Raw genomic sequence first — 57,671 nt, 5'->3', positions numbered from 1 at the left:
TGCGCGAATCGTCGTCGTAGGCCTCGGCGCGGTATGTGGTGATCTCGATCTGGAATCCATCTTTACGCATCCCGATGGTGCCGAAAGCGCGCCCGATTTCCCAGAAGTTGTCAGCCCATTTCCTGATCACCGAAATGGTCTGGTCCGGAGTGGCATCCGTGGTGAAGTCAAGGTCTGGGGAAGTCCTGCCCAGGAAAAGATCGCGCACGGGACCGCCAACCAAGGACAGCTCGAATCCGGCATCGACAAAGCGCTGCCCGAGGTCGAGCACCACCGGATCGATGGTGAAGTTAACAGAAGAGCTGTCCAATACGTGCGCCATAGTCCCTTAAGCTTGGCAGATTTTTGGGCGGCGTTGGGCCACAGAAGGCAGCAAATACGCAGCACCGTGGAACCGCTGTCTTTTGCAGTCCACCTTGCGGCCATGTCCCGGTCATCACTCGAGGGCAAGAGTCGTTAGAGTGGACTTCATGGCCAATCCGATCCCGAGCGCTCCCGGCAGGAGGACAAACGCACCGTTGCCGTCGGCAATCGGCGCGCATGTCGCGCCTGCCCCGCAGCACCCGGTCCAGGCCTCCCTTCCCACTGTTGAGGAAGTGTCGGCAGGCGGCGTCGTAGTGGACACGTCCGACGGCGAACTCCGGGTTGCGATCATTGCCCGCCTTAACAGGGGTGGCCGGCTTGAGTGGTGTTTGCCGAAGGGCCACCCCGAAGGCCGCGAAAACAACGAGGAAGCCGCTGTCCGCGAGATCGCCGAGGAAACCGGCATCGAGGGAAGCATCCTGGCCCCGCTCGGAAGCATTGACTATTGGTTTACGGTCAGCGGCCACCGCGTACACAAGACGGTCCACCACTTCCTCCTGCAGGCCACCGGTGGCGAACTGACCATCGAGAATGATCCCGACCAGGAAGCCGTGGACGCTGCGTGGGTCCCCATCCAGGAACTGGCCCGGAAACTGTCCTTCCCGAACGAACGCCGCATCGCCGATCTGGCACGGGAAGTGCTGCCGGAACACCTCTGAGCCGGGTACGTGGGACGATAAAGGCGATGTCTGAAGCCAAAACTACCCAGTCCGTTCAATCCGGCGAAGCACGTTCCAGCGCCATCATGGCTGCAGGAACGTTGGTTTCCCGGTTCCTTGGCTTCGCTAAAACCTGGATGCTCGGCGCCGCCCTTGGCCTGGGTTCCACGGTCACTGACACCTTTATTAACGCGAACAACCTCCCCAACCTGATCTTCCTCCTGGTTGCCGGTGGTGTGTTCAACGCCGTCCTGGTGCCACAGATCATCAAGGCGAGCAAGGCCGAGGACCGGGGAGCGGACTACCTCAGCAGGCTCCTAACGCTCGCGGTGCTGGTGCTCCTGGCGCTGACGGCGCTTGTAACGTTGGCCGCGCCACTCGTCATCGACCTCACAACACAGGACTATTCAGAACAACAAAAGGCACTTGCCGTCACGTTCGCGTTCTGGTGCCTTCCGCAGATCTTCTTCTACGGCCTTTACGCGCTGCTCACGCAAGTGCTCAATGCACACGGCGCGTTCGGTCCCGCCATGTGGGCGCCCATCCTCAACAACATCGTGGCCATTGCAGGCCTCGGAATGTTCATCTGGATCCTCGGGGCCAACATCACCAATCCGCACACCTTGGACAACTGGGGCCCGACGCAGACGTTCTTCGTGGCCGGGTTCTCCACCATCGGCGTCGTTGCCCAGACAGCCATCCTGCTCATACCGGTCCTGCGACTGAAGCTCGGTCTCCGTCCCCGCTTCGGTTGGCGTGGAGTGGGGCTGGGCCAGGCTGCAAAGCTGAGCGTGTGGACCCTGCTGACCGCAGCCGTCGGGCAATTGGCGTTCCTCTACGTCATGAGGATCGCCACGATTCCGGGCGCCGAGCGCCTTCGGCTGAGCAACGCGGGGGAGACCACCGCGGCCTCCACTCTTCCCGGCAACGCGGTCCTCGAAGTTGCCAGCCAGCTGTACCTGCTGCCGCACTCCATCATCGCGTTGTCGCTGGCGACCGTCCTCTTTAACCGCATGACCCGCGCATCCCAGGACGGCAACAAGGACGAGTTGCGTGACGCCCTCTCGCACGGCCTCCGGACCATGGCCGTCGCCACGGTGTTTGGAGCGTTGGCACTGTTCGCGCTGGCCGGCCCCCTGGGCATGTTCTTCTCCGGCGGCGAGCCGCAGGACGGCGTCATGTTGGCGCAGACCTTGACCATCCAGGCGCTCAGCACACCCTTCATGAGTGCCAACTTCATGATGTCCCGCGTCTTCTACGCCAACGAGGACGCACGCACGCCCCTCTACGTTCAGCTGTTGCTGGCGGTGGTGTACGTGGTGGGTGCGTTCATCATCCAATTCCTGCCGGTCGGCCAAATCATCTACGCCATCGCCGTCCTCTACACCTTGGGCAACATCCTTTCCGTAGTGATCAGCGTGGTGTTCCTGCGTCGTTTGCTGGGGCACCTGGACGGTCCGCGGATCGCCAACTCGTACATCCGCATGGGTTATGCCGGCCTCGGTGCCGCGATTGCCGGCGCCCTGGCCTTGTGGTTGTTGGGAAGTTACCGGGCCGACGGCTTCGCCTGGAGCAGCCGCCCGGCTGCCCTGGTGACCGTCGTCGTCGTCGGGCCTGTCATGTTGCTTGCCTACCTGCTGTTGCTGCGGGTCTTCCGGGTCACCGAGCTTCGCGACCTCATGCGTCCGCTGCTGGGCCGCCTGGGACGCGGCGTTCCCGTTCCGGCCGGCACCACCTCGGAACCCACGACGGCGGCACGCGCCACAGTTTCCGACGATACCGGCCTGATTCCGCGCATCTCGGGCGAATTCGATGCTGCGTCCTTCAGGGCCGGACCGGCACTCGAGCCGGAACCCGCCGTCGAGCGTCACCCCGATGTGGTGGGGGCTGCCGAATACATTCCGGACGAAGACGTGCCCAGTACGGCCATGGGCGGGAAGTTCCGTCCACAGGTGCCTTTGCCCGGACGCAGGACCTACCAGGGCGAGGCCGGACGCAATCCCTACTTCCCTGTGGAGGACAACAGGAAGAGGTAAAGCGGCGGCGCCAACATGGGCGGAGGGCGGCTATCGGCTAGGCTAGAAACGAATATAGGTAGTTGCAAAAGCGGTTTTCCCGGCTCAGCGGGTGCCCGCCTGCAGGACCCGCAGCTCCCGGACAGCCTAGGAGGAACACGTGTCCCACCCGATCGACGTCGGATCAGTACTTGGCGGCCGCTACAAAGTCACGGCCACTGTATTGACCTCGCATGACCAAGATCTGGTGCTCGACGGCGTGGACCAGGTCCTCAACCGTCCGGTGAGCATCCTCGTTGCCGGTCCCGGCAACGCCGAACAGGTTGCGCAGAGTGCCCGTGAAGTTGCCACGGGAGAGCGTCCCGGGCACGTCCAGATCCTGGACCTCGGCGTCAGCGACAACACCACGTACCTGATCACCAACCACAGCACCGCTCCGGACCTGCTGGACCTGGTGGTCGCCACCAACCCGCCGTATGTGGAACCGTTCTTCACAGAGGCGCTGGGAACTGAAATCTTTGGCCAGTCCCGCACGTATGAGCCCGAAACCTATGACGGATTGTACGAGGATGACGAGCACGACGCCGAGTACATCCAGTACGACAACGACGGTTACCCCATCCCAAGCGATGCTGCTTCCGAAGCCCCCGCTGCGCCCGCGAGCAACCTTCCACCCAGGCCGGAAGCCAGCCCAACGGCGAGCAAAGGCTTTGGCGCCAAGATCGCTGCCGCGGCCGCAGGGGCCGGTGCGGCTGGTGCCGCTGCCGCTGCCGCGCTGAAAAACGCCGGTTCCAAGACGAACGACGCCGGTGCTGCCGCCGGCGCTTCGCAGGCCGCCGCCCCGAGCGCACCCACGCAGCCTCCGACGCAGGCTGTTTCTGCTGCGCCGGCTGCGCCGGCTTCCCCGCCGCAGCCGCCCACCCAGGCCGTCACGTCGCAGCCCATCCCGGCTGCACAGCCTGCGCCGGCCCCTGAACCTGCCGCAGAACCGAAGGTTTCCCTGTGGTCACAGGAGGACTACGGCTTCGCCGGTGGGGGAGCCGACTCCGGCTCCGGCTACGACAGGGCGGCCACCAGCTTCCCTGCGTCGGCTGCCGCAGCTGACAACTATGACGACGAGGACGTCTACGAGGACGAAGCTCCCCAGCGGGAACCCCGTTCACTGCGGTGGCTCGTTGGTGGTTTGCTTGCTGCCGTACTGATCGTCGGCCTGGTCCTTGCCGTCACCAACCTTGGCAGCTTGTTGCCCAGTTCCAAGCCGGCAGCGACGCAGAACACCAGTGCTCCACAGGCCTCCGGTACACAGACCACCGAACCCACGCCGTCCGAGACCGCTGCACCGGCCGCACCTCCGGCCATCCAGGAGATAACGCGCCTCGGCTCGTTCGACTTCGCGGCCACCTTCGACAAGGACCTGGTCAAGGCCTTCGACGGAAACGCTGCAAGCTACTGGTCTGACATGGAATTCGCCACGGCCGACTGGGGTGGCCTCTCCGGCGAGATGCCCTTGGTGGTAAAGCTCAAGGAACCTGCCGAAGTGAAGTCGGTTGTCCTCAACCAGCTCGGTGGCTCCGGTGGCAGCATCAGCGTTTACACCAACGACCGCCCGGCGATGGACGGCGCCAAGCTGGTGGGCACCAACAGCTTCACTTCGCCCGAACTGACCATGCCGCTGGCCGCTCCGACGCAGACCCAGTACGTCATCGTGGTCATCAAGTCCCTGCCAAAGCTGGCAGCGCCCAAGACCCGCTTCGGCTTTGGTCTTCGCTTGGCCGAGGTCACCATCCAGTAGTCCACCACGTAGTAGGAGGGGCCGTTTTGACTCGTCAAAGCGGCCCCTCCTGCTATCTGCATCTGCGTCACCGCTTCGTTTCGGCGCACCCACAACCGGTACCCTGAATGATGGTGGCTTTTAGGGTCGATCAGTGTCCCCAAAAACCAACGGAATATTTGGAGCGTTGCAGGGGTTGAGTCAGGTGGCTGCCCCGAAAGCCGCAGCATCGATTAAGGAAGAGGTTCACGCCACGTGAGCATTGCAGAAAACAGCGCATCGCAGGTGCGTGACGTCATCATCGTAGGCTCAGGCCCGGCCGGCTACACTGCCGCCGTTTACACCGCTCGCGCCAACATGAAGCCTCTGCTCATTGCCGGATCCGTCACCGCTGGTGGCGAGCTGATGAACACCACCGACGTCGAGAACTACCCGGGTTTCCCCGAGGGCATCATGGGTCCTGATCTCATGGAAAACTTTGAGAAGCAGGCCGCACGCTTCGGCACCGAGATCCTCTTCGAGGACGTCACGGAACTCAACCTCGACGGCGACATCAAGTCGGTCACCATCGGCACGGGGGAGACTTTCCAAGCAAAGGCGATCATCCTGTCCACCGGTTCCGCATACCGCGAGCTCGGGCTGGAGAACGAAAAGCGCCTTTCCGGGCACGGCGTCAGCTGGTGTGCAACCTGCGATGGTTTCTTCTTCAAGGACCAGGACATCGCCGTGATCGGTGGTGGCGACTCGGCCATGGAAGAAGCACTCTTCCTCACCAAGTTCGCCAAGTCCGTCACCGTCGTGCACCGCCGCGACACGCTGAAGGCTTCCAAGATCATGGGTGACCGCGCCCAGGCCCACGAGAAGATCAAGTTCGTGTGGAACACCGCGGTTAAGGACGTTTTGGGTGGAGACAAGGTCACGGGCCTCAAGCTCAAGAACCTCGTGGATGGCACGGAGTCTGAGATTGACGTAACGGGCGTGTTCGTGGCCATTGGCAACGATCCGCGTACCGACTTGGTCAAGGGCAAAGTGGACCTGACACCCGAAGGAACCATCGCTGTCGAAGGCCGTAGCTCGCGTACCAACATCAAGGGCGTATTCGCTGCCGGCGACGTCATCGACCCCACGTACCGCCAGGCCATTACGGCTTCGGGTTCCGGTTGCGTGGCCGCCCTCGACGTAGAGCACTACTTGGCAGACCTGCACTCCTAAGCTGCATCCAGCAAACCTACGAAGGGAATAGTTATGAGCAACGCCAAAGACGTAACTGACGCAAGCTTCAGCACGGATGTCCTGGCTTCCGAGAAGCCGGTCATTGTGGACTTCTGGGCAGAGTGGTGCGGTCCTTGCCGCAAGCTCGGCCCGATCCTCGACGAAATCTCGGTCGAGTACAGCGAAAAGGTGGACGTCGTAAAACTGAACGTCGACGACAACCCCGCCATCGCAGCCCAGTACGGCATCACCTCCATCCCGGCCGTGTACCTGTTCAGCGGGGGAGAAGTGAAGAGCACGGTTATCGGTGCCAAGCCGAAGCAGTTCTTCGAGAAGGAATTCTCGGACGTCTTGTCCTAGTTCTTGATTCATCGTCGGAAGCCGGCGGTTCCAGCTCCCTCCAGGGGTTTGGAGCCGTCGGCTTCCTTCATTTTTCCAGTCTTGAACCTCCTGCTGGTTGCTTGAGCGTGATCCTTTGGGAAGGAAGCGTTGGCTCCTCTAAATTCCGAGAAATCACCCTCGCCTTACATGGGGTAGGGGAAACTGAGCGCCCATGGGTCGGTGGCTGGTGTTCGGCAAAGCCACAGGTGCCTGGCCAGGGTTGACTGGACTTGTGGCGTCCTTGGTCCTGCGACGAGGTTCCTCGGGACACCCAGGCCCCAGACCGTGGTTGGTCAGTTCGCTTCTGGATTCAATCGGGACACCATAAGCGGTCAGACCTACGCTCTGATGTACACCCCCTCGAGTCGGCTTGCTCCTTCTAGCCTGTCGGAGGTTGAACACCAGCACTTGGGTCCTTGTGTTTCACGTGAAACCGCCTAGCCGACTAAAAGGAGTTGCGACCTCAGTGAATCGAGGGGAGTGACTTTAGGTATCTATAGCAACTTCCCGCAGCCGACTGCTATTTCGCCAGTCTCGCGGGTCAGCGACTACTCATCCATTGTGTGGCTGGACCATGTCGCCAGACGCCCTCCGAAGCGCCCAATGCCCGAACGACTGCTCCCGGCCGAGAATGCTGCATCCACTGCCCTAGCCTCTCTACCTCGGAGCAATGGGGAACCAAACCCAGTTTGGGCTTGAGAGCACCCCAGGTGCGATGAGAAGCCCGCTACGAGGTAGACGGGCGGCTCCGTACCGCCAAGCCGAGTCCATGCACTGGCATCGCCGCTAAGGAAGCCCTGACGTGTTCGCAAGAAGCGGGTCATGTTTCACGTGAAACGCGCCGACTCATGTTTCTCCTACGAGGCACCGTCAGACAAACGCTAAGCATGACCAGCAGGCAGTAGCCGCCTTTAGTGGGTCTGCTGGCCACAGACCGACAGCGCCGCGATCCGTTTCCGCCACCCGGACCTCCATCCGTTGGCCGGAATACACCCGTCAAAGCGCAAACGCCAGGACTCCCGCGTGTATCGAGAAGGAAAGTGCAGGGACCACGGTCCATAAGCGCAGCTGCCGTCATGAGACGTTGTAGGAGCTAAGACGCCCAAATGGACGGTGAAAACCCTGAATCTCACAATGAGGGAGCGTCCCGTAAGGATCGTGCCGAATCGCCCACCCAGCTGGGAAGGTCGCCCTTAGCAGTATCTGAACCGTTGGCGTGGGTAGCGAACAACGATTATGGATCTGAGTTGTAGATCCAGAATCATCCCCAGGCGTGTGCGCGTACTCCGCTTTCACGACGGAACTCCGCAGCTCACTTCGTTGAGCAAATTCAGACGATCTATCTCAACGCTCTTACCCGTCCTGAAATCGAAGAGAATCACTCCAGCGCATTCTCTCCCAGGCAAGGCACGTCTAAACACGCGTCGTCCCCGAAGTCGCGACCATAAGCAGCGCAAAGACGAACACTGCACCAACAGGCTGGTACGCCGCCTTCACGCTACCCCGATGATGGCGAGTCGCCACCCACCATGCATTGGGTGCGTCGCGGTCGGCGCTTAGGGTCAGGCCACACGGCCAGGTCCCACGGCCAAATGTACGCAGTTCTGCGCACTGAGAAGCGAGGGATCAAAGTCGGGGCCATGTAGCTCGCCAGCTGGAGTGAGGAATCGATTCGCGCTGCGGGCACAGTCTGGGCGTTCTGTTGCCGCAACGTGCTCTGCATCTTCTCTTGTTGGAGAACACCATCCTCTCTTGTGGGGAGGGGAGCATCCTCTCTTTGGGCGTCTGTCGAGCGTTAGTGCAGTCACTCGCCTCCGTCCAGTCCAGCCCAACCCGTACAGCCCCGTACAGCCCGGCCCAGCCCGGCCCAGCCCGGCCCAGCCGTACAGCCCAGCCCGGTTCAAACCTCTCCTCTCCGTCCGGACGTTCCCAGCCAGCCACTTCGACCCGGCCAACCCCGTCCCATGCCGCCTTGTCGGCCGTCCAGAAGCCGGCCAACTACTAACCAGACCAGTCATCCCAAACGGCCCGCCGTATGCCCCATCGGGAGCCAGAAGAGCATTCCCGCTAACGCTGTCGAGGGTCATGGGTGCTTTTGGCGTACCGTTTCACGTGAAACCAGCCTAGGCACGCCAGCGGGTACGACGGACTTGGCACTCCAAAGACCATGATGCGATGTCGAGTCCAACTCGCGCCTCGCATACCCACACCGCACTGTGGAGCTTCAGTAACTGTGGGGGCGCCGAAATTGGAAGGACCAGACGGACACGCAGACACATCCACATGCTGCGTTCAATGTTTCACGTGAAACAAGGTTCCCCCGCGCGGGGACAGTCTCAGGCCGTAGTGAGCCTTCGTGCATTCGTCCGAAGGGCGAGGGCACGCCTCTGCTTCAGCCCTGTCGATCCGTGCCACGCGGTATCGCGTGGATGATGACAAAACCGCTTTGGATGCAGGGGGATGCGCCTTCGAACGCGGAGAAACGAATGGCATCAATACCGTCGATGCCACCGAGCTTCAGCTAGTTTTCAGGGCCGCTCGGTCATCGAAGGCCTCTGGTCAAGAGCGTAGAGGAACCCAGACATCCGATGAAATGCCATTGGCACCGGGCAAAGGTTCCGCCGGGACGGGCGCCCCCTTGGCGGCAGGGATAGCCCGAGGCCGCAACAGGAATGTTCGAGATTCCTTCTCCTAGGCGCAGCAGGCAAAAGTTAGACATGGCCCGGCAACCGCCCCCATGGAACACCAGGCTTCCTCTTGGGGGCATATCTACCCATCCCGCTGCGGAGCGGTCCCGAGGATCCACTGGAGGTGCGAATTGAACGGTCCCTGGGCGTAGGATCCACTCGACCCCCGACGACTTATTCACAAAGTTATCCACAGGGTTTTCCACTGTGCATCAGAGTACTCAGCGAGTTGGGGGAGTACCCCCCAAATTCTTCCGCCGCGGTCCTCTACTGGGGGGCAGCGAAGCGCATTGGGTCGGCCACGCGTCGGAAACCCCATCAAGGGGTCGAATCCGCGTCAAATCAATGATTTTTGCGTCGATATGACAATAATCTCATCGTGCGTTGCTCGATCACCAAGCGCCGCGTTCCAAAGGAGGCCCTAGTGGGCATGGGGTACTGGCCATGTTCCCACGAGCGCGCATAAATGCCCACCACTGTCTCCACGCTCCACAGATTTATCCCCAAGGTTATCCACAGGCTTATCCACCATCCAAGACGTCTGTCCACATGCCCGTCTTCAGCAATCCGGGCCTGGGAGTCGCAGCAGCTCAAACTGCTGCAGACGAGGTTTCACGTGAAACACGATGCTTGCTCATTGAAGTCCGCTGCCCGGCCGACGGCCGATGGGACAAAGGAAGGCATGCCCGCGTGCCTCCTTGAGATGATGTCCGCCTACCGGACGGTGCACCCAACAGCCGAGAAGCTCTCCCCGAGCAGAAACGCTAAACGTACAACATCAGATCTCTTGTGACAGATCTCTCACGCAAGCCAGCATGGGATTTCAGCCCGCGAAGGAATGCCGTAGCACCCAATCGTCGCTCCAAGCCGTGGCGCTGCTATACCGGGAACATCAAGATCGGGCACGGTGACGTAGGGGGCGGAACGAACTCCAAAGGAACTCGTGCGCTAGGCATTGTCGGGCGCCACGACTACGGGTCGATCCGCGAGCACAGGCTAGTAGAGTTCTGCCAACGCAAAGGAGCCAACTTCACCTTGAGAATGGGCAGGCCCCCTTGTAGACGCGAACCTACATTGACCCGCAGGAGCACCCGCCCATTCGAGCACGCCTCCTGCGCCCCGGGCAATTGCATTCTGTCCTCCGGGGGAGTGGTCACACCGGGCTGCTCACGATTCCGCAACCAGGCCGATCGACGCCTGCCAAGAAGGCAGCCGTGGCGCACCACAGCAGAGGTTCCACTGCGTCAACGAGCACAGTCCCACAGTGCCCGACGGGTATGTCCAAGCCCAGGAACCAGCCCATTTGGTCCTGAACGCGCAACCAACCAACTCGGCGACCGCCTGCCTCTCATCTGGTAGCAACGGGCCCGGTCGTGGGCCGGCGCATCGCAGGGCGACGAGCACGGTCTGGTTGTACCCGTTCTCTGTTCCTCAGGATGGGCTTTCATTGTGCCTGGGCGGAGATGTGCAGTTTGTCCACGTCAAAGGAGTCCTGTTCCAAGTGTCCCGGACACCGGAGTGGGCTGAACGAACCAGGGTGTCGGCACTCGATCAGTCCCAGTCTTCATGGGAACTCCTTCCTTTGACTGAACCGGATGCTGTTCTGCCGACGCCATGCGGCCCAGGTCAGGGATCCCACCGCGGCATCCACACACGGGGACACTGCGCCTGAGCGCCCATTCGGAAACATCGACGTACCGCCGCCGCTCTCCACTGCTCGTAATCCTAGGGCACTTCGTGTGAGACCCTATGTGTGTCTATCACGTGGCCGGGAGGCGATGGGGAGCCCCTGGCCTCTCCAGAAGATGTCTCAGACCATACCGCTACTAACAGACCAGCTCGGAGACGTGGCAGTGGTCGTCATGCCCACGAGGGGAGGGTGGAAAGGGTTCTGTCCGGCTAGCCAACCAAAATGAGCAGAAATCGCGTCTAGGAGGACAAGGCTGGTCAGCCATGTGATTCGTGCGCAGTACCGCCCAAGTGCGTGAGCGTTTCACGTGAAACACTACGGCCGGATTCACACGAGGAACTGGACCCAAACGCCCTGGAGCTCACCACCGCCAAGGGAGAATCCAACAACTTCAGAAAGCCCAGCCTCTGCATGCTGGTAGAGGCGAAGTGAGAACAGGCCGACTCCCGATTGCCAGGGCGTCCCAATCGAGTACACCAACTTTCGATCCGCCCCATGTTTCACGTGAAACACCCGGCCCTTCAATACCGGTGCAGCTCGTGAAACACCCCAACCCCGCCTTCTCGCGCACCCTGACTTACCCCGTGCAGCGGTGCGTCACGTCGCTGCGGACATTGGCCCCACGCCGGGCTCTCGCGCGCTCGTCCTGACAGTGTCGTTACCATGGCCCAGAATGTTGGTCGAGTCATCCTCTAAGGCCACCCACGTATCAGCACCGGCCGAGGCACCATTCTTTTGCCTATACTCGTCGCCTTCTCAGAAGCATGAGGACGAGTGTCAGCACCACCCAACAGCAAGTGCTGAAGGCATCGGCGGTCGAGCAGGGACTGTTTCACGTGAAACGTGACGTTCCATCCTCGGAATTGGAGCCATTCTTGATTTGCTAGGTGACAAGACGACTAAGGAGGCCCGGTATATACGAGCAAATCTGAGTAACCAACAACCGCAATAGTCTCTTAGCAGCATCCTTCGCGCCATTTGTTCTCCGGCGCCCCCCGAAGGCACCGGAAGGCGCACCTGCAGGGCAGGCACAGGCAACCAATGTGCCCATTGTCCATGCGGGCGTGGGCAGACCCACCACGATCGATACACCAGCATACGGCCAGCAATCGATTGACTTCGTCATTGGGATAGTCGGACGTAGCGGCCTGCACCTGAGGGACACGACCACCTCTTGTGCATAGAACGGTCGAGACCGGCTGGTTACACAACGACTCAGCCGCATATGCCTCGCCATAGGCGTCGTCCAATCAACTTGCACCGACTGAAGTAGCTATTCCATGTGTGTCTCTCGTGGCAAGGGGTTCTGCCTACTAGTGCTCCATATCGATCACCCAAGGTGCATAGGCCACCGCGCTATACAGCCCAGCACGACATTCGAACTTCCTAACGGAGATGCCGCACAGTTCCGTTTCACGTGAAACGATCACGACTGCCTGGGCACAGTGCGGAGTAGGATCCCCGGCACTCAACTGCAGGCCGCGCAGTCCATGCAAACACGCCAGCTACGCCACCCAATAGCAGCCGACGGCTCGGTGCCAGGGCTCCCGAGGCTGTGGACGCCGCCAGTGGCTCCTCGGTCTGCTAAACAAGGAGCAGTCGTCCAGAGGCTCCCAGTGGAGCTCTAGGGCACGTCCACGGCATCCAGATGGTTCGCGGGGTGGCGAAGCACAGTCTCCTGCAGATGATGGAAGCGTACACCACGTGAGATTCGGACGGCTCCTTGGAAGGTCAGAAGGCGGTTAGGAGTCTCTTCAGACGAGCCGGGCTACCCGCTCTGGGAGCGGAACCCCGCCATTGCCGGCCGAGTGCACCTGTGTCCGCCACAGTCAAACAAAAAGGAGGGGCCCACTTCGATGAAGTGAACCCCTCCTTTGTTGAATTCAGCAAATCAGCCTTCAGCGCCTGGACTAAGAACGTCCATAATGCGATTGAGGTCCTCAACGCTCGCAAATTCAATGCTCACGCGACCTTTGCGGGCACCGAGGGTGATCTTCACGTTGGTGTCCAAACGGTCCGAGAGGGAGGAGGCCAGGTAGTCCAAACGCTCGTGCCGTGCGTTTGGTTTGGGGATGCTGCTCTTAGTCGGCGTAGCCGGATCCTGGTAAAGGGCAACAGCTTCTTCCGTGGCGCGAACGGACATACCTTCGGCAACGATCTTTTGGGCGAGCCGTTCCATGGCTGCCGCATCTGGCAGGGACAGCAGCGCACGCGCATGCCCCGCCGAAAGAACGTTGGCAGCAACGCGACGCTGAACCAGCGGCGGGAGCTTCAGGAGTCGCAGGGTGTTGGATACCTGGGGCCGCGAACGTCCGATGCGATCCGCCAGCTGTTCGTGGGTGGTGCCAAAGTCTTCCAGCAGCTGCTGGTAAGCAGCGGCTTCCTCCAACGGGTTCAGCTGGCTGCGGTGCAGGTTCTCCAGCAGAGCGTCCCGAAGGAGGTCGTCATCCGTGGTGTCACGGACAATCGCAGGGATGGTTTCGAGGCCCGCAGCCTGCACCGCACGCCACCGACGCTCGCCCATGACGAGCTCGTAGGGTTCTCCACCCTTTTCGGTTGAAGTACGGACCACAATTGGCTGCAGGACTCCGATTTCGCGAACGGAGTGCACCAGCTCGGCCATGTCGTCCTCATCGAAGACGGTACGCGGCTGCTTTCGGTTGGGATGGATGTCCATCACCGGAATTTCGGCGAATCGTGCCCCGGGGACTTCCACCAAGTCAACGTCGGACGGTGCCACTGCCGGAAGAGCAGCCGGCGTCTCCGCAGCGGCGGGTGCCGGAGCCGTCGTCGTGCTTTCCTGTGTGTCAGCCTTGCCGGACACACTTCCGGAACGCCTGGCAGCCGGTGTCTTCGCAGGTGTCTTTGCCGAACCAGCCGTGGAGCGTGCGCTGCTAGGCGACTTCGCTGCGGCAGCCTTGGGTTCGGCCTCAGGTTCGATTACGGCGGCATCCTCACGGGGCGCTTCGTCAACGGGTTCAGCCGTCTTCCGTGCATCAGGGAAGAACAGATCCACCGGCCGCGAGGGCGAAGCACCGTTGCCGGCGGTCCCTGCCGCGGCGGAACTGGGAATGAGAGCCCCAAGACCCCTGCCCAGGCCTCTTCGCTTTTCGCTCATTGATTCATCCCTCCGATGGATTGCCGAGCGCGGAGCGACTCTGGCTGTTGCAGTGTTTCAAGAATTCTAGCGTTCTGCGATTTCGGCGGCGGCTTCCATGTAGGACAGCGCGCCGCTCGACGAGGGATCGTAAGTCATGACCGTTTGTTGGTAGCTCGGCGCTTCCGAAATCCGTACTGAGCGCGGAACTACAGCACTCAAAACCTGCTGGGGGAAGTGCTGACGCACCTCCGAAGCAACCTGGGCAGCCAGGTTGGTTCTGCCGTCGTACATCGTGAGAAGAATCGTGGAGACCACCAGGTCGGCGTTGAGGTGCTTCTGGATCATCTCGATGTTCTTCAGGAGCTGGCTGAGACCTTCCAATGCGTAGTACTCGCACTGGATGGGAATCAGGACTTCGCCGGCCGCGCAGAACGCATTGACGGTCAGAAGGCCGAGGCTCGGCGGGCAGTCGATGAAGATATAGTCCAGCCGGCCTTCGCCGTTCTTCTCGCGCTCCTTGGCGTAGACGTCGATTGCCCTGCGGAGCCGCTGTTCGCGGGCAACCAAGGAAACCAGCTCAATTTCCGCACCGGCCAAGTGAATGGTTGCCGGCGCGCAGAAAAGGTTGGGGATGTCCGGGCAAGGCGCAACAACATCGTTCAAGGGAAGGTCGTTGATGAGGACGTCGTAGATGCTGTCCACGTCTGCGTGGTGTTCGATGCCGAGGGCGGTGGAGGCGTTGCCCTGCGGATCAATGTCGATGACCAGGACGTTGAGTCCAGCGGAAGCCAGTGCCGCCGCGATGTTCACCGTTGTGGTGGTCTTACCGACGCCACCTTTTTGATTGGACACTGTGAAGATTCGTGTCCGCTCGGGCTTGGGCAACTCGCGACCGATCAAGCGTTCACGACGCCGGGTCTCGTGCGCCAGCTCGCGGGCAATGGGGCTTGAGTCGTCCATGGAATCCATGAGGTTTGGCCCATCGTCGGTGAGGGTTTCACGTGAAACTGCGTTTTCAACCGATTCTGTACGCACAATCGCGGACTGCAGAGATGCGGAGGGTGTGGCCATGGACCGCGCGGACCCCAAGGACATAAAAGGGGGGATCCTTTGCGTGGAGGTTTCGCTACTGCCCACTGGTCACACTCTCACTCTCATTCGGCGCTTACTGCCGTTCTCTAGCCTAACTGCTCCGCCGCCGACACGCGGGAAACCAAGCTGTAGCTAGGCAGTCTTTCCGGGCTTGTTGACGATGATCCTCACCACGGTGGTGGGTTCCTCCAAAAGCTCCTGTCCGCAAACCACAACTGACGTTTCAACGCCGCCGAGCTTCCGGATAGCCTTCTTGGCCTTCTCGATTTCCTCTGCCGCGCTCCGGCCCTTGATGGCAACCACTTCACCCTTGCCGTTGAGCAGGGGAATGGTCAGCCCGGCCAGGTTGGTCAACGCGGAAACCGCGCGGGCAGTCACCACGTCGGCATCAACAAGGCCCACGGCCAGTTCCGCACGCGTCCGCATGACGGTGACGTTGTCCAGTCCAAGATCGTCCACCACTTCCTGAAGCCAGATAACCCGGCGTTCCAGCGGTTCAATGAGTGTCAATTCCAGATCCGGTCGGGCGATCGCCAAGCACAAGCCCGGCAGCCCGGCGCCGGAACCTACGTCAGCGACGTGGCTGTCCTTGGCAATAGCGGACTCGATGACAGCACAGTTCAGGACGTGACGGCCCCACAAACGGGGAACCTCACGGGGGCCGATCAGCCCTCGTTCAATTCCGGAGGTCGCCAAGTGCTCTACGTAGCGCTTGGCAAGTTCCAAGCGCTCACCGAAGATCTTCTCTGCCGCTTGCAGTTCGGTTGTGGAAATTTCAACCATGAGCCGCTAGTCAGCCGAAACTACGATGTGACGGCCGGCGCCTTCACCCTCGGACTCGGACACGAAGCCAAGGTCGGCCACGGCGTCGTGGACAATCTTGCGCTCGTAAGCGCTCATCGGTTCGAGAGCCACGGTTCCACCGTCGGCCTTGACCTTGGCTACTGCGTCTTCGGCAATCTGCTGGAGGACGCCGGCGCGGTCCTTGCGGTAGCCGTTGATGTCCAGCACCAGGCGGGAGCGGTTCTCTGTCGCCGAGAGAACCGAAAGCCGGGCGAGTTCCTGCAATGCTTCCAGGACCTCACCATCACGGCCTACCAGGCTCTCCAAAGCAGCCGACTCTTCATCGGCGGCGATGGAGATATAGGTCCGTCCATTACGGACTTCAATATCGATGTCGCCATCGATGTCTGCGATATCGAGGAGTTCTTCCAGATAGTCGGCGGCAATGTCGCCTTCTTCTTCCAAGCGGCTGGCCGTTTTGGACAGCGTCTCTTCTTGGGCGTCGTCCTGGTCTTCAGTCACGGCGGCGGTTACTTCCTCGGTGCTCTCAGCAGACATTACTTCTTCTTCCTGTTCTTACGTTGCGGCTGGACGCGTTGCGCCCTGGCCTCGGCAGCAGCAGCGGTGGCGGCAGCCTCGGCGTCGTCGATCTTCTTGCCACCCAGCAGCGGCGGCAGGCCCTTGGCGGCGCGACGCTCTTCCAGTGCCTTAGCTGCAGGGGAACCCGGGGTGGGCATACGGCGGATAACGAAGAACTGCTGGCCCATGGTCCAGAGGTTGGTGGTGGTCCAGTAAATCAGGACACCGATCGGGAAGTTGATGCCACCGATACCGAACACCAACGGCAGGATGTAGAGCATCATTTTCTGCTGGCGCATGAACGGGCTGGCGAGGGCTTCCTCGGACATGTTCTTGGCCATGATCTGCTTCTGCGTGATGAACTGCGAGGCGGTCATGGCGAGGATCATGATGATGGAAAGGGTCCAGACGGCCACTTCACTGCCGGGGGCACCGCCGTGCAGGAGCGATGCGGACAGGGGCGCACCGAAGATGCTGGACTGATCGAACTGAATCACTTGGTCGTGACTCATCGCCCCGATGCCTTCGCCCGCATTCTTGGCCGTAGAGATACCGGACAACACCTGGAACAGCGCGAAGAAGAACGGCATCTGGATCAGCATCGGCAAACATGCAGAGAACGGGTTGGTACCGTGCTTCTTGTACAGCGCCATCTGCTCCTGCGCCATGGCCTGGCGGGAGAGCTGATCGGTCTTGCCCTTGTACTTGGTCTGCAGCTTCTTCAGGTCAGGCTGCAGGAGCTGCATGCCGCGCTGAGCCTTGATCTGCTTGACGAAAACCGGAATCAGGGCAGCACGAATCACCAGCACCAGGCCAATGATGGACAGGGTCCAGGTCCAACCGTTGGCAGCGGGGAGGCCAATGAAGCTCAGCCCCTCGTGGAAGCCGACCATGATGATCGACACCAGCCACTTGAACGGAAACATGATCGTTCCAAAGAAGTCCATACGATATCCCTATTCGTCAGGCCGCCGGGCGGCCTTCTTCATCAGCCTGAGCAGCCAGGAACTGGTCCGGATTGTTCAGTACAACAATTGTGGGCGTCCGGCCTTCAGGCCAATGACGATGCCCGGCGGGGACATGGTCCACACCGCCGGCATTCCAAGGGTGGCATTTGGCGAGCCTCTTGGCTGCGAGCCAACTGCCTTTTACGGCGCCATGCACTGTCACGGCCTCAAGCGCATACGCGGAGCATGACGGAAAGAAACGGCAAACCTGGCCGTAGAGGGGCGAGACCACTTTGCGGTAAGCCTTCAACAGGAGGATGAGGCTGTTCCGGGGGAGGTCCCAAACGAACCTGCCGACAGTCGCCGGCCAGGTTCGAGAAGGAATTTCCTCAGCAGGGTCACCGAAGGAAGGAACGACGGCGGCACTGTGGTTATGCACGCGCTGTCCCTTCCGTAGTGGTGCCGTTGCGGTCCGGCGAAGTGTTGCGTGGAGCTGAGCCACCCAATCGCTTCGTCGTCACTGCCAATGCGGCGTTGTAGTCCGCGAGCAGTTGCTCCCAGCTGGCAGATGCCGCTGCGGGCAGGGCCCTGACTACTACCGCCAGGCCCGTTGCATGCTGCTGCAAGGACAACGCACCTGCTTCTCTCAGTCTCCTCTTAACGAGGTTCCTGGTCACGGCGTTCCCAACGGCTTTGGAGACAATGAAGCCGATTCGACTCGGCTCCGCGGCCCCGATGGGGGCCGTATATAACACTAAGTTCCGGCGTCCATTACGGACGCCGGAACGTACAGTTGTTGAAAAGTCGATAGACGTCCGGAGACGGTTTGGGGTGGCTAGCACCGACGAACCCCCGAAAGGCGCCTGACCGACAAGTCAGTTTATTTAGGCCGACAGCTCGACGCGGCCCTTGCCGCGACGGGCAGCCAGGATGGCGCGGCCGGCACGGGTACGCATACGAAGGCGGAAGCCGTGCTTCTTGGCCCGACGGCGGTTATTCGGCTGAAAAGTCCGCTTGCTCACGTTAGTTACTCCAGTGGATCAAAGGTGCGCCCACCCGATCAAAAGGGGAAGAACTGGCCGACGCTAAGTTTTGTATGTGCCTGCCGCCGTTGCCTCCCGCACGGTGAACGTACCGGGGTGCAACTGATCGCAAAAGCGGACACAAAGGACTTCACAACGTTAGGGCAAAAAGGGACCCTCAGTCAAACTGGCGACGACGCGGGAGCCTGTCCACAACTGTGGCAAACCGGGGGATCCAGCCTGTGGATGAACTGGCTCACAACGCCCGGACCGGAACAACAACGGTGTAATTATCCACAAGCAACTTCCCAGCTATCTTCTGGGGAAATCATCCCCTAGAGTGGCTCAGTAGCCCATTGTCCACCCGCTGTGCATAAGTCTGTGGATTAATCCCTGGAACACCTGCGCGTCGGAGGCATTTCGGCTGCCAGCAACGCCGGCAAGCAAGCATTTAGGAACACATTGATGACAGTAGACGAAGCCAACCACGCCAATACTGTCGGAAGTTCCTGGCGCAGGGTGCTGAGCCTCCTGGAACAAGACGACCGGGTCACACCCCGTCAGCGCGGTTTCGTCATCCTTGCGCAGGCCCAGGGCCTCATCGGTTCGACCCTGCTGGTGGCCGTTCCCAATGAACTCACGCGCGAAGTCCTGCAGACGCAGGTCAAGGATGCCCTGGACGACGCCCTCCGCAGCGTTTTCTCGGACGACATCCGCTGCGCGATCGACGTGGACACGGAACTGGTGCCCGTGCACGCAGAGCCGGAACCCGTCGTCGAACTTTCCACTGCGCCGGACCTTTCCGTGGAACCCAAGCCACAGCCCACTCCGCCGAGCACTTCGCACGAGTTCGGCAGGCTGAACCCGAAGTACATCTTCGACACCTTCGTGATCGGCTCCTCCAACCGGTTCGCCCATGCAGCAGCCGTCGCCGTGGCCGAGGCTCCGGCCAAGGCCTACAACCCGCTGTTCATCTACGGTGACTCCGGACTGGGCAAAACCCACCTGTTGCACGCCATTGGCCACTACGCGCGTCGGCTCTACAGCGGCATCCGCGTGCGGTACGTCAACTCCGAAGAGTTCACCAACGACTTCATCAACTCCATCCGGGATGACGAAGGCACCAGCTTCAAGACCACGTACCGCAACGTGGACGTCCTGCTGATCGATGACATCCAGTTCCTGGCAGGCAAGGACCGGACGCAGGAAGAGTTCTTCCACACGTTCAACGCCCTGCACAACGCCAACAAGCAGGTGGTCATCACCTCGGACCAGCCGCCCAAGATGCTGGCAGGCTTCGAAGACCGCATGACCTCGCGCTTCGAGTGGGGACTCCTGACGGACATCCAGCCGCCAGAACTCGAAACCCGCATCGCCATCCTCCGGAAGAAGGGCCTCAGCGAAGGTCTTTCCGCGCCTGACGACGCATTGGAGTACATCGCTTCGAAAATCTCCAGCAACATCCGCGAACTCGAAGGTGCCCTGATCCGTGTCACGGCATTTGCCAGCCTCAACCGCCAGCCCGTGGATGTGGCCCTCGCAGAGATGGTCCTCAAGGACCTGATCACCGATGACGGCGCCCAGGAGATCACCGCCAAGCAGATCCTCGACCAGACCGCGGACTACTTCAAGCTCAGCATGGAAGAGCTGTGCAGCAAGTCCCGCACACGCACGTTGGTGACTGCCCGGCAGATCGCCATGTACCTCTGCCGTGAACTGACGGACATGTCCCTTCCGAAGATCGGACAGGAACTTGGCGGCCGCGACCACACCACAGTCATCCACGCTGACCGCAAGATCCGTGAACTGATGGCCGAGCGTCGTGTGATTTACAACCAGGTCACGGAGCTCACCAACCGCATCAAGCAGCAGCAGCGGGACTCCTGAGTCCACATCGCTTCGCGCACTACATACCTTATTAACAGGAGCATGTGGATAACCCTGTGGATTGTTAAGGGGACAAGCGCGGTTAATGGGCTTAAAACCCTTAAGCCGTCTGTGGATCGTTAAAAACGGCCCTCGAGGTTGTCCCCATCCACACCCTGTTTAAAACCCAGTTAACGCACAGTCCGTGAACAGGGCTTAACCGCGAAACGACGCGGCAGGAGCCACTTATCCACAGTTTCCACAGCAGTTATTAACACTACGAATCCCAAAAAATCGAAATCCCTCAAATAACAATCTCCCCTTCTGCGCACCCCGGGCTCCAGGGAACAGATGAACAGCCGGCCGTCGGCCCGCCCGTGATCATCCACAGAGGAGCGTTGCGCTGAATCGGGGATGGGTTAATCGCAGATGTTCCGGCTAAGCTGTCAGCAGCGCTCCCATCCCTGGGTCTGTTTTGTAGTTCGTTAAGCGCGGACCATGCAGCTCCCGGTGCTGGAGCGGGGATTTTTAGTGGGTTCCAGGCAGGAATCCGCAGCTACTACATGGCAGCAGCAATGAAAGGCGGCACCCCTCCGTGAAGTTCAGAGTCGACCGCGACGTCCTGGCAGAAGCCGTTACGTGGACCGCACGGTCGTTGTCTCCGCGGCCGCCCGTACCTGTGCTTTCCGGCCTCCTCCTCAAAGCCGAGGCTGGAACCGTAAGCCTCTCGAGCTTCGACTACGAGACGTCGGCACGTCTGGAAATCCCTGCCGACATCACCACCGAGGGCACCATCCTGGTCTCCGGACGGCTCCTCGCGGATATCTGCCGCAGCCTGCCATCCGCTCCTGTCGAAGTAGAGACAGATGGCAGCAAAGTCACTCTTACCTGCCGTCGAAGCAGCTTCCACCTGGCCACCATGCCGGAGTCTGAGTACCCGGCTTTGCCCGCCCTTCCGGCCATCAGCGGCACCTTGCCCGGAGACTCTTTCGCCCAGGCCGTTTCCCAGGTGATCATCGCCGCAAGCAAGGACGACACCCTGCCGATCCTTACCGGTGTCCGCATGGAGATCGAGGACGACATGATCACGCTCCTCGCAACGGACCGGTACCGCCTGGCGATGCGTGAGGTTCCGTGGAAGCCCGTCACTCCGGGCATCTCCACCAGTGCGTTGGTCAAATCAAAGACCCTCAACGAGGTGGCCAAGACTCTTGGCGGAAGCGGTGACATCAACGTTGCCCTTGCAGACGACGACAGCCGCCTCATCGGTTTCGAGAGCGGCGGACGCACCACCACGTCACTGCTCGTAGACGGTGACTACCCTAAGATCCGCTCACTTTTCCCGGATTCCACACCGATCCACGCGACAGTCCAGACGCAGGAACTCGTCGAGGCCGTTCGCCGTGTGTCCCTCGTGGCAGAACGAAACACCCCTGTCCGGCTCGCCTTCAGCCAAGGCCTGCTGAACCTCGATGCCGGCACGGGCGAAGACGCCCAAGCTTCGGAAGAACTGGAAGCCCAGCTTTCCGGCGATGACATCACCGTTGCTTTCAACCCGCACTACCTGGTTGAAGGGCTAAGCGTCATTGAGACCAAGTTCGTCCGGTTCTCCTTCACCACCGCCCCCAAGCCGGCCATGATCACGGCCCAGGCTGAAGCCGACGGTGAAGACCAGGACGACTACCGCTACCTCGTGATGCCGGTCCGTCTCCCCAACTAGCCGGCAGCAGTGGTTGTTTCGGATGCCCGGGAACAACCACCTCAGCGAGTCAGTTGGGACTTACCCCGCCACCTTCCGCAGAAAAGAGCCACACTGTGCACATCGGACTGATCGGTCTTGGAAAAATGGGTTTCAACATGCGCGAACGCATGCGGAACGGTGGCATTGAGGTAACGGGTTTCGACCGCAATCCGGACGTCACGGACGTGGCAACCGTCGATGACCTCATCGCCGCCTTGCCTACGCCGCGGCTCGTCTGGGTCATGGTTCCTTCGGGCGCCATCACGGATGCTGTGGTCACGGAACTCGGCGAAAAGCTGAGCTCCGGTGACATGGTGATCGACGGCGGCAACTCACGATTCACTGAAGACCAGAAGCACGCCGCAGCCTTGGCCGAGAAAGGCATTCGCTTCGCCGACTGCGGCGTTTCCGGCGGTGTGTGGGGCCTTCAGAACGGCTACGGCCTCATGGCCGGTGGCTCGGAAGAAGACATTGAGCTGGCCATGCCAGTCTTCGACGCCCTCCGTCCTGAGGGCGACCGGGCCGACAGTTTCGTCCATGTGGGCGGAGTCGGCGCCGGCCACTACGCCAAGATGGTGCACAACGGGATCGAATACGGCTTGATGCAGGCCTACGCGGAAGGCTACGAATTGCTTGCCGCCAAGGACATCGTCAAGGACTTGCCAGGAACTTTCCGTGCGTGGCAGAAGGGAACGGTTGTCCGTTCCTGGCTGCTTGACCTCATGGTCAAGGCGCTCGATGAGGATCCGGGCCTGGCCTCGATCGACGACTACGTGGAAGACTCCGGCGAGGGTCGTTGGACAGTTGAAGAAGCAATCGCCAACGCAGTACCGGCCCCCGCCATCACGGCTGCACTGTTCGCCCGTTTCGCTTCCCGCGAGGACACCTCTCCTGCCATGAAGATGGTGTCCGCCCTGCGCCACCAGTTCGGCGGGCACGCCACCCGTCCGGCCAACTAAGGCCGCAGGAGTCCAGCAAACGGCGTGTACCTCGAACATCTCTCGCTGACAGACTTCCGGAGCTATGCCCAGGTTGACCTGAAGCTTGGCCCGGGAGTCACTGTCCTGGTGGGTTCCAACGGGATCGGCAAGACGAACCTCATGGAAGCCATCGGCTATTTGGCAACGCTGAGTTCGCACCGCGTCAGCTCGGATGCCCCCTTGCTCCGATTTGGCACCGAACGCGCCCTGATCCGGGCCCGCCTGGTCCGTGGGGAACAGTCCAGCATCATTGAGCTTGAGATCAACGCCGGCCGAGCCAACCGGGGACGCATCAACCGCGGAAATCCGGTGCGGGCCAGGGATATCCTGGGTATTTGCCAGACCGTCCTCTTCGCTCCGGAGGATCTCGCCCTGGTCAAGGGGGATCCGTCCAACCGCCGCCGCTTCCTGGACGAGCTCCTGGTGAGCCTGGTTCCACGTCACGCCGCGACCCGCAGCGACTACGACCGCGTCCTGAAGCAGCGGAATGCGCTGCTGAAATCCGCTCGAACCGGCAAATTCACCTCCGGACACGAGGCAACCCTGGACGTATGGGACCAGCACATGGCACGTGCCGGCGCCCAACTCCTGCACGCCCGGCTGGAGCTGGTGGAACGGTTGCGGCCCCACTTGAACAGTGCTTATGCGCAACTGACTGACGGTTCCAAGGACGCTGGTGCGGTTTACCGCTCAACCATCCAGGGCATCCTTGACGACGACGGCGGTGCGGGCAATCCGTCAACGGAACCTCCGGCGTCGTCCGAGGACCTCCGGCTGCTGTCCGTGGACGAGCTCACCGAGCGCTACATCCAGGCCTTTGCCGCCAGCCGGAAAAAAGAACTGGAGCGCGGTATTTCCCTGGTGGGTCCGCACCGGGACGAACTCGAACTGGTTCTGGGCCAGGCACCCGCCAAGGGCTATGCCTCGCACGGTGAAACATGGTCCATGTGCCTGTCCCTCCGTCTGGCCTCGTACTACGTGATGCTCGATGACGCCCGGACTGGCGGCACGGCCCCGATCCTGATCCTGGATGATGTCTTCGCTGAACTCGACGTACAGCGGCGGCGTAAACTGGCAGCAATAGTGGCCGGTGCCGAACAGGTGCTGGTGACTGCCGCCGTCGATGCCGACATCCCGGAGGAGCTGGCCGGACGGCGCGTAACCGTTGTTCCGGGAGGCATAGATGGCGAAGGGTAACGACGACGGACTGCAACCCGGCCGGGATCCTGACGAAATCGACGCGGCCCAGGCCGCTTTGAACCGGATGCGCGAGGCCGCAGCCGCCCGCGGTGAAGTGCGCCAACGCGCTCCGCGCCCCGGATCCACCCCCAAACGGACAGGCCTGCGGGACACAAAGGGCTTTTCGCAGTTCCATGGAAGCGGACGCGACCCCTTGGGCTTGGGAAAAGTGGTGGGCCGCCTGGTCGCCGAACGCGGCTGGACATCGCCTGTTGCGGTGGGCTCCGTGATGGCGGAATGGGATGCCTTGGTGGGGCCTGATATCTCAGCACACTGCACGCCAGAGAGCTTCACCGACACCACCCTCCAGGTCCGTTGCGACTCGACGGCGTGGGCCACCCAGCTCCGTCTGCTGAGCACGAGCCTGCTGGAAATGTTCCGTAAAGAGCTGGGCGACGGTGTTGTCACGAGTATTCAGGTCCTGGGCCCGTCGGCGCCGAACTGGCGAAAAGGCGGGCGCAGCGTGAATGGCCGGGGCCCTCGGGACACATACGGCTGAACGGCGTGCAGGGCGATTCAAGGCCCCCGGACCGTATAGGCCCCCATCGGGACCTCCACAGGGCCGTTCAAGACGGGGCCAGCGGCCTCTCATCGGTATATTCAGCTCTCGGCTGCCCCCGTATTTGCAAGGATTCCGCCTTTTCCACGATAGAATTGGCATAGATCACTGAGCGCCGGTGAAACACCGTTGGGGTTCGGAATCCACAATTGTTGGATCCAGGACCCCCTTCGTTGGAGTAGTGGGCGCAATCAGTCACGTGCCATTGAAGGTCCCGCGCTTGGGCGCGGGACCGACGCGGCGCGGCCGTCATCTATCACAGAGGAGTCGAAAGCGCCTGTGGCTAACGACAATGCAGAGACCTTGGCAGTAGAGCCCGCGGGGGAGCCAGCTTCCACGCCGGCCCCGGCGGAAGCACCCAGGGAATATGGCGCCAGCGACATCACCGTGCTGGAAGGACTCGAAGCCGTACGCAAACGCCCCGGCATGTACATCGGCTCCACCGGACCCCGCGGTCTGCACCACTTGGTCTATGAAGTTGTGGACAACTCCGTTGATGAGGCACTGGCCGGCTTCTGCAGCCACATCGAAGTGACCCTCCGGGCCGATGGCGGCGTCAAGGTAGTGGACGACGGCCGTGGCATTCCGGTGGATATCCACCCCACGGAAGGCAAACCGACGGTTGAGGTGGTCATGACCATCCTCCACGCCGGCGGTAAGTTCGGTGGTGGTGGATACGCGGTTTCCGGTGGCCTCCACGGCGTAGGTATCTCAGTGGTCAACGCACTGTCGCGTCGCGTGGAGACGGAGGTACGCCGTCAAGGACATGTCTGGCGCATGTCCTTCGCTGACGGCGGCAAGCCCCAGGGCGAATTGGTGCAGGGTGAAGCCACCCAGGAAACCGGAACGTCCCAGACCTTCTACCCTGATGGCACCATCTTCGAGACCACCGAGTTCGATTTTGAGACGCTCCGTGCGCGGTTCCAGCAGATGGCCTTCCTCAACAAGGGCCTGAAGATCACGCTGACGGACGAACGTCCTGCGGCACGGGACAGCGAAGACGACCTCGATCTCGACGCCGTGGCCACCGAAGGCGAAGTTGCCGCCGAACACCGCACCGTTGTCTACGAATACCCGGACGGTTTGCTGGACTACGTCAAGCACCTGAACTCCAACAAGAAGGTGGAAATCGTCCACGAGGACGTCATCGCCTTCGAAACCGAGGACACCGAGCGCCACATTTCCGTGGAAGTGGCCATGCAGTGGACCACCGCATACTCGGAGAGCGTCCACACCTACGCGAACACCATCAACACCCACGAGGGCGGTACGCACGAAGAAGGCTTCCGTGCGGCGATGACGTCTCTGATCAACCGCTACGCGCGGGAGAAGAGCATCATCAAGGAGAAAGATGACAATCTCACCGGTGACGATATCCGTGAAGGTTTGACTGCCGTCATCTCTGTGAAGCTCTCCGAGCCGCAGTTCGAAGGCCAGACCAAGACCAAGCTCGGGAACTCCGAGGTCAAGGGCTTCGTCCAGCGCGTTGTCACCGATCAGTTGGGTGACTGGCTGGAGCGCAACCCGGGCCCGGCCCGCGACGTCATCCGCAAGGCCATTTCTGCTGCGCAAGCACGCATGGCCGCCCGCAAGGCCCGGGACAACGCGCGCCGGAAGAGCCCGCTGGAATCCTTCGGCATGCCCGGCAAGTTGTCCGATTGCTCCTCCAAGGACCCGTCGCGTTGCGAGGTATACCTCGTGGAGGGCGACTCGGCAGGTGGTTCCGCCAAGCGTGGCCGCAACCCGGAGACCCAGGCCATCCTTCCGCTGCGAGGCAAGATCCTCAACGTGGAGCGCGCCCGTCTGGACAAGGCCCTCGGCAACGCGGAAGTCCAGTCCATGATCACCGCTTTCGGCACGGGAATCGGCGAGGATTTCGATATCTCCAAGCTCCGCTACCACAAGATCGTGCTCATGGCCGACGCTGACGTCGACGGCCAGCACATCACCACGCTCTTGATGACGCTGTTGTTCCGCTACATGCGTCCGTTGATCGAGAACGGCTATGTCTACCTGGCCCAGCCGCCCCTCTACCGGATCAAGTGGTCCAACGCTGCCCACGACTACGTTTTCAGCGACCGCGAACGCGATGAAACCATCCGCAAGGGGGCGGCGCTCAACAAGCGGCTGCCCAAGGACAACGGCATCCAGCGCTACAAGGGCCTGGGCGAGATGGACTACACGGAGCTCTGGGACACCACCATGGACCCGGATCGCCGCACCCTCCTCCAAGTCACCATGGACGATGCCCTCGCTGCCGACCAGACCTTCTCCGTGCTGATGGGCGAAGACGTGGAATCACGCCGAAACTTCATTCAGCAGAACGCCAAGGACGTCAGGTTCCTCGATATCTAGGCCCCCATAGGGTTTCTAAATATTCCAAGACTGACATATACCTGAAACGGAAACTTAGATTATGAGCGACGAAACTCCTGAAGTCCCGGCGGAGAACCCCGAGTCCGAGGACGTGATCCTTGAGGGCGACGTGCTGACGGACCGCGTGGAACAAGTGGACCTGCAGACCGAAATGCAGCGCTCCTACCTCGACTACGCCATGGCCGTCATCGTCGGCCGCGCGCTGCCTGACGTCCGCGACGGCCTCAAGCCCGTCCACCGCCGCGTGCTCTACGCCATGTTCGACGGCGGCTACCGCCCCGACCGTGCGTTCAACAAGTGCGCCCGCGTCGTCGGCGACGTCATGGGTACCTACCACCCGCACGGCGACATGGCCATCTACGATGCCTTGGTCCGCCTCATCCAGGACTGGACCATGCGTTACCCGTTGGCGCTTGGTCAGGGAAACTTTGGTTCGCCCGGCAACGACGGCGCCGCTGCACCGCGTTACACCGAAACCAAGATGGCCCAGCTGGCCATGGAAATGGTGCGGGACATCGACGAGGAAACCGTCGATTTCCAGGACAACTACGACGGTAAGAACCAGGAACCGACCATCCTGCCGGCGCGTTTCCCCAACCTGCTGGTCAATGGCTCGTCCGGTATCGCCGTCGGCATGGCCACCAACATCCCGCCGCACAACCTTCGCGAGGTTGCTGACGGCGTGCAGTGGGCCCTGGACAACCCGGGTGCCACTCGTGAAGAGCTGCTCGAAGCACTCCTGGTAAGGATCAAAGGGCCGGATTTCCCCACCGGAGCCACCATCCTTGGCCACAAGGGCATCGAGGAGGCGTACCGGACAGGCCGCGGGTCCATCACCATGCGCGCAGTGGTCAACGTTGAGGAACTCCAGGGACGCACCTGCCTGGTGGTTACCGAACTCCCGTACCAGGCCAACCCGGACAACCTGGCCATCAAGATTGCCGAACTGGTCAAGGACGGCAAGATCCAGGGCATCGCCGACCTCCGGGACGAAACCTCGGGCCGCACCGGCCAGCGCCTGGTGATCGTGCTCAAGCGCGACGCCGTGGCCAAGGTTGTGCTGAACAACCTCTACAAGCACACGCAGTTGCAGGACAACTTCTCCGCCAACATGCTGGCGATCGTGGACGGCGTCCCGCGCACCCTGAGCCTCGATGCCTTCATCAGGCACTGGGTTGCGCACCAGATGGACGTCATCGCACGCCGCACCCGGTACCGCCTGCGCAAGGCCGAAGAAGAAGCACACATCCTGCGCGCGCTGCTCAAGGCGCTGGACATGCTGGACGAGGTCATCGCCCTCATCCGTGCGTCCAACACCACGGAGGCGGCCCGTGAGGGGCTGATGGAACTCCTGGAGATCGATGAACTCCAGGCCCGCGCCATCCTGGACATGCAGCTTCGCAGGCTGGCAGCCCTGGAGCGGCAGAAGATCCAGGACCGCCACGCGGAACTGGAAGCCATGATCGAGGAATACAACGCGATCCTGGCTTCGGAAGAACGCCAGCGCCGGATCATCAGCGAAGAACTCTCCGAGATCGTGGCCAAGCACGGCGACGACCGCCGGACGCAGATCCTCATGGGCTTCGACGGCGACATGTCCGTTGAGGACCTGATCCCCGAAGAGGAAATGGTGGTCACCATTACCCGCGGCGGCTACGTCAAGCGGACCCGGAGCGACAACTACCGTTCGCAGCAGCGCGGCGGCAAGGGCATCAAGGGTGCGCAGTTGCGCGGTGATGATGTTGTTGAGCACTTCTTCGTGACCACCACGCACCACTGGTTGCTGTTCTTCACCAACCTCGGCCGCGTGTACCGTGCCAAGGCCTACGAACTCGCTGAAGCAGGCCGTGACGCCAAGGGCCAGCATGTGGCCAACCTGCTCGCTTTCCAGCCGGACGAACACATCGCCCAGGTCCTGGATCTCCGCGACTACCAGCAGGCGCCGTACCTGGTTTTGGCAACGAAGAACGGCCTGGTCAAGAAGACCAGGCTCGAGGACTACGACACCAACCGCTCCGCCGGCGTCATCGCGATTAACCTGCGGGATGAAGACGAACTGGTCTCCGCCCAGCTGGTCAGCGAAACCGATGACCTCCTGCTGGTTTCCCGGAAGGGCCAGTCCATTCGTTTCACGGCCACGGATGATGCCCTTCGTCCGATGGGACGTGCCACGTCCGGTGTGACTGGCATGAAGTTCCGTGAAGATGACGAATTGTTGGCTGCCGACGTTGTCCAGGACGGATCCTTCGTCTTCGTGGTCACCGAGGGCGGCTACGCCAAGCGGACCGCCGTGGACGAGTACCGCCTGCAGGGCCGTGGTGGCCTGGGAATCAAGGTTGCCAAGCTTGCCGAAGACCGCGGTGACCTGGTGGGAGCTTTGATCGTGCAGGAAGAGGACGAAGTCCTGGTGGTCATGGAGGGCGGTAAGGTGGTCCGCTCTGCCGTTAGTGGCGTTCCCGCCAAGGGGCGTGACACCATGGGCGTCATCTTCGCCAAGCCGGACAAGAACGACCGCATCATTGAGGTTGCCCGCAACAGCGAACGCGGTTTGGAAGGCGAAGAATCCGAAGACGGACAGGACGATGACGTAACGTTGGCTGCAGAAGACGGCGCTGCTGAGGCGACCGTCACGTCAGAAACGCAAAACGACGCAGACCCGGATACCGAAGCGGGCGCGGAGCTGAATGAAGACAACACCGGAGGTAACGAGTGAGTAATTCCGACTCATATCCCAAGCCGAGCACAGGTGTCCCCGGCGGACTCCGGCAGCCAGCAGGCAACACCCAGGCAGGGACGCCCGCACCGCCGCAGCAACGGCCTGGTGCCGGCGCAGCCCGCCCTGCCACGCCGAACGGCTCTCCCCAGCGCCCGGCGGCCGCTCCCGGACAGCGCCCTGCCGGTGCAGCCGGACAGCGTCCTGCCCAGCCCGGCCAGCGACCCGCTTCCGCCGGACAGCGGCCAGCCGGTGCTCCTGGACAGCGCCCTGCCCAAGGTGGGCCCGGCCTGGTAAAGCCTGCTCCGAAGGCAAAGGTTCGCCGTGCCCGGCTCCTGGTCAGCAAGGTGGACCCCTGGTCCGTCCTGAAGATGGCCTTTCTGCTGTCCGTGGCCCTTGGCATCGTCACGGTGGTCGCGGCCATCGTGCTCTGGACGGTGCTGGACCTTACGGGCATCTTCAACCAGGTGGACAGCCTCCTGGGTACCCTTGCGGGCTCGGAGGGCAGTGGATTCGAGCTGAAGAAGATCGCGTCCCTCGGGCAGGTGGCCTCCTTTGCCACCATCATCGCCGTGGTGAACGTGGTCCTGCTGACGGCCCTTTCGATGCTCTCGGCGGTGCTGTATAACATTTCGGCAACGTTGGTTGGCGGCATTGGCGTGACGCTCACGGACGACTAGCCAGAACCCCCGGATTTACGCCGAACCAAGCGGAAATCCGACCCGAAAATGCCTCGATTTGAGATCGGGCCGGGATGTGCTGTACAGTCATATCTCGGCCCGATGAGGCATCGGGGCGTATAGCTCAGGCGGTTAGAGCGCTTCGCTGATAACGAAGAGGTCCCAGGTTCAAGTCCTGGTACGCCCACGGAACCTAGCAGGTTCAGGAAACTGAACCGGAACGAGGTACTTGTGAAGAAGTTGCTGGTTGTAGTTGCAGCGGCGGTCGCAGGTGTCCTGGTCTATAAAAAGGCCCAGGAATCCGAAGCCCGGAAAGATGTCTGGAGCAAGTCAACCGACAAGGTCGACTAGCCGAAGGCCCTGGTCTGGAACTGGTAAAAGCCAGTAAAGACCTAGGGTATGATTGATGGGTTGCTTCTTATGGGGGCATGGCGCAATTGGTAGCGCACCTGCTTTGCAAGCAGGGGGTTAGGGGTTCGAGTCCCCTTGCCTCCACCATAAGGAAAGTCCCGGTCAGCAATGACCGGGACTTTTTCGTCTAACCCCGGCCCCCGATGTCCGCCCCGCCTCCCGCCCCGCCCAACTGGGTCACAGTTGAGGTCGATATGAGGGCTGGGAGCGGCCTGATCTGTCACTTAGTTGGGCGGGACCGTCTGGAGCGCCCGTTCAAGGAAAGTCTTCAGCTCACTGTCTCCAAGGACAGGAGTTACCACTCCCAGATCCAGGGTGGGTTGGGTCTTTGCCGCGGCGGCAGCCAGGGCAGCCTGGGCGGTTCTCCGCGACTCCGCGGCCGCCGCGGAATTGCCCTTCCGGTCAGCGTCAAGCATGGCCAGGGCGGCCGCGACTCCGTGGCCGTACTCCGCCGCAGCGGAGGCCCAATGCGTTGCATCGGTGGCGAAACCGGGAACGGCCATCTTCGGCAGGAGTTCGGGCAGGCGTTGAAGCAGTCCGGCGCGAGCCAGCAGTGCTCCGGAAGGCGACTTGCCGGCGTCGTACTCGCTCCAAAACTGGTCAATATCGCGCCGCAAGGCGGGAGCGGATGGGGTGAGTTCGTCGTCCTGCCAGTCCTGGTTGAGGTCCGCAAACCCCTTCACCGCGGCCTGGACCTCCGGATCGGGACCTGAAACCTGCGCCAACGCTGCGTCCATGGAGTTTTGTGGGTTGTAGGCCGGGCCGTTCCACGCAAAGTCGGCGTAGTTGAAGATCGCAGGGAGGGATAAGTAGGGCTCGATCATGGGGTTGGTGACCACACCACGGATCGATTGGTAGAGGTCGGCGTCCCTGCCTATGAGTGGTGCCAGGAAGAGATGGTCCTGTGAGAAGTCATTGACCGGATAGTTGTCCCAGATGACGATGTCCCGCGGTGTTGCCGAGGTTCCGTAGCTGCGGCGGGCGGTTTCGGCCGAGTTGCGGGTGATGCGGTGCGACACCACGTCCTCTCCAGTCCACTGCACCACGATCGCGGGATCAAGGGACCGGCCGAGTTCCTTCTTGTAGGGCGTGCTGCCGGAGCCGTTGTAGAAGGTCGGCACCGTTTCGAGCGGTTGGAGGCCCTGCTTGCCCGCCGTGAAGCGCAGGTTCAGTTCATTCAGGAAAGAAGCCTGGGCTTTCGCCAGGTTGGCTTGGCCGGAGCCGAACTCCTTGACGTCCTCGGAGCACTGGACCTTGGTGGCGATGTCGTCCAACGGAATGACGAAGGACCGCACTCCCAGTGAGTAGAGCGAATCGAGCTTGGTGATGGCATCGTCGAGGTCCGAGTCCCGCGAATAGCAAACATCGACTCCTGGCGATAACGCGTAAGTGAACCGGATGTGGTTGGCGGCCGCAGTATCGATGAGCTCCTGCAGTTCCCTGAGTTCCTGGTCGGAGTAGAGGGCGCGCCACTTGTCTCGGAGCAAGGGATCGTCCTTGGGCGAATAGATGTAGGTGTTCATTTTTTGGCGGGCTGCGAACTCAATGACGTCCAGACGGGCCTGGTGGGACCACGGGGTACCGTAGAAACCTTCAATGACGCCGCGTGTTTCCATCAAGGGCCAGTCACTGACGCGGATCGGGGGCACCGAACCGTCCTTCACTGCCTGGCGAAGCGTCTGGACGGCATGGAAGACGCCGTCCCCGTCGCTTCCGGCGAGGACCGCCGTCGGAATCCCCGAGGAGGTTCCGGTGGCGATTGCGTAGCCTTCAGCGTGCTTGAGTGCCTCCTGAGAGGAGCCTGCGCTATCGGGCCCGAGGTCCTTGAGTACTGTTCCCGCGGGAGATCCCTCAGCTGTTCCGAGATAGATTGCCGAGGAGCCGTCAACGGGATTCTCCACGGTTGCCACGACTTCTCCGGTACCGCCGGTGGCCTTCACCAGATCCTGGACGGCTGCGAGCGAGGGCTGGTCCGTCCCAGGCGGCGCCACGATGTAGACGCGTCCGTTGAGCGGCACGGAGGGGCCCGAACCAACGCTGGCGCGCTGTGGCACAGGAAAGATCCCCGGGAGGCCGGCCGGATGGCCGCCAGGGGCGGGCCCCCGGTCCTTGGACGCAATAATCCAGCCCGCAACGAGTGCGGCTACCAGGATCGCAGCAGCGGACAGCAGCAGGGTCCGACGCCTGCGCTTGGCTCCTGGGCGGACGGGTGCTGCGCTCAATCAGGTATCCCCTTGGTTTCTGAAGCGATGTGTCAAGACAATCACACTGTCACCGCTGCTGACAGGGGCATGCAGGCATTCCTGCCCGACTAAGGTTGATCCGTGAACCTCCTCATTTCCGCCTTGGGCGTCATCGGTGTCGCCTCCTCCGGACCACTGATTGCCGGCACGCTCGGAGCCACTTCCGTGACGGCTTTGGCGATTGCGTTCTGGCGGAACGCGATCGGCGCCGTGGTGATGGCAGCGCCCGTGGCCATCCGGCAGCCACGGCAATTCACCAGGATCACCCGGCGTGAATTCGGTTGGTCGGCATTCGCGGCTGTTGCCCTGGCCTTCCATTTCGCATGCTTCATTACTGCCCTGCAGTTGACGTCCGTTGCTGCCGCCACGGCGTTGGTTTGTTTGCAATCAGCTTGGATTGCGGTCTTCCAGCTGTTTCGCGGGACGAGGCACCGCTGGCCCGTCTTGGTGGGCCTGGGAATAGCGTTCGGGGGCGTGGTTGCCATTACCGGTTTCGACATGGGGTCCTCCCCAGAAGCCCTCCTTGGCGATGTGCTGGCCCTGGCTGGTGGTGCCTTGGCGGGACTGTACACCCTGGCTGGAGGCAAGGCCCGACAGACCATGGGAACCGGAACCTACACGGCCCTCTGCTACGGAATGTGTGCCGCTTTGGTTGCCCTCATGGCCTTGGTGGCCGGCCAGCCACTGTCAGGGTTCGACGCCGGAGGCTGGCTTGGGATCCTTGCCATCACCGTTTGCGCGCAGTTGGTGGGGCACACGGCCTTTAACCACTTGCTGGCCACCATGAGTCCGCTGGTGGTTTCGATGATCATCCTGCTGGAGATTCCAGGGGCGGCCATTCTCGCGGCGGTTTTCCTGGGCGAGACGCTCCCCGGCGGTACCTACGCGGGCCTGGCGCTGATACTCGTCGGCCTTGCCGTGGTGGTCATCGGGCAGCGGCGCGGCAGGACTGAAGAAGACCGGCGCGAAGTAGAGCTGGGCACGGACTGAGGCAGCCGTCGTCGTGCGTTGAGGTGCCGGGCTACAGGCCGCCGCGCCGAACGCCGCCCTGCGCAGCATTGGCGGTATGGATGGCCCGAAGGAGCTTGGCGGGGAAATACACCGAGAAGAAGACCACCATGGGTGCCTTCAATGCCATTTTCTTGACGTTGTGGGCCTTATACGTCCGGTCGAAACGCGTGACGTAGTAGCGATAGTCCCGCGGGGAATCCTCAAGCCGCCGCGCGGACATCCCGGAGACCATCTGCGGCCAGTATTGGATGTGGAGATCGTGCTCGGCGAGGTGCAGGGACAGATCGATGTCCTCGTGCATCTCGTCCTTCTCATCGAGGCAGGCTTCGTCACGGATGGTCTCCCATGCCGAGCGGCGGAGCGCCATGTTGGAGCCGAACAGGAAGTGGTACTGGTGCTTGGCGAGGCGGAGCATCAGTTGGCGCATTTTGTCGTCGGCTTTGAGGCCAAAGCGGCGCATGGGCATGTCGTAATACACCACTGGGCCAGTCGCAGCCTGGACCGCGGGATCCGAGAAAGCCTTCTGGACCTGTTCCACCCAGTCAGGTTCAAGGACCGAATCTGCGTCGATCCGTCCTACGATCTCCGCCTTGGCATTGTTCAGGCCAAAGTTCCGGGTTGGAATGAGGCCTTGGGTTTCGGCTTGGCGGAGCAGGATGATGGGGCTCTCCGGATATTCCTGCTGCATCTGGCCAACGATCCTGGCCGTATGGTCGGTGGAGAGGTTGTCCACCACGATGATTTCTTCGGCAGGAACCGACTGGTAGATGGCAGCAATCAGGCACTGGCGTATGACGCTTTCTTCGTTGTACGCCGGGATGACAATCGAGACGCCCGGAGGCTCCGGGACGTCGGTGAGGGCACCCCCGAGGGGTCTATCAGCTGACATCACTTCAAATCTAACATTCGGCCCCGCGCCGCCAGCGGACTCCCGGGTTACAAGCTGAATAACACTGAAGGGACCCCGGTGGCGGGATCCCTTCAGTGTTTAGGCTGTCTGAGGCGTGGAGACTAGGCTTCCGAACCCTTGTCCTCGTCCTTGTGGATGCTGGCCGCGATGTTCTTGACGGCGGTCTTCGCATCGGTGGCAACCTTGGCCGTGGTGTCCCCGGCCTTCTCCGCGGCGTCCGTGGCAGCTTCTTCAACCGTGGCGGTCGATTCCTTGGCTGCGGCTGTTGCCGAGGCCGCAGCGTCGGCCGGAACGGGGGCCAGAGTTGGAGTCGGGGTAACGGGCGACGGCGTCTTCCACGGATCCTCAACCGGCTTGGCTGCCTTCCATGCGGCCACACCCGCAGCCACAGCGGCCGCGATCACGGTGACTACCAGCCAGCCGCGCTTTTTGGGCTTCTGCTGCTTGGCCAGCTGCTTGGAAACAGCCTTGCTGGTTTCATCGGCAACGGCTTTGATGTGCTTGCCGGTGGCCTGCGCCTGTTCCTGGACGCTGTGGACAACACCCGAGTCCACGAGCTTCTGGGCTACCGCGTCCACCTGTGCCGGAGCGTTTTCCAGCGCGTGGTGGACAGCTACCGACGCGTGGCCGAGCTGTTCGGAAAGCTTGGGCAGGTACTCGTCAACCACCTTGTCACGGGCAACGCCGAGTGCAGGAGTTGCCTTGTTGAGGGTCTCCTGGATCCTGGGGGCGGCGTCCTCGACGGCGTCGTGGATCTTTGGGGCCAGCTGGGCAAGCCCGTCCTGGATCTTCGGAGTGACTTTCTCAACGCCGTCCGCCAGGTTGTGGGCGGCCGACTTCAGTCCCTCCTGGATCTTGGGAGATGCGCTGTCAATCCCGTGTTGGATACGCGGAACAGCCCAGTTGACGGCTGCTTCAACACGTGGCGCTGCCCAGTCGCGGGCGTTGTCGACGCCTGTTGCAACAGAGTGCTCAATGTCGCGGGCAATACGGTCTGATTTCTTCACAACTACCTCCCGATACACATGCTGGTTTGTTGCTAGCCTACGTGCCCCACGGAACACGGGCTATTCATCGTTGCGATTCTTTCCGGATTTCACCGAGCGCGGAACCGGCTTTCGGGCCGCCCCGGCGTTGACCCTGCATGAAAGAATGGGCGCATGACCATCGCAACCGCAAAAGCAACAATCCACACGAACCTGGGCGACATCAAGGTTGACCTCTTCGGCAACCACGCCCCCAAGACCGTCGCCAACTTCATTGGTTTGGCCACTGGCGAAAAGTCCTGGACCCACCCGGAGACCGGCGAAGACAAGACCGGCACCCCGCTCTACGACGGCACCATCTTCCACCGGATCATCAAGGACTTCATGATCCAGGGCGGCGATCCCCTGGGCCGCGGCATCGGCGGACCGGGCTACAAGTTCGACGACGAAATCCACCCCGAGCTGACCTTCAACGCTCCGTACAAGCTCGCCATGGCCAACGCCGGCATCCAGATGGGCAAGGGCACCAACGGTTCCCAGTTCTTCATCACCACGGTCAACACCGACTGGCTGTTCGGCAAGCACAGCATCTTCGGCGAGGTTACCGACGAGGAATCCCGCAAGGTCGTTGACGCAATCGAGGGCGTCCGCACCGGCATGGGCGACCGTCCCGTTGAAGACGTGGTCATCAACAGCATCGACATCGAACAGCTCTAGCCTTCACCCATGAGCTACGGAATCCCGTCGGCCGAGCCGTCCGCTGATATTCCGGTGTGCCCCCGGCACCCGGACAGGCCCTCCTACGTAAGGTGCCAACGCTGTGGGCGCCCTGCGTGCCCGGAGTGCCAGCGGGCGGCCGCCGTCGGGTTCCAGTGCGTTGACTGCGTCAACGAGCAAAAACGTACGACGCCGGCCTACCGGTCCGCGTATGGCGGCGCCTTGGCGGTCGGTAAGCCGTTGGTGACGTACGTGATCATCGGGTTGTGCGTGCTGGTTTACGTTCTCCAATGGATCGTTCCTGGCGATGTCCTTTACCAGCAGTTCGCCTTCGCGAATGTCGCGGCGGAGCGCGAACCATGGCGGATGCTGACAGCGGCCTTCCTGCATTCGCAGAGCTTCCTGCTGCACATTGTCTTGAACATGTACACCCTGTGGATCTTCGGACAAGCCCTTGAGCCATTGCTCGGGCGCATCCGTTTCCTTGCCGTGTACCTGCTGTCGGCCATCGGCGGTTCCCTCGGCTTCCTGCTCCTGACTCCCGATTACCCTCCCGTGGGTGTCGTAGGTGCCTCCGGGGCCATCTTCGGCCTCTTTGGGGCCATGCTGGTGGTCCAGCGCCACCGCGGCGGCGACACCCGCCAGCTGTGGGTCCTGATCGCCATCAACGGAGCCATCGGCTTTTTTGTGCCGGGCATTGCGTGGCAGGCCCACCTGGGCGGTTTGATCACCGGCGGCTTGGCTGCAGCCGCCATCGCGTACGCCCCCCGGGGAAAGAACCAGACGATGCTCCAAGTGGGAGGCCTGGTCCTGGTGGCGGCATTGCTGGCCGTTGTGACCTGGTTCCGCGTAACAGGCGGCTAACTAACCTCCGCCACGGGTTGCCGGAGGATGGTCTTGAGCTTTTCGGGGGCAGTTCTGCGAGCATCGCTGAGGTAGATCTCGTGATGTTTCCCGGTCATCCGCAGGGAGTTCTGCGGGATGAAGCGGTGGTGCATTTCTTCCAACACGGGCCCCTCTGCGTCGTATGGCCCTATGTGCAGGGTCTGCACCGCCAAGCCCTCATTGAGCGTTGCCAGGCGGAGTGCGTCCAGCGCGGGCGCTTCCCCTTTGCCCGCCACGGTTCCCCGTGCTGCCTCCACATGTTCGAGCGTGATCCACTCCGGCGCCATGATCATCATGGTCCATTCCCACTTCGATTTGTCCCGCGAACTGGTGAAGCTGGCCATGTCCTCGGACCACCACAGGCCTTCGAGGGGCATGACTGAATAGTCCCTGCCGAGTTCCTTTTTGCTGAAGAACTTCAGTGTGTAGGCCACCGGATAGAGGGTGCTCAAGGCATCTTTGTACGCGCGGGACGCGTTGGGATCGCCGTGCCCATCCACCATGAGGAACTGCAAGGGCGGAACAGTCACCAGCTCGAGCCGACCGGCACTGGCCTTGTAGCTGGGGATCTCCTTCTTGTGATCGATCTTGTTGTCACTGCTCATGTACAGCCCTCCCCCGTTCACAGCACGACTGGTTGATTATCCACAGATGTTATCCACACTGTGTGTAACTTACATGCGTGTAGTTACTCCCGAGTTGGCCTGCGTCCGGGGGAAAACGGGCAGATATCCCCCGTTTGGCATGTTTTCATCCACATCTGTGGATAACTTTGTCCCCCGCAGGGGTGGTTATGTGGACAAATAGGGCCTCAGGGAGTGGGGTGTGGAAAACCCTGTTAATCCACCTGTTAATAAGGGCGTATCAACAGGCTTATCAACACTGTTAATAACTTACAGTCGTGTAGTTCAAGGGCCGATGTGACCGTAAGGCCGCGCCAGTTCAGGGGTTTGGCCTCATCAACCCACACTTTTTCCCCAGTTGTGGATAACTTGTGCGTAGCCGCTTGTTGTTAAGTGGACAGTCGCCTCGAGTCCACCTTCCGTCGGCCCTTGGCGAGGGAAGCCGGTCACCTCGGGCGAGGGTGAAGGATGCAATGCCCCAAAGGTGAACTTTCCGTGAAGAGGGGAACACTATCCACAGTGCGATGCACAGTGGGTATAACCCTGTTCAAAACCGTCTGAACGCCGTAAACACTGTAATGGCGGGGATGCAGGGCCGGGATACGTGGATGTCCACAGAAGTTATCCCCGGTTGTGGATAACTTTACGCACTTCTGTGGACAGGAATCGGGGTTAACCCCAGATGCCCGAGGACCCGCGCCGGTGGCTGTCCACCAGATGGGTGTCGATAATCCCGACAGCTTCCATGAGGGCGTACATAGTGGTGGGACCGACGAACGCGAAGCCCTTCTTGCGCAGCGCCTTGGACAGGGCGATGGACTCGGGCGACGTGGTGGCGATGTCCGCGAGGGTCTTGGGTGCGGGTGTGGATTCAGGTTTGAAGGACCATACGAAATCCACAAGGCCGCCCTCTTCACGCAAAGCTATGGTGGCCTTGGCATTGGTGATAGCAGCACGGATCTTCAGCCTGTTGCGTACGATCCCGGCATCCATCATCAGCCGTTCGACGTCGTCCTCAGTGAAAGCTGCGACGCTCTCGGGGTGGAAGTCCAAGAACGCCGTTCGGAAGGCTTCGCGTTTGCGGAGGATGGTGGCCCAGGACAGGCCCGCCTGGAAGCCTTCGAGACTGATTCGCTCATACATACCCTGCTCGTCCCGGACAGGCATGCCCCACTCATGGTCGTAGTACGCCTGCATCAACGGATCCGACGCAGCCCACACGGGCCGTGCCAGGCCGTCTTCGCCAATGATGGTGCCGTTCTCTGCCGGGGTCATGCGGTGCTCCTCTGTGGCATCCCAGAGGCTGGCCATGGTCCGGCCCGCCAAGGGTGGGTGTTCTGCCGATTATTCTGCCTGCTGGCTACGACAATCCTGTGACACGCATGGTGATGTTGATGCGCCCCTCAGAAAGCCCGCAGTCCGAGGGGGCCGTTCCAGGATGGACCTTGGGAATGCCGTGGTAGGCAAACCGCGTGTCGCCGCCGAAGACGAAGAGGTCTCCGGAGCGCAGTTGGATGTCCGTGTACGGCTTGGTTCGGGTCTCCGTGTTTCCAAAGCGGAAAAGGCAGGAGTCACCGATGCTCAGTGAAACTACCGGGGCGCTGGAGCACTCGTCCTTGTCCTGGTGCATGCCCATCACAGCAACATCGTTGTAAAAGTTCACCAGGGCTGCATCCGGAGTGTAGTCCTGGGCAAGTTCAGCCAGGGTTGCATCGACCCGTTCCGGCGTGTAGGCAGCCGCCACAGCCTTCCTGCCGAGACGAACCATCCAGTCCGGGAAGTCCAGTACTGGAGATCCGTTCACGTCCGTGGCCTCCCGCGAGTAGCGGTACGGTCGCCAATGCCAGCCCAGGCACACGGTTCGGACGGACATTTGGTGGCCGCCGGGCAGTGTAGCCGCCCGCAGCGGTACCGGGCCGTGGGTCCACTCCCTGAAGCGATCCACGATCCACCGCTGCTGCTCCGGAGTGAGCCAGCCCGGCACGTGGACAGCGCCAGGGGCAATCAGGCGGGGACCGGCGTCGTGCGTGGCCGGCTGGACCAACTCCACCGGAAACAGCGCGTCCTCGCTCATGCCGCCTCCAGGTTCAGCAGGGTGCGCTTGGCGTCCGTGCCTCCAAGGTACCCACCGTAGGAGCCATCGGAGCGGACCACGCGGTGGCAGGGCACGATCACTGGCAACGGGTTGGTGGCACAGGCGGTGCCGACTGCCCTGACGGCCTTGGGGCTTCCTGCCGCTTGGGCCACTTGGGCATAGCTTTCCGTGCTGCCGTAGTCGATGTGGGGAAGGTGGTGGAGAACGTCCAGCCTGAAGCCGCGTGACAACCGGAAATCGATAGGGAGGTCAAAGCTGCGGCGTGTGCCGCTGAAATACTCGTCCAACTGCCTGGCGGCCTCGTCCAGGCGCGAGGGGGCCCGGAGGATGGAGGGGCTCACGGTGTCTGCAAGGCGCTGCAGGACTGCTTGGTGGTCCTCCAGTTCGAAGGCCACGCGGACGATCCCCTGCTCTGTGGTGGCAAGGAGGAGTTTGCCAACAGGCGAATCGACCACTGTGTAGGCGATCTTCAGGGCGTCATCCTCCAAGGCATCACGGATGAGGCGGGCATGCAGACTGGCCAGTGCTGTTTCAAGCCCGGAATCCAGTGGTTTAAGGAGGGTGGCCACATCGCCTTGGTTCGGAGTGGATTCGAGGGTCATCGGGAAGCTCCTTTCGGGGTTGTCGAAACCAGGGCGGGGTGTGACGGAAGGGGGTGGTCTGTGAGGGCCGTGCGGAGCGCCCTGACTCCGTCGGCTCCAGCGCGCCGTGCGGCCTCGGGCGTGCCGCCGAGCAGGGCCGCGATGTCCTTGTAGGGAAGGCCGGCGAGAAAGTGGTACGCGACGGCTTGGCGTTGCTTGGGAGGGAGTTGGCCCACGGCCTGGAGAAGCTCAGCGTGTCCGTCGCCGGGAATGCCGATCCGGGAGGGCTCCTCCGGGGGCGTGTCCACAGGGACTGCGCGCCGGCCCGTGGCGCGCAGGAGGTCCAGGCACTTCCGGTGGGCGATGGTCACGAGCCAGGCCTCGACGTTGGCATCCGCGGGAAGGTCCCCGTATGCCTTCAGTGCTGCCAGGAACGTTTCGGACCAGGCGTCGTCGGCCTCGTGGATTCCAAGAACTGCGCGGCAGACCCGCAGGACCGTTGCGCCGTGGTCCTGGACGACCGCCTCGAAGGGCCTCTTGGTGAACGCGCCCGGAATGGAACCCATCAGAAGAGTTTGCTCTCTTTGATGGACGCAGGCTCTTCGAGTTCCAGAAGGAAACGCTTGTTGGCCAAACCGCCGGCGTAACCCGTGAGTTGGCCCTTGTGACCAACCACGCGGTGGCAGGGAATGATGATGCTTACCGGGTTGCGCCCCACCGCCGATCCAACAGCCTGGGCCAGGTGGGGATCTCCCAGCTCGGCTGCCAACTCGCCATACGTGACAGTTTCCCCGAATGGAATACGCTGCAGCCGCTCCCAGACGCGCTCCTGGAAGGGGTTTCCACTGGTCCTGAAAGGGACGTCGAAGAGTGTACGGCTGCCGTTCAGATACTCGTACAGTTCCGACTCGGCCCGCGAAAAGACGGGATCCTCCGGATCCACGGCGTCTCCGAAGTAGTCCGGCGGAGGCAGATGCCAATGGCCTTCATAAAAGATGCCAGTCAAAAATTCCCCGTGGGCAGTCAGCGTCAACTGCCCCAACGGGGAATCTATGGTGGTGTGCCTGCTGTTCATATCCTGTAGACGTTCACTGGCACGGAAATGTGAGGTTGGAGTTTTAGGAACGCCAGCGGGTGGTCATGAGGAATCCGACGATCGCGATTCCGAAGCCTGCCACGATGTTCCACGAAGCCCAATCCCGCACGGGGAACTGCCCCTCTGTGATGTAGAACGTGATGATCCAGATGAGGCCAATGATCATGAGGCCAAACATCACTGGCTTGTACCAAACCGGATTCGGCTTGTACTGCTGCGCGGCGGAAGTCTGCTGTTCCTGACGGGCAGGCCGCTTGCGGGGCTTGGACTCGGGCACGGATCCTCCTTGGCTGATTCACATAAACCCGTCGCAGCCTGCCTTGATATCCTGCAGGAAAGGAAAATTCCAGCGGTCAACGGCCAGCGGCGTTCCGGGTTGGTCTAGCTGTCAAGTCTAGCCGTAACCAATGGGCCGTTTGCGCCGCCCGCGTCCTGAGACGAGGAGAGCCCGTGGCGCACCAGCAGACGTCAGCCGCTGCTGCTGTGCCGTCCGCTGGAAGCCGGCGGAACAGGCCCCCGAAGCGGAAGCTCCGGCCCATGGGCGTCGTCCGGAGAGTCATCCAGGTCCTGGGTGAACTGCTCATCACCGCCGGCGTGGTGCTGCTTCTCTTTGTTGCCTGGGAACTTTGGTGGACCAACGTAGAGGCCGACGCCAAGCAAAACGAAGCCGTGAAGAGCTTCGCCCAGGAGTTCACCGGCCCTGTTGCGCCCGCTGCGCCGGCAGATTACGGCAACCCGGTGGTGGGGACTGCGCCGCGCAATGGCGAAACCATCGGCATCATGTACGTCCCTCGCTTCGGTGCCACCTACACCCGCCCCATCATTGAGGGCACCGGATCCGATGTCCTGGACACTTTGGGCCTGGGGCACTACGGAAGCACCAGCATGCCCGGGGCGGTTGGCAACTTCGCCGTGGCCGGACACCGGCAAACCCACGGCGCTGTCCTGGACAGCATCCACACGCTGGTTCCGGGCGACAAGATCTACGTCCAGACCAAGGATGGCTACTACACCTACGTGTTCCGCAACAACCAGATTGTGCTCCCGAGCCGGACCGACGTGTTGTTGCCTGTCCCCACGCAACCAGGTGCCACCCCCAACGAAAGCATCCTGACCATGACCAGTTGCAACCCCCGTTTCGGGTCACAGGAACGAATCATCGCCTACTCCGTCCTGGACAGCTGGCAACCTTCCTCAGCCGGACCGCCGTCGGACATTGCCGCCCTGGTGGCCCAAGCCCAAGGAAAGGGGTAGCAGATGTACGCCTGGATTTTCCGTAATCTGCCCGGCCCACTATGGGTGCGGATCCTGACCTCTTTGGTCCTCGTGGGAGTGGCCCTGGTACTTATGGTCCAGTTCCTTTTCCCTTGGTTTTCCCAATTCACCGCCCTGACCGACTCAACGATTGGTGCAACACAGCAGCCATGAGCACAACAAAAATCCTGGTCGTAGACAACTACGACAGCTTCGTTTACACCCTTGTTGGATACCTGCAGGAACTCGGTGCCGAAACCACCGTTGTCCGCAACGACGACGTGACGCTGGCCGAGGCCAAGGAACTCGCCGCCGCCCGGGACGGCGTCCTGGTCTCCCCCGGCCCCGGCACGCCTGCCGAGGCGGGTGTCTGCATCGAGCTCATCAAGTGGTGCGGCGAGAACAACAAACCCATGTTCGGCGTCTGCCTGGGCCATCAGGCCCTCGCGGAAGCCTACGGCGGCGTTGTTACGCACGCTCCTGAACTCATGCATGGCAAGACGTCGCCGGTGCAGCATCAGGGCAAGAGCGTCTTCGCAGGCTTGCCCTCCCCGGTGACTGCCACGCGCTATCACTCGCTCGCGGCGGTTCGGGATTCCATCCCAGACGTCCTGGAGATCACTGCAGAGACCACCAATGGCGTGGTGATGGGCCTCCAGCACAAGACGGCACCCCTCTGCGGCGTGCAGTTCCACCCCGAATCTGTGCTCACCGAGGGCGGCTACCAGATGCTCGGCAACTGGCTTGAGTCACTTGGAATGCACGGCGCGGCAGAGCGTGCGGCCAAGCTGAGCCCGCTGATCCAGCACTAGGAGCGCCGGCGCCGCCGTTCAGTCCTTCTTGGTGGGCGTCGGCGTCGGCTTCGGCTTGTCCGTGGGGGCCGGTGTGGGCGTGGGAGCCGGTGCCGGCGCCTTTGCCACCGTGACGGTGATGGTCTTGCCCTGATCCACTTCGGCGTTGGCGGCGTCGCTCTGGGCGGTCACCTTGCCGGGGTCCACTTGGCTGTTTTCCTGCTCGACCACGGACATCACCAGCCCGTTTTCCTTCAGGAGCGCTTCGGCTTCGGCTTGTGCCAGGCCGATCAGCTGAGGCATGAGCACCTTGCCCGAGGAGACCTGCAGTTCGACGTTGGAGCCGGCGGCAATGGGCGCTCCAGGGGCCGGTCCTGTGGTGATGACCAGGCCGGAAGGAACCGTGGGGCTGTGTGTCCGGACGCTTGAGATGGTGCCTGTGATGCCCAAACGTTTCAGGTAGTCTCGGGCATCGGCTTCCGTGCGCCCGGCGATGTCCTTGGGGATGGTCACCGAACTGGGTCCACTGGAGATGTTGAGGGTCACCTCGGCGTTCTGTTCCAGCATGGTTCCGGCCGTTGGCGAGGTACCTATGGCCATGTCCTTGGCAACAGAATCGCTGGCCACCCGTGCTGTCTTTGGGACCAGCTTGGCGCCGTAGAGCTCTTGGATCGCCTGCGACTCCGACATGTTGGCAACCGTGGGAACAGCCACCTTGGCAGGTGCCGGAGGAGGCGTGTTGACCACGCTGTAGATCCAGAATCCGGCACCGGCCAGTACCAGGATGGTGAATATGGCGAGCGTTGCGGCCCACGCACGACGGCGTGACTTCTGCCGTGCGGTCCTCTCCCGTTCCGGCGGGAGGCCCAACGGAAGCGGTTCCTCCTGGTGGCGGGTGGCGTAGGTCTGCGGCTCCGTGTAACCGGTACGCTCGGGGTCGTCGTTGATCTGGTCGACGTCGAGGAAGCCGATGGCGGTGGCGCTCAGCAGTTGGGTTGCGGGGCCCTCGTCGTCCACGAGGTCGTTGGGATCCGTGGGAGCCTCGCTCGCGGCCACCGCCGGCACGGGGATGCCGTTGCTCGCTGCCCTGAGTGCCCGCCGGAACGCTGCGGCATCCTGGAAACGGTCGCTGCGGTTCTTCTGGAGGGCCTTGGTCAGGACCGAATCGAGGGCTTCGGAAACCTCCGGATTATGCGCACTGGCAAGGTCCGGCGTTTCCCGGACGTGCTGGTAGGCCACCGAGACCGGGCTGTCGCCCACGAACGGTGGCCTGCCGGTCAGGAGTTCATAGAGCAGGCAGCCTGCCGAATAGAGGTCGCTGCGGGCATCTACGGTTTCACCGCGGGCCTGCTCCGGCGACAGGTACTGGGCTGTCCCCACTACGGCCTGCGTCTGGGTCATGGTTGCGGAGGAATCCGCCATGGCGCGTGCGATGCCAAAGTCCATGACCTTGACGTCTCCGCTGTCCCCGCACACCATCACGTTCGCGGGCTTGATGTCCCGGTGGACAATGCCTGCACGGTGGCTGTATTCCAAGGCAGACAGCACACCGAGCGTGTAGCCGATGGAGTCCTCGACAGTCAGCTCTTTGGCTTTGATCATGTCCCGCAGGGTGCGGCCGGAGACGAACTCCATGACGATGTACGGGACGCGTACGTCTTCTCCGGGACCGCCGGGAACCGAGTACTCTCCGGTGTCGAAGATGGCCACGATGGATGCGTGGTTGAGCGCGGCCACGGCTTGGGCTTCGCGCTTGAAGCGTGCCTGGAACTGCGGATCGCGTGCGAGGTCCGCCCGAAGGACTTTGACCGCAATGGTGCGCCCAAGGAGCGTATCCGTTCCGCGGTATACATCTGCCATGCCGCCACGGCCGATCAGCTCACCGAGTTCGTAGCGACCGTTGAGGATGCGCTGTTCAGACACAGGCGTGCTTTCCTCTCGATGCGCCGGACCGGGCCGTGACGTTGACATGGCGGACTACTTAATTGCTCGGGCGGGCGCTGGGGCTGCCGCTGGACGTGGACGGACTGCTGGGAACAACAGACTTGGACAGGTAATAGGTGACTACCGATCCGGCCTCAACGTTGGTTCCTGCTGCGGGAGAAGACCTGACGAAGGTTCCAGGCTGTTGGGTCGGCGAACCGTTCACGGGGTCGCCGGCCACCCAACGCAGGCCTGCGCCTTCGATGAGTCCGCGGACCTGGTCCTCGGGCAGGCCAACGCCGATGCTCGGAACGGCCACCATCTCCGGACCCTTGGAGTACTGGACGGTGATGGTGGTGCCTGGATCAACCGGACCGGTGGGGTTCAGGCTGACAACTTCACCGGGCGCGGCGGAGTTGCTGAAGACTTCCTGGCCGTTGACGCCCAAGCCCAGAGCCCGCAATTCCGAGCTGACCTGCGAGAACTGCTGACCCAGATACTGTTCCGGGATCACGTTGACCTTCGACTGCGTGGACTGCGTGGGAGTCGGAGTCTGCGAAGTCTGGGTGGGGGTCGGCGAAGATGAGCTGCTGGTGGGGCTTGAGGACACACTGGGGCTCGACGACGAACTGCTGGGGCTGGGGCTCGGCGAAAAGAATCCGGACTGTGAAATCAGGAAGCCGACCAAGGCAAAGAGAACCAACAGGATCAGGGCAACCAACGGCCAGGTCCACGGACTGCGCTTCTTCCGCTCCGGTTCCCGGTCGTCGTAGTTGTCGTCATCGTCGCTGTAGACGGTCTCGTCGTCGTTGAGTTGGCGTTCCGCTTCGAGCGCGTTGGCGCGGGTCAAGGCGTTGTCCGAGGACGCAGCCGCGGCACCCACAGCAGCCCCGGCCGCGGCGGCTCCAACCACCGGAAGTGCGGAGGTCGCCGTCGTCGATTGCTCTTTTCCGAACGGTGAGGCAACAACGCCCGTGGGGGCCGTCGCCGTGTTGACCGGTGCTGTGATGGGGCCGGTGGCGCCTTCGAAGAGGAGCATGCCGGGCACGGCGGCGTGCGCCGTGGAGATGTCGCCGTTGCGGATGGCTTCGGCGGCCTCGGCCAGCTTGATGGCATTGGCCGGACGGTTCTTGGGGTCCTTGGCCAGCATGGACATGAGCAGCGCCCGCACCGGCATGGGAAGGGTCTCCGGGAGCGGGGGCGGAGCATCGTTCACCTGGGCCAGGGCAATGGCAATCTGCGACTCGCCCGAGAACGGCCGGTGGCCCGTGAGGCACTCATAGCCGATGACACCCAGGGAATAGATATCCGAGGATCCGGTAGCGGTTTGTCCCGTGGCCTGTTCCGGTGCGAGGTACTGGGCCGTTCCCATGACCTGCCCGGTCTGGGTGAGCGGCACCTGGTCCGCGAGGCGGGCGATGCCGAAGTCCGTTACCTTCACGCGGTTGTCCGGCGTGATCAGCAGGTTGCCGGGCTTGATGTCGCGGTGCACGAGGCCTTGTGCGTGCGCCACAGCAAGGGCACGGGCCGTTTGGGAAATGATGGAGAGCGTCATGTCCGGGGACAACACCTGCTCCCGCTCCAGGATGGCACTCAGCGGGTGCCCCGGAACAAGCTCCATGACCAGGTACGCGGAGCCGGCTTCCTCGCCGTAATCGAAGACGTTGGCGATGCCGACGTGGTTGAGGAGTGCGGTGTGGCGGGCCTCGGCGCGGAAACGCTGGAGGAAGCCGGGGTCACCGGTGTATTCCTCCTTGAGTACTTTGATGGCAACGATCCGGCCAAGGATCTGGTCCTTTGCCTTCCAGACCTCGCCCATGCCACCAATCGCAATGCGACTGGTCAGCTGGAACCTGCCGCCGAGTGTGATTCCCGAAGTAGGTCTCACTTATTCAACACCGCCTCAAAAATCTTCTTTGCGTTCGGACTGGTTAGCTTGGCACCGCTGAGCACATCCACACCTTCCATGACGATGGTGACGGCCACTTGCGGGTCGTTTGCCGGGGCGAACCCGGTAAACCATGAGTTGTTCAGGCCTGAATCGCCGAGCTCCGCGGTACCGGTCTTACCGGCCACTTTGACGCCGGAAACCGACGCGCCGTTGGCGATGCCGTTGTCCACGGCACTGGTCATCCACTCGGTGATCTGGCTGGCGATGGGCTGGGTGGTGCTGGTACGGAGGGCCTCCGGCTTGGACTCGCTGATGACGCGGAGATCCGGGGACCTGACGGTCTTGACCAGGTTTGGCTTCATCTGCACGCCGCCGTTGGCAATGGCGGCGGTCATGAGGTTGATCTGCAGCGGGGTTGCCTTGACGTCGCGCTGGCCCACAGAGGACTGTGCCAGCTGTGCCTGGTCGAGGTCCTTCGGGAAGATGCTGGGTGCCATTTGGAGCTTGAGCTGGTCACCGAAGTTGTCCCCGAAACCAAACTTTTCGGCCTGGGTGCGGATGGCATCCTGTCCAAGGTCCAGCGCGATGCTGGCAAACGGCGTGTTGCAGCTTTGCTCCAAGGCGAAGGAGAACGACGCCGTCTCCCGGACGTTGCAGTTACCGCCGGCGTAGTTGGGAAGGCTCGCGCTGGATCCCGGGAGCGGCAGGCTTGCCGGGTTGGGGAGCTCGCTGTCCTTGTTGTACTTTCCGGAGTTCAACGCCGCAGCGGTGTCGATCAGCTTGAAGACAGAGCCCGGGGACAGCAGATTACCCGTGGGGCCACTGACGTTCTGGTTCAGGTTGATCCCCGGGATCTGGTTGAGCTCGGTGTAGTTGGCCTGTGCCGCCTTGGAATCGTGGGTGGCGATCAGGTTGGGATCGTAGGACGGTTTGGAGACCATGGCGAGGATTGCGCCGGTCTTCGGATTCGTCACCACGATGGAGCCGCGCTGGCCCTCCGGGATCAGGTCGTAGGCAAGCTTCTGGATTGCCGGGTCCAAGGTGAGTTCCACGGACGCGCCCTTGGGTTCGTTTCCGAGGAACATCTGGCTCACGCGGTCCAGGAACAACTGGTCCGAGTTGCCGGCAAGGGTGTCTCCCATGGACTGTTCGAGGCCCGTGGAACCAAAGCCCTTTGAGAAGTAGCCCGTGATGCCCGCGTACAGTTCAGGTTGTGTGTACTTTCGCTGGAAGGCGCAGGACTCGTTCCCCGTGACGGACTCGGCGATCGGCGTGCCGGCCACAATGATGGCCCCACGGTCGTTGCAGAATGACGCCAGGATGGCGCGCTGGTTCCAAGGGTTCTTGTTGAGATCGTCGGCACCGATGACCTGCACGTAGCTGATGGCTCCGAGGATCAACGCAAACATGGCGACGGCAGCCATCCACGAACTTCTAATGGCCTGGTTCATTGATGCTTCACCGCCTCTGTTGGTGTGCTGGGGGTTTGTCCCGTGGACGGCTTACGGGCAGCCGGGGTGCTGCTGGTGGCCGGTGGCCGGTTCACCATGGGTGTAGTGTCCACTGGACCCCGGGCCGTGTTGGAAATCATGAGAAGTAATCCAACAATGATCCAGTTGGCCAACAGCGACGAACCACCGGCGGCAAGGAATGGCGTGGTGAGGCCGGTCAGCGGGATCAAGCGGGTGACGCCGCCGATGACAACGAAGCACTGGAGGGCGATCGCGAAGGACAGGCCACACGCGAGCAGCTTGCCGAACGCATCACGGGTGCCCAGCGCGGCGCGGAATCCGCGAGTGAACAACAGCAGGTAAAGCATCACCACTGCGAACAGGCCAATCAGGCCTAGTTCCTCGCCGATGAGCGCCACGATCATGTCGCTGTTGGCAAACGGAACAAGGTCCGGCCTGCCCTGGCCCAGTCCCGTACCTACCAGGCCGCCGTCGGCCATGCCGAACAAACCCTGGACTATCTGCCCGCTGCCGCCCGGTGAACGTCCGAATACCTCCGGGGTGAAGGCATTGATCCAGCTGTCGATACGGAACGCGACGTGCGAGAAGATCTGGGCTGCGACGAAGCCGCCGCCCAGGAGCAGGGCCACGCCGATGACCACCCAGGAGATACGGCTCGTGGCCACGTAGATCATGACGATGAACAGGCCGAAGAAGAGGATGGACGAGCCAAGGTCGCGCTGGAACACCAGGACTCCGATGCTTACCAACCACGCGGTGATCATAGGGCCAAGGTCCTTGAAGCGCGGGAACTGCATTGGACCGATCTTGCGGCCGGCCAACAGGATCAGGTCTCGGTTCGAGGACAGGTATCCCGCGAAGAAGATGGCCAAAGTGATCTTGGCGATTTCGCCGGGCTGGAAGGTCATGGGACCAACACGGATCCACACCTTGGCGCCGAGGACCTCGCCCGCCGAAATGCCAGGGACCAAAGGCAGGATCAGCAGCAGGGCGCTTACGGCCAGGGAAATGTACGTGAAGCGTCGCAGGACGCGGTGGTCCTTCAGGAACCAGATGACGGCAATGGCCACGGCCATGGCAATGAGGGTCCAACGGAGCTGGTTGTTTCCCGTGTCCTCGCCCGGCGCATCCATGCGGTGGATCAACGCGAGGCCGAGACCGTTGAGTGCAACCACAATCGGAAGCATTACCGGATCGGCATATTTAGCGCGGAGACGGAGGACCACGTGGAACGCGAAAGCGGCAACAGCCAGCAGGCTGGACTGGAACCAGAAATCGCTGTCCAGCCCGGAATCGGAGTTGATGCTCACCAAGGCACTTGCGCCGATGCCCACGGCCAGGGCCAGGACAATGAGCACCAGCTCGACATTCCGGCGGGGCTTGGGTGTTGTTTCAGGCTGGATCATTTTGCCGCCTCACATGGAGTCGGGACGGGCGAGGGCGTTGGTGTGGCAATCGCTGCCGTGCTTGGAACGGGAACGCTTGTGCTTGGGGACGGGGTGGGAGCCGAGGTGGGGGAGGAACTGGGGCAGCTGGCCGAAGCACTGCCGTAGTTCTTCAGGTTCTCCACGATCCGTTGGGCGTCGTCCAGGTCTCCGGCGGGAACGGTCTGGCGGACGCTTTGCCGGCCATATTCAGGCAGTGAGTCGACGCGGAGGTCCGTCACGGACTCAAGCCTCGAGAGCTGGATGGGGCCGAGCCGCTGCGAGATGCCGTTGTAGATGGCGACCCGCTGGTCGAACTCGCCGACGTAATAGCGGGTCTGGGTCCAGGCGTAGCCAAGCCACAGGCCTACCACCACGCCGAGGACCACGACGGCGGCCACCGCAGGCATGAGCCAGCGGATACGGCGCCGCGGGGGTTCTTCGAGTTCGAGCCGGTCCTGTTCGGCCTTGTGGGTCAGGACTGTCGCTGCCCGGCGGGCCACCGTGCGGCCTGCCACGGTGGGAATCGAACCTGTCTCGGCAGCTGTTGCCGCCGCGCCAACCAGTTCGTGGGGACGGCTGGCCAATTCCTCGCGCAGGACCTCGGCGGACAGGTGCTCGCCAAGGTTCGGATCGGTGGTGGCAGGCGGTTCCTTGTCCTCGGAGGACGCGTCCTTGGTGGCCGGTTCCTTGCCCGAAGCACCAGGATCTTCGGCACCGGGTTCCTGGGCGCTGAAGGAGGAACCCGCAGCCGGTTTCTTGCCGTCTTTTGCGGTCTCCGCAGCCGCGTCCTTGGCGCCGGTCACCTCGTCAGCGGACTTGCTTGCGGTGACAGCCTCCGGCTCGTCCGCTCCGGTGACAGCCGCGGGGGGTACGACGTCGACGGCGGCTGTACTGACGTCGTCGTCCGTTTCTTCCGCGATCTCAAGCATCACGACGGTGACGTTGTCCGGGGCGCCGGCTTCCAAGGTCAGGTCCACCAAGGTTTCCACGCACTCGCGCAGGTCCTTGATTTCGCGGACTTTGCGCTCCACAACGTGGCCGGCTACGTAGTTGAGGCCGTCGGAGCAAAGGAGCCAGCGTTCGCCGGGCTCCACGTCAAGGATGTCCAGATCCAGTTCGGGGCTCGCATCCACGTCGCCCAGGACGCGCATCAGGACGTTCTTGTGGGGATGCGTTTCTGCTTCCTCGGGGCGCAGGCGGCCTTCATCGATGAGGCGCTGCACGAAGGTGTGGTCGATGCTGACCTGCTCGAACTTCTTGTTGCGCAGGCGGTAGGCGCGGGAGTCGCCGATGTGGGCAAAGTGCAGCTTGCGCCCCTCAAGGAGCAGGGCCGTGACGGTGGTACCCATGCCGGAAAGCTTGGGGTTTTGGTGCACCAGTTCGGAAAGCAGGGAATTCGCCGTCTGGATCTCATCGGCGAGGACCGTGTCCGCGCCGTCGGGGTAGTCATCGTGATCCAGGTGGATCATGTCCAGGACCGTGGATGCCGAGGCAACATCGCCACCCGCGTGGCCGCCCATGCCGTCGGCAACGACGGCAAGATGGCGGCCCACGTACGCGGAGTCGTCATTCTTGGAGCGGATCCGGCCGACGTCGGATCGCGCCGCGTAGCGCATGATGAGGGGGCGCTCCGCCGGCGTTTCCTTGCCTTCGGTGGTCTGGGGGGCGGCCATGGACTACGGCCTCAATTCAATGACCGTCTTGCCGATTCTCACGGGGACGCCAAGCTCCACGGGCAGTGCGCGGGTGAGCTGCTGATCGGCCAGGTAGGTGCCGTTGGTGGAACCTAGGTCCTCGATGAACCAGCGGCTTCCTTGCGGGAACAGGCGGGCATGGCGGCCCGAGGCATAGTCGTCTTCCAGGACAAGCGTGGCCTCCTGTGCACGGCCCAGCAGGATGGGGCTGGCCGCGAGGGGGAGCGTGGTGCCCTTCAGTGGACCTTCGGTGACCACCAGGTTCCGGGCATGCTGGATAGCTGGCGGCGGCGATGCTGCCAATTCAGGATGCTTGCGGACTTCCCGTGCCGTTGGAGTGCCGGTGACGGCCTTGCGTCCGATCTGGAAGTCGCGGCGCATGGTGGACACGATGCTGAAGATCAAGACCCACAGCAACAAGAGAAAACCGAAGCGAAGAGCGGTGATGGTCAGTTCGCTGATGTCGTTCACGCGTTGCCACCCGGGGCTTGGGGGAGAAGGCGGAAAATAATCTTGGTACGTCCCATCGTGATGGTTGAGCCGTCTGTGAGTTCCACGCTGCCGTCTACCTTGTGGCCATTGACGTAACTGCCATTGGTGGATCCAAGGTCTACGGCCCAGGTGGTGCCGTTCTGCGTGCGGACCTCAAGGTGCTTTCGCGAAACTCCGGTGTCGTCCACCAGGATGTCCGCTTCCGAGGAGCGTCCCAGCACAACCGACTGGGCATTGAGGGAGTAGCGCTGGCCGCCGATGTCCAGGACCGGCTGGAGCCGGGTTGGTTGCCGTGCGGGCGCCGCTGGAAGGTTCGGCCGGGGAGCCTGGGGGGCGGGAGCGCCGCCGTCGGACTTTTCGGTCCTTGAGGCGATTTCAAAGTGGCCGGCCCGCTCTTCGTCATTGCGACGGAAGGAGATCCTGACAGGGCCCTGAAGCGTGTAGCCCTGGCTGCGCACATGCTGGATGACGACGTCGCAGAGTTCCTCAGCGAGGGGTGTGCCCCATTCCTGTGCCCTGGCGAAATCGTCATTGCTGAGGAGGACATCGAAAACGTTGGGGGCGAGGGTGCGTCCCGCGGCAATGGTGATGGACTGGTTGTCCAGCTCACGGCGCAGTTTGCTCGCGATTTCCACCGGCTCGACACGTGCCCGCGACCCCGTGGAGAAGACGTTGCGGACAGCTTTTTCAATGCCGCGTTCCACCTTGTCCAGCAGACCCATGGTCCTTCTCCTTTCCTCGTCGCGGCACACAGTGTGCCTGGCTCGATAGTCGGTCCATGGTCCCGTCCGTGCACACACTGAAGTGAGCGCCAAACGGCCCTTTCACTTCCCGATACTACTGGGAGTGACTGCGAATGGCCTTAATCCACAACGCCTTGCGACCCGGAAAAGTTCGCCGCACTCCCGTCATGACGCCTGAGGGCGGGGACTAAATTTCCGTGCTGTTCAGCTGTTGTTGGGAGGCGTCTGGATGCTCCGGATGTGTCCGTAAATGTCCTTTGGCGGCGTTGCCCTTGGCCGATTGGTGTTTTGCCCGGAGTGTCCGTTATGCTTGATCTCGCTGCTTTTGAAGGAAGCGAAGCCGGATTCCGGTGAATATCCTGAAAAAGAAGTTGCGCGCGAGTGGCGGAACGGCAGACGCGCTGGCTTCAGGTGCCAGTATCCGAAAGGGTGTGGGGGTTCAAATCCCCCCTCGCGCACGCAATATGAAAGAGCCCCCGATCTACGGATCGGGGGCTTTTTTGTTACCCGTTTCCCCAACTGAGTCGCATTTGTGCGCGTTTTGACGGCTCAAAACGCGCACAACTGCGACCCAGTTGGGGGAGGGCTACGGGAATTGGCGCTTCAGGGCCCGGCCGAGTCGAGCGGCGGCCTCCTCGAGCTTCTCTGCAGATACGTCGCCGTAGGCCAGGCGGAGGTGCCGATCCGAATCCGTGCCCGGTCCGGAGGGGAAGAACGAGCCGCGCTGGTACTCCACGCCTTCGGCGCTGGCATCCGCGGCCAACTGATCGGGATCCACTGAGTCGTCAGCCAGTCGGGGCCACAGGAACAGCCCACCCTCCGGAAGCACAGTTTCAAAGGAACCCGGGGCCTCCCGGTGGAGTGCCGCCACCAGAGTCTCCGCCCGGCTTCGGTACAGGGAACGTGCGCGGTCCAGCGTAGCGTCGAAGATCGCCGGATCGGACGTGACAAGTTCGCCGATGATCGCCTGCACCAGCGTGGAGCTGTGTGAGTCCTGGCGGCTGCGAAGGGCCACGAGATCGCGGGCCAGGTGTTCTGGAGTGACGGTCCAGCCAAGTCGGAGTCCGGGGCCCAGCGTCTTGGTGAACGTATTAATGTGCAGGACGTGGTCCGAGTTGTTGAACTCAGCCACGCTTTCCTGCTCCCCGGAGAAACGCAGCTCACGGTAGGGGTTGTCCGCAAGGATCACGAATCCGTAGTGCTCTGCCAGCCGCACCAGCTCGCTGCGAGCCTCGCCCGGGAGGGTGCCCTGGGAGGGATTGTGGAAGTCCGGCACCGTATATAGGGCGGACGGACGGGCCCCGCCGCGCAACAGGTCGCTGAGATGGTCCACGTCCAGCCCCCGCGGGCCAACGAAAACGGGCAGCGTCCGCGCATCGGAGAGCTGCAGACCACGCAGGAACAGCGGGAAGATGGGGTTGTCCACAGCCACCAGGTCGCCGCGCTCCACAACAGCCTGAATGGCCAGCGACAAGCCGTGGAACCCGCCGTTGGTGATGAGGATCCGGTCAACGGACACTCCCTCGCGTTCGGCGATCCATTCGCGCAGGGGAGAGATGCCTTCCGTGCGGGAGTACTGCAGGGCAGGAACACCGGGCCGGGCCAGCACCCGCGTCGTTGCTTCCGCGATCTCCGTGGTGGGCAGGACGCCGGGGTCCGGGATGCCACCCAGGAGTTCGATTGCGTCGGCCCGCTTGTCGCGCAGGGTGGCGTCACCGAAACCCTTTGGCGCAGTGAAGGCCTCAATGAGTGCAGGCCGGCGGGTGCTTGTCAGATTCACGGTCATGCGGTTGCCTTCGCTAGTTGTTTGGTTTCGTTGTTGCCCGGGGCCGGCGTCGCCAGGGGAATCGCGTCGAGAAGCGCCTGGGTGTAGGGATGCTGCGGCCGCAGGAAGATGTCCTCCACGGCGCCGTCTTCGACTACTTGGCCACGCCGCAGCACGGAAACGGTGTCCGCGACCTGACGTACCAGGGCCAGGTCATGGGAAACGAACAGATACGTCAGGCCCAGTTCCCGTTGCAGCTTGGACAGCAGTTCCAGGATTCCCGCTTGGACGCTCACGTCGAGCGCGGAGGTGGGTTCGTCCAAAACCACGACGTCGGGGCGGACCACCAGTGCGCGGGCGATGGCGACGCGTTGGCGTTGGCCGCCGGACAAATGGGCGGGCCTGCGCGAAGCCACCGAATCGGGCAGCCCCACCGCTTCGAGCGCTTCACGGACACGCTGGGCGCGTTCGGCCTTGGTGCCCACACCGAATTGGTCCAGGGGTTCCCTGACGATCCGGCCCACCCGCCAGCTCGGGTCAAGCGAGGTGAACGGGTTTTGGTAGACGAGCTGGAGGTGGCGGCGGATGTCCCGCACTTCCGCACGCGACCGGCCGGACGTCGATTGCCCGGCTATGGCGATTTCGCCTCCGTCCGGCTGTTCGAGCCCGAGCAGCAGCCTCACCGCGGTGGTCTTGCCGGATCCGGATTCCCCCACCAGGGCATGGGTCCTTCCACGCTCCACCGCAAAGGACACACCATCGACGGCCACTACTTCCTTACCGCCGGCGACGAACCGCTTGGACACACCCCGGACCTCTATCTGCTGGCGGCCTTCAGTAGGCGAGCCGGCCGCGTCAATCCGGGAGCCGCCGTCGTACGTTTCTCCGGAGGTGAGCCGCTGGCTCCGGTACCTGTCCGGGTGCAAGGCGGGGACATCGGCTTGGAGGTTCCGTGCGTATTCGGTCCTGGGGGCGGCGAAAACATCCCGGGAACCGCCGCTTTCCTGGACCGAACCGTCCTTCAGCACCACCAGGGAATCGGCGCGCTCGGCGGCGATGGCGAGATCGTGCGTGATGAGGAGCAGGCTGATGTCCAGTTCGCTGCGGAGTTCCGTGAGCATGTCAAGGATCAGTTTCTGAACGGTGACATCCAGCGCGGAGGTGGGCTCGTCGGCGACGATCAGCGACGGCCGGGGCAGCACAGTCAGCGCGATGAGCACCCGCTGGAGCATTCCGCCGGACAGTTGGTGCGGGTAGGAATCATAGACGCGAACGGGATCGGGCAGGCCTACTTGCTCCAGGACATCCAGGATCTTTCGGCGCCGCACCTCGGGATCGGTCTCGCCGAGCAATGCGGCAGCTTCGTGCGCCTGTGCACCGATGGTACGGACGGGGTTCAGCGCCGAGGCGGGATCCTGCGGGATGAAGCCCAATTCCCTGCCTCGGAAGGGACGGAACTGCTTCTCGGGAAGGGAAAGGAGGTCTTGGCCGTTCAACTCCACCTTGCCTGTGGCGGTGGAATCTTGCGGGAGCAGGCGGAGGACGGCCTTGGCGATGGTCGACTTGCCCGAACCGGACTCGCCGATCAGCGCGAGACTCTCGCCTTTGGCGACCGTGAACGCGACGTCGTGGACGACGGCGGTCCGCCCGTAGGCGATGGACAGGCCTTGCACTGTTAAGAGGGAACTCATGTCACTTCGCCTTTCGCAGCCAGCGGCTGATGCGGTTGACGGACAGGACGGTGACGACGATGACCAGTGCCGGCGCGTACACGAGCCAGGGTGCCGTGACGTAGGTCTTGCCCGAGGCCACCAGCAGGCCCCAGTCCGATGCAGGGGGTGGATCGCCGTAGCCAAGGAAGGCCAACGACGCGATGATCAGGATGGACGTGCCGAACTGCAGGACGGCCAGGACCAGCACCGAACGGTACGCGTTGGGCAGGATGTGACCCAGCAAGGCGTGGAAGCGGTTGCCGCCCTCAAGGTAGGACGCCTCGACATACGTGGCGCTGCGCACGCGCATCACTTCTGCGCGCATCAAGCGGGCGAAGACCGCGACGGCGGACACACCAGTTGCGATTGCGGCGTTGATGGTCTGGAAACCCAGCGAGCTGACGATGACCACGGCCAGGAGGAATCCCGGGATGGCCAGGAGGACGTCGACGAAGCGGCCAAGGATCGAGTCGGTCCAGCCACCGCGGAAACCT

The 57,671-nt window shown here is 62.3% G+C and carries 48 protein-coding genes, 3 tRNA genes and 1 pseudogene (2 of these 52 running past the window's edge); 22 read left to right on the top strand and 30 right to left on the bottom strand.

The window, feature by feature from the left end; genetic code table 11:
* On the bottom strand, window positions 1-322 hold the 5' portion of the coding sequence (locus ACFVSJ_RS14540) for a CCA tRNA nucleotidyltransferase (RefSeq protein ID WP_387437538.1). Its footprint begins 1,145 nt before the window's first position; the window shows 322 of its 1,467 coding nt (coding positions 1-322); it begins with the start codon at window positions 320-322; its stop codon lies off the left edge, out of view.
* Window positions 323-518: 196 nt separating this feature from the next.
* Here ACFVSJ_RS14540 and ACFVSJ_RS14535 point away from each other — a divergent pair, with 196 nt between their 5' ends.
* From ACFVSJ_RS14535 to trxA, 5 genes are all read left to right on the top strand, one after another.
* Window positions 519-1,022 (top strand): NUDIX hydrolase, encoded by a 504-nt coding sequence (locus ACFVSJ_RS14535; RefSeq protein ID WP_090822121.1) that lies wholly within the window; start codon window positions 519-521, stop codon window positions 1,020-1,022.
* A 26-nt stretch (window positions 1,023-1,048) separates the two neighbouring features.
* Window positions 1,049-3,058 (top strand): murein biosynthesis integral membrane protein MurJ, encoded by a 2,010-nt coding sequence (gene murJ / locus ACFVSJ_RS14530; protein ID WP_387437537.1) that lies wholly within the window; start codon window positions 1,049-1,051, stop codon window positions 3,056-3,058.
* 139 nt (window positions 3,059-3,197) lie between these two features.
* Window positions 3,198-4,829: an ABC transporter substrate-binding protein gene (locus ACFVSJ_RS14525; protein ID WP_387437535.1), complete on the top strand. Its 1,632-nt coding sequence runs from the start codon at window positions 3,198-3,200 to the stop codon at window positions 4,827-4,829.
* A 234-nt stretch (window positions 4,830-5,063) separates the two neighbouring features.
* The gene (gene trxB / locus ACFVSJ_RS14520; RefSeq protein WP_387437534.1) at window positions 5,064-6,020 is read left to right on the top strand and encodes a thioredoxin-disulfide reductase; all 957 of its coding nucleotides are present in this window, start codon (window positions 5,064-5,066) and stop codon (window positions 6,018-6,020) included.
* Between the two features lie 33 nt (window positions 6,021-6,053).
* Window positions 6,054-6,380: a thioredoxin gene (trxA, locus tag ACFVSJ_RS14515; RefSeq protein WP_387437532.1), complete on the top strand. Its 327-nt coding sequence runs from the start codon at window positions 6,054-6,056 to the stop codon at window positions 6,378-6,380.
* A gap of 5,137 nt (window positions 6,381-11,517) precedes the next feature.
* On the opposite strand, the pseudogene ACFVSJ_RS14510 reads toward trxA, so the two are convergent.
* The 9 genes and pseudogenes from ACFVSJ_RS14510 to rpmH all read right to left on the bottom strand — a co-directional run.
* Window positions 11,518-11,589 (bottom strand): annotated as a pseudogene (locus tag ACFVSJ_RS14510) (MYXO-CTERM sorting domain-containing protein); the annotation flags it as partial.
* Between the two features lie 1,080 nt (window positions 11,590-12,669).
* Window positions 12,670-13,896 (bottom strand): ParB/RepB/Spo0J family partition protein, encoded by a 1,227-nt coding sequence (locus ACFVSJ_RS14505; protein WP_387437531.1) that lies wholly within the window; start codon window positions 13,894-13,896, stop codon window positions 12,670-12,672.
* 66 nt (window positions 13,897-13,962) lie between these two features.
* The gene (locus tag ACFVSJ_RS14500; protein ID WP_387437530.1) at window positions 13,963-14,973 is read right to left on the bottom strand and encodes an AAA family ATPase; all 1,011 of its coding nucleotides are present in this window, start codon (window positions 14,971-14,973) and stop codon (window positions 13,963-13,965) included.
* Window positions 14,974-15,102: 129 nt separating this feature from the next.
* Window positions 15,103-15,753 carry a 16S rRNA (guanine(527)-N(7))-methyltransferase RsmG gene (gene rsmG / locus ACFVSJ_RS14495; protein ID WP_387437529.1) on the bottom strand — a complete coding sequence of 217 codons (651 nt, stop codon included), beginning with the start codon at window positions 15,751-15,753 and terminating at the stop codon, window positions 15,103-15,105.
* A gap of 6 nt (window positions 15,754-15,759) precedes the next feature.
* Window positions 15,760-16,311: a protein jag gene (locus ACFVSJ_RS14490; protein ID WP_387437528.1), complete on the bottom strand. Its 552-nt coding sequence runs from the start codon at window positions 16,309-16,311 to the stop codon at window positions 15,760-15,762.
* Window positions 16,311-17,279 carry a membrane protein insertase YidC gene (gene yidC, locus ACFVSJ_RS14485; protein ID WP_387437527.1) on the bottom strand — a complete coding sequence of 323 codons (969 nt, stop codon included), beginning with the start codon at window positions 17,277-17,279 and terminating at the stop codon, window positions 16,311-16,313. The genes ACFVSJ_RS14490 and yidC overlap by 1 nt, the downstream gene beginning before the upstream one ends.
* A gap of 16 nt (window positions 17,280-17,295) precedes the next feature.
* Complete coding sequence (gene yidD / locus ACFVSJ_RS14480; RefSeq protein ID WP_387437646.1) at window positions 17,296-17,664, bottom strand: membrane protein insertion efficiency factor YidD; 369 nt, start codon at window positions 17,662-17,664, stop codon at window positions 17,296-17,298.
* Window positions 17,665-17,710: 46 nt separating this feature from the next.
* Window positions 17,711-18,121 carry a ribonuclease P protein component gene (rnpA, locus tag ACFVSJ_RS14475; RefSeq protein ID WP_387437526.1) on the bottom strand — a complete coding sequence of 137 codons (411 nt, stop codon included), beginning with the start codon at window positions 18,119-18,121 and terminating at the stop codon, window positions 17,711-17,713.
* Between the two features lie 42 nt (window positions 18,122-18,163).
* Window positions 18,164-18,301 carry a 50S ribosomal protein L34 gene (rpmH, locus tag ACFVSJ_RS14470; protein WP_011776797.1) on the bottom strand — a complete coding sequence of 46 codons (138 nt, stop codon included), beginning with the start codon at window positions 18,299-18,301 and terminating at the stop codon, window positions 18,164-18,166.
* 465 nt (window positions 18,302-18,766) lie between these two features.
* Between rpmH and dnaA the strand changes: the two genes are divergently transcribed.
* The 11 genes from dnaA (at window position 18,767) to ACFVSJ_RS14415 (ending at window position 30,953) form a co-directional block, all read left to right on the top strand.
* Window positions 18,767-20,188, top strand: a complete 1,422-nt coding sequence (dnaA, locus tag ACFVSJ_RS14465) for a chromosomal replication initiator protein DnaA (RefSeq protein WP_387437525.1) — start codon at window positions 18,767-18,769, stop codon at window positions 20,186-20,188.
* Between the two features lie 574 nt (window positions 20,189-20,762).
* Window positions 20,763-21,887: a DNA polymerase III subunit beta gene (gene dnaN, locus ACFVSJ_RS14460; protein ID WP_387437524.1), complete on the top strand. Its 1,125-nt coding sequence runs from the start codon at window positions 20,763-20,765 to the stop codon at window positions 21,885-21,887.
* A 95-nt stretch (window positions 21,888-21,982) separates the two neighbouring features.
* Entirely contained in the window at window positions 21,983-22,867 is an 885-nt protein-coding gene (gnd, locus tag ACFVSJ_RS14455; protein ID WP_387437523.1) for a phosphogluconate dehydrogenase (NAD(+)-dependent, decarboxylating), read from the top strand.
* 24 nt (window positions 22,868-22,891) lie between these two features.
* Window positions 22,892-24,085 (top strand): DNA replication/repair protein RecF, encoded by a 1,194-nt coding sequence (recF, locus tag ACFVSJ_RS14450; protein ID WP_387437522.1) that lies wholly within the window; start codon window positions 22,892-22,894, stop codon window positions 24,083-24,085.
* A complete protein-coding gene (locus ACFVSJ_RS14445) occupies window positions 24,072-24,626 on the top strand; it encodes a DUF721 domain-containing protein (RefSeq protein WP_387437521.1) in 555 nt (184 codons plus the stop codon). Before recF ends, ACFVSJ_RS14445 begins: the two co-directional genes overlap by 14 nt.
* A 339-nt stretch (window positions 24,627-24,965) precedes the next feature.
* On the top strand, window positions 24,966-27,041 hold the full coding sequence (gyrB, locus tag ACFVSJ_RS14440; RefSeq protein WP_387437519.1) for a DNA topoisomerase (ATP-hydrolyzing) subunit B: 2,076 nt from the start codon (window positions 24,966-24,968) through the stop codon (window positions 27,039-27,041).
* A 61-nt stretch (window positions 27,042-27,102) separates the two neighbouring features.
* On the top strand, window positions 27,103-29,775 hold the full coding sequence (gyrA, locus tag ACFVSJ_RS14435; protein WP_387437517.1) for a DNA gyrase subunit A: 2,673 nt from the start codon (window positions 27,103-27,105) through the stop codon (window positions 29,773-29,775).
* On the top strand, window positions 29,772-30,455 hold the full coding sequence (locus ACFVSJ_RS14430; RefSeq protein WP_387437516.1) for a DUF3566 domain-containing protein: 684 nt from the start codon (window positions 29,772-29,774) through the stop codon (window positions 30,453-30,455). The genes gyrA and ACFVSJ_RS14430 overlap by 4 nt, the downstream gene beginning before the upstream one ends.
* 113 nt (window positions 30,456-30,568) lie before the next feature.
* Window positions 30,569-30,642, top strand: a tRNA-Ile gene (locus ACFVSJ_RS14425).
* Between the two features lie 44 nt (window positions 30,643-30,686).
* The gene (locus tag ACFVSJ_RS14420; RefSeq protein WP_310208192.1) at window positions 30,687-30,806 is read left to right on the top strand and encodes a DLW-39 family protein; all 120 of its coding nucleotides are present in this window, start codon (window positions 30,687-30,689) and stop codon (window positions 30,804-30,806) included.
* A 71-nt stretch (window positions 30,807-30,877) separates the two neighbouring features.
* Window positions 30,878-30,953, top strand: a tRNA-Ala gene (locus ACFVSJ_RS14415).
* Between the two features lie 137 nt (window positions 30,954-31,090).
* Here ACFVSJ_RS14415 and ACFVSJ_RS14410 read toward each other — a convergent pair.
* A complete protein-coding gene (locus tag ACFVSJ_RS14410) occupies window positions 31,091-33,088 on the bottom strand; it encodes a beta-N-acetylglucosaminidase domain-containing protein (RefSeq protein ID WP_387437515.1) in 1,998 nt (665 codons plus the stop codon).
* 102 nt (window positions 33,089-33,190) lie between these two features.
* Between ACFVSJ_RS14410 and ACFVSJ_RS14405 the strand changes: the two genes are divergently transcribed.
* Window positions 33,191-34,099 carry a DMT family transporter gene (locus tag ACFVSJ_RS14405; protein ID WP_387437514.1) on the top strand — a complete coding sequence of 303 codons (909 nt, stop codon included), beginning with the start codon at window positions 33,191-33,193 and terminating at the stop codon, window positions 34,097-34,099.
* Window positions 34,100-34,130: 31 nt separating this feature from the next.
* Here ACFVSJ_RS14405 and ACFVSJ_RS14400 read toward each other — a convergent pair whose 3' ends face one another.
* Window positions 34,131-35,009 (bottom strand): glycosyltransferase, encoded by an 879-nt coding sequence (locus tag ACFVSJ_RS14400; RefSeq protein WP_387437513.1) that lies wholly within the window; start codon window positions 35,007-35,009, stop codon window positions 34,131-34,133.
* Window positions 35,010-35,131: 122 nt separating this feature from the next.
* Entirely contained in the window at window positions 35,132-36,037 is a 906-nt protein-coding gene (locus ACFVSJ_RS14395) for a hypothetical protein (protein WP_387437512.1), read from the bottom strand.
* 153 nt (window positions 36,038-36,190) lie between these two features.
* On the opposite strand from ACFVSJ_RS14395, the gene ACFVSJ_RS14390 reads away from it, so the two are divergent.
* A complete protein-coding gene (locus ACFVSJ_RS14390; protein ID WP_387437511.1) occupies window positions 36,191-36,733 on the top strand; it encodes a peptidylprolyl isomerase in 543 nt (180 codons plus the stop codon).
* Between the two features lie 9 nt (window positions 36,734-36,742).
* Window positions 36,743-37,597, top strand: a complete 855-nt coding sequence (locus ACFVSJ_RS14385; protein WP_387437510.1) for a rhomboid family intramembrane serine protease — start codon at window positions 36,743-36,745, stop codon at window positions 37,595-37,597.
* Here ACFVSJ_RS14385 and ACFVSJ_RS14380 read toward each other — a convergent pair.
* The 7 genes from ACFVSJ_RS14380 to ACFVSJ_RS14350 form a co-directional block, all read right to left on the bottom strand.
* Entirely contained in the window at window positions 37,594-38,223 is a 630-nt protein-coding gene (locus tag ACFVSJ_RS14380; RefSeq protein WP_387437509.1) for a GyrI-like domain-containing protein, read from the bottom strand. The genes ACFVSJ_RS14385 and ACFVSJ_RS14380 overlap by 4 nt on opposite strands.
* A 690-nt stretch (window positions 38,224-38,913) precedes the next feature.
* A complete protein-coding gene (locus tag ACFVSJ_RS14375; protein ID WP_387437508.1) occupies window positions 38,914-39,516 on the bottom strand; it encodes a DNA-3-methyladenine glycosylase I in 603 nt (200 codons plus the stop codon).
* Between the two features lie 85 nt (window positions 39,517-39,601).
* Window positions 39,602-40,315 (bottom strand): alpha-ketoglutarate-dependent dioxygenase AlkB family protein, encoded by a 714-nt coding sequence (locus ACFVSJ_RS14370; protein ID WP_387437507.1) that lies wholly within the window; start codon window positions 40,313-40,315, stop codon window positions 39,602-39,604.
* Entirely contained in the window at window positions 40,312-40,938 is a 627-nt protein-coding gene (locus ACFVSJ_RS14365) for a methylated-DNA--[protein]-cysteine S-methyltransferase (RefSeq protein WP_387437505.1), read from the bottom strand. The genes ACFVSJ_RS14370 and ACFVSJ_RS14365 overlap by 4 nt, the downstream gene beginning before the upstream one ends.
* Window positions 40,935-41,483, bottom strand: coding sequence for an RNA polymerase sigma factor (locus ACFVSJ_RS14360; protein ID WP_387437504.1), 549 nt, complete (start codon window positions 41,481-41,483; stop codon window positions 40,935-40,937). The genes ACFVSJ_RS14365 and ACFVSJ_RS14360 overlap by 4 nt, the downstream gene beginning before the upstream one ends.
* Window positions 41,483-41,992, bottom strand: a complete 510-nt coding sequence (locus ACFVSJ_RS14355; protein ID WP_387437503.1) for a methylated-DNA--[protein]-cysteine S-methyltransferase — start codon at window positions 41,990-41,992, stop codon at window positions 41,483-41,485. The genes ACFVSJ_RS14360 and ACFVSJ_RS14355 overlap by 1 nt, the downstream gene beginning before the upstream one ends.
* A gap of 43 nt (window positions 41,993-42,035) precedes the next feature.
* A complete protein-coding gene (locus ACFVSJ_RS14350) occupies window positions 42,036-42,290 on the bottom strand; it encodes a cell division protein CrgA (protein ID WP_387437502.1) in 255 nt (84 codons plus the stop codon).
* 260 nt (window positions 42,291-42,550) lie between these two features.
* Between ACFVSJ_RS14350 and ACFVSJ_RS14345 the strand changes: the two genes are divergently transcribed.
* Together ACFVSJ_RS14345 and ACFVSJ_RS14340 are read left to right on the top strand one after the other, a co-directional pair.
* Complete coding sequence (locus ACFVSJ_RS14345) at window positions 42,551-43,267, top strand: class E sortase (RefSeq protein ID WP_387437645.1); 717 nt, start codon at window positions 42,551-42,553, stop codon at window positions 43,265-43,267.
* Window positions 43,268-43,437: 170 nt separating this feature from the next.
* Window positions 43,438-44,079, top strand: coding sequence for an aminodeoxychorismate/anthranilate synthase component II (locus ACFVSJ_RS14340; protein ID WP_387437501.1), 642 nt, complete (start codon window positions 43,438-43,440; stop codon window positions 44,077-44,079).
* An 18-nt stretch (window positions 44,080-44,097) separates the two neighbouring features.
* On the opposite strand, the gene pknB is transcribed toward ACFVSJ_RS14340, so the two are convergent.
* The 7 genes from pknB to ACFVSJ_RS14305 are packed head-to-tail and all read right to left on the bottom strand — an operon-like array spanning window position 44,098 to window position 53,679.
* Window positions 44,098-46,029, bottom strand: a complete 1,932-nt coding sequence (gene pknB / locus ACFVSJ_RS14335) for a Stk1 family PASTA domain-containing Ser/Thr kinase (RefSeq protein WP_387437500.1) — start codon at window positions 46,027-46,029, stop codon at window positions 44,098-44,100.
* Window positions 46,030-46,039: 10 nt separating this feature from the next.
* Window positions 46,040-47,869 carry a protein kinase gene (locus ACFVSJ_RS14330; protein ID WP_387437499.1) on the bottom strand — a complete coding sequence of 610 codons (1,830 nt, stop codon included), beginning with the start codon at window positions 47,867-47,869 and terminating at the stop codon, window positions 46,040-46,042.
* Window positions 47,866-49,323: a penicillin-binding transpeptidase domain-containing protein gene (locus tag ACFVSJ_RS14325; RefSeq protein ID WP_387437498.1), complete on the bottom strand. Its 1,458-nt coding sequence runs from the start codon at window positions 49,321-49,323 to the stop codon at window positions 47,866-47,868. The genes ACFVSJ_RS14330 and ACFVSJ_RS14325 overlap by 4 nt, the downstream gene beginning before the upstream one ends.
* Window positions 49,320-50,750 (bottom strand): FtsW/RodA/SpoVE family cell cycle protein, encoded by a 1,431-nt coding sequence (locus tag ACFVSJ_RS14320; RefSeq protein ID WP_387437497.1) that lies wholly within the window; start codon window positions 50,748-50,750, stop codon window positions 49,320-49,322. The genes ACFVSJ_RS14325 and ACFVSJ_RS14320 overlap by 4 nt, the downstream gene beginning before the upstream one ends.
* Window positions 50,747-52,444 (bottom strand): PP2C family protein-serine/threonine phosphatase, encoded by a 1,698-nt coding sequence (locus ACFVSJ_RS14315; RefSeq protein WP_387437496.1) that lies wholly within the window; start codon window positions 52,442-52,444, stop codon window positions 50,747-50,749. Before ACFVSJ_RS14315 ends, ACFVSJ_RS14320 begins: the two co-directional genes overlap by 4 nt.
* Window positions 52,445-52,447: 3 nt before the next feature.
* Entirely contained in the window at window positions 52,448-52,927 is a 480-nt protein-coding gene (locus tag ACFVSJ_RS14310; RefSeq protein ID WP_387437643.1) for an FHA domain-containing protein, read from the bottom strand.
* A gap of 5 nt (window positions 52,928-52,932) precedes the next feature.
* Entirely contained in the window at window positions 52,933-53,679 is a 747-nt protein-coding gene (locus ACFVSJ_RS14305; protein ID WP_387437495.1) for an FhaA domain-containing protein, read from the bottom strand.
* 396 nt (window positions 53,680-54,075) lie between these two features.
* On the opposite strand from ACFVSJ_RS14305, the gene ACFVSJ_RS14300 reads away from it, so the two are divergent.
* A tRNA-Leu gene (locus tag ACFVSJ_RS14300) sits at window positions 54,076-54,158 on the top strand.
* Window positions 54,159-54,286: 128 nt separating this feature from the next.
* Here ACFVSJ_RS14300 and ACFVSJ_RS14295 read toward each other — a convergent pair.
* The 3 genes in view from ACFVSJ_RS14295 to ACFVSJ_RS14285 are tightly spaced (at most 1 nt apart) and all read right to left on the bottom strand, a layout consistent with a single transcriptional unit that may run on beyond the window.
* Window positions 54,287-55,486 carry a PLP-dependent aminotransferase family protein gene (locus tag ACFVSJ_RS14295; protein WP_387437494.1) on the bottom strand — a complete coding sequence of 400 codons (1,200 nt, stop codon included), beginning with the start codon at window positions 55,484-55,486 and terminating at the stop codon, window positions 54,287-54,289.
* Window positions 55,483-57,156: an ABC transporter ATP-binding protein gene (locus ACFVSJ_RS14290; protein WP_387437493.1), complete on the bottom strand. Its 1,674-nt coding sequence runs from the start codon at window positions 57,154-57,156 to the stop codon at window positions 55,483-55,485. The genes ACFVSJ_RS14295 and ACFVSJ_RS14290 overlap by 4 nt, the downstream gene beginning before the upstream one ends.
* A gap of 1 nt (window position 57,157) precedes the next feature.
* On the bottom strand, window positions 57,158-57,671 hold the 3' portion of the coding sequence (locus ACFVSJ_RS14285; RefSeq protein ID WP_387437491.1) for an ABC transporter permease. Its footprint extends 341 nt past the window's final position; the window shows 514 of its 855 coding nt (coding positions 342-855); the start codon falls outside the window, past its right edge — the gene reads right to left on this strand; its stop codon occupies window positions 57,158-57,160.

The sequence above is a fragment of the Paenarthrobacter sp. NPDC058040 genome (assembly GCF_042885775.1).
In the GTDB taxonomy this organism is placed as follows: Bacteria; Actinomycetota; Actinomycetes; order Actinomycetales; family Micrococcaceae; genus Arthrobacter.
Note: the sequence above shows the minus strand (reverse complement) of the source record. Positions and strands in the feature narration are given on the sequence as shown.

What these genes read in the sequence shown, in the direction of transcription:
- ACFVSJ_RS14360 (WP_387437504.1), bottom strand. Translation starts at nt 41,483, where the DNA reads ATGGGTTCCATTCCGGGCGCGTTCACCAAGAGGCCCTTCGAGGCGGTC.
- trxA (WP_387437532.1), top strand. Translation starts at nt 6,054, where the DNA reads ATGAGCAACGCCAAAGACGTAACTGACGCAAGCTTCAGCACGGATGTC.
- ACFVSJ_RS14375 (WP_387437508.1), bottom strand. Translation starts at nt 39,516, where the DNA reads ATGACCCCGGCAGAGAACGGCACCATCATTGGCGAAGACGGCCTGGCA.
- murJ (WP_387437537.1), top strand. Translation starts at nt 1,049, where the DNA reads ATGTCTGAAGCCAAAACTACCCAGTCCGTTCAATCCGGCGAAGCACGT.
- ACFVSJ_RS14505 (WP_387437531.1), bottom strand. Translation starts at nt 13,896, where the DNA reads ATGAGCGAAAAGCGAAGAGGCCTGGGCAGGGGTCTTGGGGCTCTCATT.
- ACFVSJ_RS14325 (WP_387437498.1), bottom strand. Translation starts at nt 49,323, where the DNA reads ATGAACCAGGCCATTAGAAGTTCGTGGATGGCTGCCGTCGCCATGTTT.
- ACFVSJ_RS14315 (WP_387437496.1), bottom strand. Translation starts at nt 52,444, where the DNA reads ATGGCCGCCCCCCAGACCACCGAAGGCAAGGAAACGCCGGCGGAGCGC.
- ACFVSJ_RS14385 (WP_387437510.1), top strand. Translation starts at nt 36,743, where the DNA reads ATGAGCTACGGAATCCCGTCGGCCGAGCCGTCCGCTGATATTCCGGTG.
- ACFVSJ_RS14490 (WP_387437528.1), bottom strand. Translation starts at nt 16,311, where the DNA reads ATGTCTGCTGAGAGCACCGAGGAAGTAACCGCCGCCGTGACTGAAGAC.
- ACFVSJ_RS14500 (WP_387437530.1), bottom strand. Translation starts at nt 14,973, where the DNA reads ATGTCCTTGGGGTCCGCGCGGTCCATGGCCACACCCTCCGCATCTCTG.
- ACFVSJ_RS14305 (WP_387437495.1), bottom strand. Translation starts at nt 53,679, where the DNA reads ATGGGTCTGCTGGACAAGGTGGAACGCGGCATTGAAAAAGCTGTCCGC.
- ACFVSJ_RS14345 (WP_387437645.1), top strand. Translation starts at nt 42,551, where the DNA reads ATGGGCGTCGTCCGGAGAGTCATCCAGGTCCTGGGTGAACTGCTCATC.
- ACFVSJ_RS14380 (WP_387437509.1), bottom strand. Translation starts at nt 38,223, where the DNA reads ATGAGCAGTGACAACAAGATCGATCACAAGAAGGAGATCCCCAGCTAC.
- ACFVSJ_RS14320 (WP_387437497.1), bottom strand. Translation starts at nt 50,750, where the DNA reads ATGATCCAGCCTGAAACAACACCCAAGCCCCGCCGGAATGTCGAGCTG.
- ACFVSJ_RS14290 (WP_387437493.1), bottom strand. Translation starts at nt 57,156, where the DNA reads ATGAGTTCCCTCTTAACAGTGCAAGGCCTGTCCATCGCCTACGGGCGG.
- ACFVSJ_RS14295 (WP_387437494.1), bottom strand. Translation starts at nt 55,486, where the DNA reads ATGACCGTGAATCTGACAAGCACCCGCCGGCCTGCACTCATTGAGGCC.
- ACFVSJ_RS14390 (WP_387437511.1), top strand. Translation starts at nt 36,191, where the DNA reads ATGACCATCGCAACCGCAAAAGCAACAATCCACACGAACCTGGGCGAC.
- ACFVSJ_RS14355 (WP_387437503.1), bottom strand. Translation starts at nt 41,992, where the DNA reads ATGAACAGCAGGCACACCACCATAGATTCCCCGTTGGGGCAGTTGACG.
- dnaA (WP_387437525.1), top strand. Translation starts at nt 18,767, where the DNA reads ATGACAGTAGACGAAGCCAACCACGCCAATACTGTCGGAAGTTCCTGG.
- ACFVSJ_RS14340 (WP_387437501.1), top strand. Translation starts at nt 43,438, where the DNA reads ATGAGCACAACAAAAATCCTGGTCGTAGACAACTACGACAGCTTCGTT.
- ACFVSJ_RS14365 (WP_387437505.1), bottom strand. Translation starts at nt 40,938, where the DNA reads ATGACCCTCGAATCCACTCCGAACCAAGGCGATGTGGCCACCCTCCTT.
- pknB (WP_387437500.1), bottom strand. Translation starts at nt 46,029, where the DNA reads ATGTCAACGTCACGGCCCGGTCCGGCGCATCGAGAGGAAAGCACGCCT.
- gyrA (WP_387437517.1), top strand. Translation starts at nt 27,103, where the DNA reads ATGAGCGACGAAACTCCTGAAGTCCCGGCGGAGAACCCCGAGTCCGAG.
- ACFVSJ_RS14370 (WP_387437507.1), bottom strand. Translation starts at nt 40,315, where the DNA reads ATGAGCGAGGACGCGCTGTTTCCGGTGGAGTTGGTCCAGCCGGCCACG.
- ACFVSJ_RS14400 (WP_387437513.1), bottom strand. Translation starts at nt 35,009, where the DNA reads ATGTCAGCTGATAGACCCCTCGGGGGTGCCCTCACCGACGTCCCGGAG.
- ACFVSJ_RS14445 (WP_387437521.1), top strand. Translation starts at nt 24,072, where the DNA reads ATGGCGAAGGGTAACGACGACGGACTGCAACCCGGCCGGGATCCTGAC.
- yidC (WP_387437527.1), bottom strand. Translation starts at nt 17,279, where the DNA reads ATGGACTTCTTTGGAACGATCATGTTTCCGTTCAAGTGGCTGGTGTCG.
- rsmG (WP_387437529.1), bottom strand. Translation starts at nt 15,753, where the DNA reads ATGGTTGAAATTTCCACAACCGAACTGCAAGCGGCAGAGAAGATCTTC.